A 56,658-nucleotide genomic window follows, 5' to 3' on the forward strand; every position below is an offset into this window, starting at 1 on the left:
AGAGCACCGGCATCTCGGTCAGCTTCTGCCGGTTGCACTTGAAGTGCCCGTGGTAGGCCACGTCGAAGCGGACCAGGGTGGTGAACAGCCGCACGTCCGCCTCGGTGATCGCGTCACCCATCAGGTAACGCCGGTCGGCCAACCGCCGCGACAGCACGTCCAACCGGGCGAACAGCGCCGCGTACGCCTCGTCGTACGCCTGCTGGGAGGTGGCGAAGCCGCACCGGTACACGCCGTTGTTGACGTCGGTGTGGATCTCGGCCATCAACGCGTCCAGCTCGGGACGCAGCGCCACCGGGTACAGGTCGGGGGCGTCCGGGGCGTGCAGGCGTCGCCACTCGGTGGAGAGGTCGAGGGTGAGCTGCGGATAGTCGTTGGTGACCACCCGGCCGGTGAGTGTGTCCACCAGTGCCGGCACGGTCACCCGGCCCGTGTAGTCCGGGTCGGTGGTGAGGTAGGCCTCGGACAGCAAGCCGATGCCCAACGCCGGGTCGAAGCCGTCCGGGTCGAGGGTGAACCGCCAGCCGCGTTCGTCGCGGATCGGGTCGACCGTGCCCAGCGAGATCACCCCGTCCAGGCCGAGCAGACCGCGCACGATCATGGCCCGGTGCGCCCAGGGGCAGGCCCGGCACCAGATCAGCCGGTACCGGCCGGCCTCCAACGGCCAGCGCCCCTGGTCGTCCGGCCCACCGCCCTCGGGCGAGGTGGAGTGCGGGGTGACCCGGCCGGTGAACCGGTTGGGCTGGCGGACGAACGCCCCACCACCGGAGGTCTCTGCGCTGAACTGGGCCCGGGTCATGACGCCAACCTATCCGGCGTCCGCCCGCCGGGCCGGCGTCACGGGCCGCCCCGGCCGCCATCCGGCTCGGGAGGGTCGGCGCAACCCCCCGGCCGGGGGCCGTTCGGCACGGGCGTGGATATCCTGACGGCCGGCGTCCCTGTGATCCGGGCGACGCCGGCACCGCCAGCCCCTTCCCACCCCCGAAGGACGTGCGTCGATGACCGTGGCCTACCTCGTGTCCGGAGTCCGTACCCCGATCGGCCGGTACGCCGGCGCCCTCGCCGGGGTACGCCCCGACGACCTGGCCGCCCACGTGCTGCGCGAACTGGTCGCCCGGCACCCGGCGGTGGACTGGTCCCGGGTCGACGACGTGGTGCTGGGCTGCGCCAACCAGGCCGGTGAGGACAACCGCAACGTGGCCCGGATGGCGGCGTTGCTGGCCGGCCTGCCACAGGAGGTGCCGGGCAGCACCGTCAACCGGCTCTGCGGCTCGGGCCTGGACGCGCTGGCCATCGCCGCCCGCGCCGTGGTGGCCGGAGAGGCCGACCTGGTGCTCGCCGGTGGCGTGGAGAGCATGAGCCGGGCCCCGTTCGTCATGCCGAAGGCGACCACCCCCTACTCCCGCGCCGCCGAGGTGTACGACACCACCCTCGGCTGGCGGCTGGTCAACCCGCTGATGGCGGCCGGCTGGGGCACCGACTCGATGCCGGAGACCGCCGAGAACGTGGCCGCCGAGTTCGGCGTCGACCGGCGGGCCCAGGACGAGTTCGCCCTGCGCTCCCAGCAGCGGGCCGCGAAGGCGCAGGCCGACGGCCGGTTCGCCGAGGAGATCGTGCCGGTGACCGTGCCCGCCGGCCGGCGGGAGACGAAGCTGGTCGAGGTCGACGAGCACCCCCGGGAGACCTCGCTTGCGAAGCTGGCCGCGCTGCCCACCCCGTTCCGGTCCGGCGGCACCGTCACCGCCGGCAACTCCTCAGGCCTCAACGATGGCGCGGTGGCCCTGCTGGTCGCGTCCGAGGCGGCGGTGGCCCGGTACGACCTCACCCCGCTCGCAAGGATCGGCGGCGCGGCGGTGGCCGGCGTACCGCCCAGGATCATGGGGATCGGTCCGGTGCCGGCCACCCGTCGGCTGCTCGGCCGGCTCGGCGTCGCCCTGGCAGACGTGGACGTGGTCGAGCTGAACGAGGCGTTCGCCGCGCAGGGGATCGCGGTGCTGCGCGAGTTGGGCCTGCCGGAGGACGCCGAGCACGTCAACCCGAACGGCGGCGCGATCGCCCTGGGGCATCCACTGGGGGCCAGCGGGGCCCGGCTGGCGTTGACCGCCGCCCTGGAGCTGCGTCGCCGGGGTGGCCGGCGGGCCCTGGCGACCATGTGCGTCGGGGTCGGCCAGGGCATCTCGCTGCTGCTGGAATCCGTGGACTGAGCCCGGCGGGTCGACCGGCGTCGAGTGGGCCCGGCGGGTCGACCGGCGTCGAGTGGGCCCGGCCGGTGGGGAATGCCCGGGGACCGACCGACCGGCCGACGCCGGGTGCCCGGCCGGCCGGGCGAGCCGGGAGGTGGAGGTGTCACCGTCGGGTGTGCGGGTGGCAGCCCAGGGTGACGGCGGGGCGTCCGGGTTGTTCGCGCCGCCCGGCCGGCCACAGATCGGGGTCAGCTGATCTCCCGCACCTGGGCGGACGGGCCTAGAGTGGTCAGCACCACACGATCCGCGGGTCGGCCGGTGCGGCTCCGCGTGCCCGCGCACGCCGTCGACACCGGTGCCCTCCCGCACCGCGGCGACGAACTGGGGGCCAGACAGCGATGCAGACGCCGGACGGACTTCCCGCCGAGATCGACCTGAGCCGGCCCAGCGCCGCCCGGGTCTACGACTACTTCCTCGGCGGCGCGCACAACTTCGAGATCGACCGGCGGCTCGCCGAGCAGATCGCCAGCATGACCCCGAACCTCGCCGACACCATGCGGTCCGGTCGGGAGTTCCTGCGCCGTGCGGTCCGGGTGCTGCTCGACGCCGGCATCGACCAGTTCCTCGACATCGGCTCGGGCATCCCCACCGTGGGCAACGTCCACGAGGTCGCCCAGGCCGCCGACCCGCAGGCCCGGATCGTCTACGTCGACATCGACCCGGTCGCCGTGGCGCACAGCCGGGAACTGCTCGCCGGCAACGACCGGGCCGTCGCCGTGCACGCCGACCTGCGGGAACCGAAGCTGATCCTGGACGAGGCACGCGCCAGCGGCCTGATCGACTTCGACCGTCCACTGGGCATCCTGCTCGCCGGGGTCGTGCACTTCGTCCCCGACGCCGACCGGCCGGCCGACATTCTCGCCACCCTCCGGGCCGCCGCCGCACCCGGCAGCTTCCTGGTCGTCTCGCACTCCACCTTCGAGGACCAGCCCCAGGAGATGCTCGACGCACAGCGCCTCTCGGCGCGTACCGACACCGAGATCACGCTGCGGTCCCGCGCCGAGATCACCGGCTTCTTCGGGGACTGGACGCTGCTCGAGCCCGGCGTGGTGCACATGCCGCTGTGGCGGCCCGACTCTCCGTCCGACGTGGACGAGCACCCCGAGCGGTTCGGGGCGTTCGGCGGCGTCGCCCGGTACGACCGCACAGCCGGCTGAGTCGACCATGTCCGCCGTTCCGGACCCCGGCGGCACCGACGCGGCCCGTCCGGGTGCCCAGGGCTACGCCGCCGACTGGGCCCGGGCGGTACGCCGGCTCGGGTTCGTGCCGATGAGCGCGGACGAGACCGAGCGGCTGCTGCTCGTGCACACCGTACGGCTGGCGCAGGCCCTGCTCGCCGAGGAGTTCTCCGCCACCCCGGCGGAGGAGGTGGGCCGGGCGCTGGTGGAGGCGCACCTGACCGAACCGCGCATCCTCGACTGGTCGGTGCGGGCGCTCGGCGAGCAGTTGCCGCAGCGGGTGCTGCCTCCGGTGGACCTGCCGCCCGATCTGCCCGCCCGGGTGGCGGCGGTGCAGGGTGGGCTGGCCGCCGGATTCGGTCGGGCCCTACGCGACCGTACCTTCAGTCAGCAGGAGCGGATCGCCCGATCGGCCTGGCAGGCCCGGGACGCGGTTGAGCGGGCGCTACGTGACAGCGAGGCCCGGTTCCGGGCGGTCTTCACCGGCGCGGCCATCGGCATCGGCATCGCCGGCATCGACGGCCAGATCATCGACGTCAACCAGTCGTTCGCCGACATGCTCGGTTACAGCCGGGAGGAGCTGCGGCAGACCAACGTGTCGTCGCTGTTCCACGCCGAGGACGCGGCCGGCATGTGGGAGCTGTACCAGGAGCTGATCGAGGGCAAGCACGACACCGCCCGGGTGGAGAAGCGCTACTACCGCAAGGACGGCACCGTCGTGTGGACGGACCTGGCCGTCTCGCTGATCCGGCACGACGACGGCCGCCCCCGGTTCACGGTCGCGATGATCGAGGACATCACCCAGCGGTACGAACTCCAGCAGCGGCTGCGTTTCCAGGCGCTGCACGACCCGCTGACCGGCCTGCCCAACCGGACGTTGTTCTTCGAGACCCTCGGTCAGGTCTTCGCCGACGCCGGGCCGGAGCAGCGGATCGGCGTGTGTTTCCTGGACCTCGACGGCTTCAAGGCGGTCAACGACAGCCTCGGCCACGACCTCGGTGACCGGCTGCTGATCACCATCGCCCGACGGCTCTCCGACTGTGTCATCGGTCAGGGGCACCTGGTGGCCCGGATGGGCGGCGACGAGTTCGTCATCCTGGTCAACGAGGGCGAGGGCATCGACGACGCGGTCGGTGTCGCCGAGTTGGCGCTGGCCGCGGTGGCCGCCCCGGTGCTCGTCGGCGACCACCAGCTCGCCGTCTCGGCCAGCATCGGGGTGGTCGAGTGCCCGGCCAGCGAGACCAGCGTCTCCGAGCTGATGAAGGCCGCCGACACCACGCTGTACTGGGCCAAGGCCGAGGGCCGGGGCCGCTGGGCGGTGTACGACCCGGAGCGCAGCGCCGCCGACATCGCCCGGTCCGCGTTGGCCGCCGGCCTGCCGGCGGCCCTGGACCGGGGCGAGTTCGTGGTCCACTACCAGCCGATCGTCTCCCTGCTGGACGGCTCGATGATCGCGGTGGAGGCCCTGGTCCGGTGGGCCCATCCGGAGCTGGGCCTGGTCGGCCCGGACCGCTTCATCGGGCTGGCCGAGGAGACCGGGCTGATCGTCCGGCTCGGCGAGTGGGTGCTGCGCCAGGCGTGCCGCGACGCCCGAGCCTGGCACCGCGAGTTCCCCGAGGCGAAACTGGTGGTCAGCGTCAACCTGGCCGCCCGGCAGGCCGACGACCCGGCCATCGTGGACACCGTCGCCAGCGCGCTGAGCCGCACGGGCCTGCCGGCGGAGCTGTTGCAGCTGGAGCTGACGGAGAGCGCCGTGATGGGCACCGCCGGGGAGCCGTTACGGTCGCTGCACCGGCTGGCGGACCTGGGCGTACGACTGGCCATCGACGACTTCGGCACCGGCTACTCCAACCTGGTCTACCTGCGGCGGCTGCCGATCCACTGCCTGAAGCTGGCCGGCCCGTTCGTCGAGGGCATCCGGGGCGGCGACGACTCCCCGCCCGACCACCGCGACGAACGGATCGTCGACGCCCTGGTCCGGTTGGCGCACGCGCTGGAGCTGTGGGTGACCGCCGAGGCGGTGGAGACCGGGGAGCAGGCGGAGCGGTTGCGGGCGTTGCGCTGCGACACCGGGCAGGGCCGCTGGTTCGGCCCACCCGCCCCGGCGGACCAGATCACCGCCCGCCTGCGCGGGGCGACGACGGAGTGACCTGCTCCCCGGCCGGTTCGGGGGCGTCGTCGGCGCGCGGTGGTGCCGGGCGAGGTGTGGTCGTTCGGGGTGGGGCGTGGTCGTTCGGGGTGGGGCGGCCGGAAGCGGCCGGTCGGGTACGGGTGGCCGGCGGGGAGCCGGGTGCTCTGGCATGGTGACGAGGTGACCGGGACGGGACCGGGCGGGGGAGAGGTGGCGGGGTGAGCCTGACCGATGGTGGGGCGGCGGTCTCGGTGGTCGCGGCGATCGCGATCGTGGCCGGACTGGCCGGGGTGGTGGTGCCCGGCCTGCCGGCGCTGCCGCTGTGCTGGGGCGGGGTGCTGCTCTGGGCGGTCTTCGGCGACGCCGGGCCGGGCCGCTGGGCGGTGCTCGGCGCGGCCACCGTGGTCGCCGCCGCCGGTGCCGTGATCAAGTACGCCTGGCCGGGGCGCAACCTCAAGCGCACCGGGGTGCCGACGTCGTCGCTGCTCGTCGGGGGCCTGCTCGGGCTGGTCGGGTTCTTCGTCATCCCGGTGATCGGCCTGGTGATCGGCTTCGTCGGCGGGGTGTGGGGGGCCGAGCGGCTGCGGTTGGGCAGCAACCAGCTCGCCTGGCCGGCCACGGTGCAGGCGCTGAAGGCGGCCGGCCTGTCGATGATGGTGGAGTTCCTGGCCGGCCTGGTGATTGCCGCCCTCTGGGTCGCCGGCCTCCTCTTCACCTGACCACCCACGTGGGCGGGGCGGTGGTGGTCGGGCGGCAGGTCAGGCAGCCGGGTCGATCTGCTTGGCCAGGTCGACGAACGCCTGCCAGCTGTCCGGCGCGAAGGTCAGGGTCCCGCCGTCGCGGTCCTTGGTGTCCCGCACCAGGACGACGCCGGTCAGGTTGTCGGCCACCTCGACACACGAGCCGCCGTTGCTGCCGCTCCTGGTGCTCTTGCGCCATTGTGCGCCGGTCAGGTCCATGTGCTCGCCGCTTCCTTGAGGAGGTTGAGTGACTGCCTGCGGGAGAAGGCTTCGCCTCTGATCATCTCCCAGGTCTGCTGGAGGGTAACAAGGTCATCGGCCTCATTCACCACCTGAGCTCGCACTTGATGATCGAGATGTGCCACTACTGAGCCGTCACCAAGGGTGGCAAGAATGAAGCCGCCCTGTAGTCCAGGATAGAGCCCAGTGTCCTCACTCACCACGAGGATCTGTATGTGCGGTAGCTCAGCCACATCGGCCAGGTGGGTGAGCTGTTCCTTCATTGCGGCGGGGTGACTCTTCATCGGGCGACGTAACGCCGCCATGTCGATGACGGCGACGAGTTGCGGGGGTCTGCCGCTGGTGAGAATGGAGCCGCGCTCAAGCCGGGACGCCACGCGCTCCTCGATCTCGTCCGCAGGCAGCAGGTTGTGTGCCAGAGTGGCCCGCGCATACGCCTCGGTTTGGAGTAGGCCAGGTATCCAGCAGTGTTCAAACCAGCGCAGGGCCAAGGCTTCACGCTCCCAGTCGACCCATTTTCTCAGCCACTGTGGCTCGCGGCGCTTGAGGACATCGGGCCATAGGTCACCAACGTCCCGGCCGAGGATCGCGGCCACGGTCACCCGTCGACGCGGTTGCGGCACACGTCCCGGAGATATCCACCGCGCTGCCGTCTTGGGGTCGACTCCTGTTTGAGCGGCAAGACTCTCTGCTGTCTCGCCGGCCTCGGCCATGGCCTCCTGAAGCGCGTGGTTCATCCCGCCTCCATCGTGGATGTCACGAACGTCCCTGAGCATAGATTAACGTCGTGTACTGATCCCGTCGCTCTGGGCAAGGTTGCCCCAGGTGGGTCGGCTCTGACGGAACGGTGTCGGGGCCGACTTCGCGGGGGCCGCTCCCTTTCTGGCCAGTGGGAGCGGCCCCTTCCCAGGCACGCGAGGAGGTCGACATGAAGGGTTCGGTCATGTGGTGGAGGATCATGAGGACGCCGCCCTGCCGGGTGCTCGGGAGCGTCAAGCGGTTCCTGTGGTCGCCTGACCTGATCGACGACGAGGCGCAGGCCGCTGCGCTGTGGGGGCGGTGATGGTGGTGGTCCGTCCGCCCGTCCCGCACGTCGCGATGCGTCCGCTGTGGCGCTGCCGCAACTGCGGCCGGCAGTGGCCCTGCCAGCCGGCCAAGCTCGCGCTGCTCACCGAGTACCGCAACGACCGGATGTCCCTGCTGATCTATCTCGGCACCCTGATGCACGAGGCCACCAACCAGCTCACCCAACTCCACCCGGCCCACCCGCCCACCGGCATGACCGAACGCTTCCTCTCCTGGGCCAGGGCCCGAGGCTGAGGGATCTACCAGGGGCGGTCGGCGGCAAGATCGACTCGTCTGGGCCGAAGTTGTGCCGTCCATGCCCGGCGGATTCCGCAACATCTACCCAGGCGGGTGGATCGGGGCGGGAGTGGGTGGCGGAGCGGGACGCCCGTCGGGTACGGCACGACGCCGTACGTGAGAGAGAGGTGGACGCCCCGCGCCGCCGTGGTGCCGGGCTCCTGCCGAGCGCCCGGCGTCGGCCCGTCGCGATCGGGCCTGGTCACGGGCTCAAGCATCCGTCGGTGCCGGCCCCGGGGCAACCCGATTACCGCCCCCGGGCGACCTGACCACCGCCCGCCAGGGATGACGCGAATTAACGAGTTCGGCACCGGCGACGGATTGACCGTGGTGATCGGCGGGACGAGACTCGGGCGCACTCGCACCGGGACCACCCGGGCAGTACCGGGTACCACCTCAGGGAGGTGTGCTGTGGCCACAACGCCCCCGCCGACCACCGGGCAACCGCCGACCGCCGGGAACGGGCAACCGCCGACCGTCGGGCAACCGCACGCGCCGGACGACGACGCCCGACGACTCGCCGAACTCGGCTACCAGCAGGAGTTGCACCGCACGTGGAGCGGCTTCTCCAACTTCGCCATCTCGTTCTCGATCATCTCGATCCTGGCCGGCTGTTTCACCACCTTCGGGCAGGCGTGGAACAACGGCGGACCGGTCGCCATCTCCTGGGGCTGGCCGCTGATCTCGCTGTTCATCCTGATCATCGGGTTCTGCCTGGCCGAGCTGGTGTCGGCGTACCCGACGGCCGGGGGGATCTACTGGTGGGCGGCGAAGATGGGCCGGCCGGTGCACGGCTGGTTCACCGGCTGGCTCAACCTGATCGGCCTGGTCGCGGTCACCGCGTCGGTGGACTACGGCTGCGCCACCTTCCTCAACCTGACCCTGTCGGCGCTCTTCGACGGGTGGGAGGGGACGCTGCGGCAGGCATTCGTCCTGTTCGTGATCATCCTGGCCCTGCACGGGCTGATCAACATCTTCGGGCACCGGATCATCGACGTACTCCAGAACGTGTCGGTCTGGTGGCACGTGGCCGGCGCCGCCGCCGTGGTGGCCATCCTGCTGCTGGTGCCCGACCGGCACCAGAGTTTCCAGTTCGTCTTCACCGAGCGGTTCAACAACTCCGGGTTCGGTGACGGCGACACCGGCGGGTTGACGTTCTGGTTCTACGTGCTGCCGCTGGGATTCCTGCTCACCCAGTACACGATCACCGGATTCGACGCCTGCGCGCACGTGTCCGAGGAGACCCGGGGCGCGTCGCAGGCCGCGGCCAAGGGGCTGTGGCGGTCGATCTTCTATTCGGCGGTGGGCGGGTGGATCCTGCTGCTGGCGTTTTTGTTCGCCGCCACCGACGTGGACGCGATCAACGCGGCCAACGGGTTCTCCGGCGCCATCTTCGAATCCGCGTTGACCCCGTTCTTCTTCAAGACGGTCATCATCATCTCCACCATCGGGCAGTTCTTCTGCGGGATGAGCTGCGTGACCTCGATGAGCCGGATGACGTACGCCTTCAGCCGCGACCGCGCGGTGCCCGGCTGGCGGCTGTGGTCGAAGGTCGACCGCAACGGCACCCCGGCCAACGCGATCATCGGGGCGACGCTGGCCGGCCTGGTGCTCACCCTGCCGGCGCTCTACCAGCGTGACGGCGTCCCGGTCGCCTTCTACGCGGTGGTGTCGGTGGCGGTGATCGGGCTCTACCTGTCCTTCGTCATCCCGATCGCGCTGCGGCTGCGCCTCGGCGACCGGTTCGAGCCAGGGCCGTGGACGCTCGGGCGCAAGTACAAGGTGTTCGGCTGGATCGCGGTGGTCGAGATCGTGATCATCTCGGTCTACTTCGTGCTGCCGATCGTGCCGGCCGGGGTGCCCGGCAACCCGGAGTTCAGCTGGTCGGCGGTGAACTACGCGCCGCTGGCCGTCGGCGGGGTGCTGCTCGGGGTCGGCATCTGGTGGTACGCCTCGGCCCGCACGTGGTTCACCGGCCCGCGCCGCACCGTCGACGTACCCGGGCCGGGGTCGCACGCGACGGCGGACGCCGCGCGGGCCGACGAGCCGGCCTGACCGCGACCGTCCGGGTCTTACGGTGGGCAGCCCCGGGCGGGGACCTCCTCCGAGGAGGGTCCCGCCCGGGGCTGCCCGGTCGCCTCCGGGCGTTTCCGCCGGTGCGGGGCAGGTCAGAGGTTGATGCTGTTGCTGAAGGTGAGCGGAATGAAGCTGGTCGGCCCGCCGTAGGTCCAGGTGATGTAGGCGTCCGCGCCCGTCTGGTACTGGCCGCTGGACCGAGGGTATTCGGTGTCGGCGGTCGTGGTGGTGGTGCTGTAGTTCGTGTGGGTGCCGTACGTGATCTGGGTGCCGTAGCGGAACAGGGCGACCTCGACCTGGGCCGCGTAGACGGGGTAGGTGCACCGGACCGTCGCGAGGCCCTCCTCGCCGCCACCGTACAGGCCGCCGTAGTAGATGAACGGGGTGCTCGGCGTCAGCGTGCAGGTGACAGTTATGGAACCGACGGTTCCCGTTATCGAGGTCGAGGCGAGCGTGCCGTAGGAATTCGCCGACCGGCCGGCGGATCCGCTGGAAAGGGGAATCAGGTGGCCGGTCGACTCGGCACCGGAGGCGGGTGCTGCCTGGGCCGGGGCGGCCACCGCGAGCATTACGGTGGACAGGGCGATCGCCACCAGGGCGGCGAAGGAGCGGGGCGTGCCACGCAGACGTACTCTCGTCATTACGCGTCCTTTGTGCGTCGTGATGGAGCAGTTCGGGCGGTGCGGAATTACCGTCGGGTGTCACCGGTGCGCCGACCAGCCGTTTTCCCGACGAACGCACCTGCGCATCGCGCGCACCCGCGCAGGTGGTCGACGGAAAAGACGGACGGGCCATTCGGGAAAGTGCCGAGCGTCGCACCCGATCGGTCAGATTCTGGCAACGCGGCGACTCTCCCGCAAGGTCACTGCGTGATTACGGATAGTTGTGTCGATGGTTTGTCCGAACGGATGAACGGCTTGTCGCCGCAGTTCTTTCCCGCGCGCGGAATAATTGTTTCCGGTGTGCCGCGCTTCTGCAATTCCCGTCCGGGTCGCCTGGCGTCGGGGCGCGGCGGGGAACACGAGGGCCGGCAGGAACGTCCTCACCGGACCGGTGCGTCCAGGTGCGGCCCCGGCCACCCGCCGGTGCGGCCGGCGACGTGACCCGGACCGGGTCGGCGGAACCCCGGGCGGGGGTTTGCCGGGACGCCCGAACGGGGCATTGACGGTGATCCGCTAGGCCCGGTAGACCTTGGTGATGGAGGCGCACGGATGAGGAAAGCCCCGCTCACGCTGGAACAGCTCCGGGTCGCCGTCGCCGATGGCGAGATCGACACGGTAGTGCTCGCCCTGACCGACATGCAGGGCCGCCTGCAGGGCAAACGGTTCCACGCCCCGTTCTTCCTCGACCAGGTGGTCGCCAACGGCAGCGAGGGCTGCAACTACCTGCTCGCCGTGGACGTCGACATGAACACCGTCGACGGGTACGCAATGTCGAGCTGGGAACGCGGCTACGGTGACTTCGCCATGCGCCCAGACCTGTCCACCCTGCGCCGGATGCCGTGGCAGCCGGGCAGCGTGCTGCTCCTGGCCGACCTGGAGTGGCTCGACGGTTCCGGCCCGGTGGTCGCCTCGCCCCGGCAGATCCTGCGCCGGCAGCTCGACCGGCTGGCCGACCACGGGCTGACCGCGTACGCCGGCACCGAGCTGGAGTTCGTCCTCTACCGCGACTCGTACGAGGAGGCGTGGCGGCGCGGTTACCGCGACCTCACCCCGGCCAACCAGTACAACGTCGACTACTCGCTGCTGGGCACCGCCCGGGTGGAGCCGCTGCTGCGGCGCATCCGCACCGAGATGGCCGGCGCGGGGCTGACCCCGGAGAGCGCCAAGGGCGAGTGCAACCTCGGCCAGCACGAGATCGCCTTCCGTTACGACGAGGCGGTGGCCTGCGCCGACCACCACGTGATCTACAAGAACGGGGCGAAGGAGATCGCCGCCCAGGAGGGCGTGTCGATCACGTTCATGGCCAAGCCCAACGCCCGGGAGGGCAACTCCTGCCACATCCACTTCTCGCTGCGTGACGTCGACGGCCGCTCGGCGATGCTCGGCGACGGGCCGGCGCAGCTCAGCGTCACCGGGCAGCGGGTGCTGGCGGGGCTGCTCGCCACCATGCGGGAGATGAGCGTGCTGTTCGCCCCCAACATCAACTCCTACAAGCGTTACCAGCCCGGCTCGTTCGCGCCGACCGCGCTGCGCTGGGGCACCGACAACCGCACCTGCGCGCTGCGGCTGGTCGGGCACGGGCAGGGGATGCGGGTGGAGAACCGGGTGCCCGGCGCGGACGTGAACCCGTACCTGGCGATCGCCGCCCTGGTCGCGGGGGCGGTGCACGGCATCGAGCAGGAGCTGGAGCTGGCCGACGAGTGCACCGGCAACGCCTACGACGACCCGGCCGCCGAACGCGTCCCACCCACCCTCCGCGACGCCCTGACCCTCTGGCAGAACTCCGACATCGCCCGCACCGCCTTCGGTGACGAGGTGCACGCCCACTACGCCAACCAGGCCCAGGTCGAGCTGGCCGCCTTCGACGCCGCCGTAACCGACTGGGAACTGACCCGTGGCTTCGAACGCCTCTGACCTCCACCCCCTGTCTGCGTCGATCTTGGAGTTGTGGTGGACGATGTGTGGCGGTATGTGGTCTGTGCGGGGCACCACAACTCCATGATCGACGGGGAAAGGGGTGGGGCGTGACGCAGGTGGTCGATCCGGCTAGTGGGGATGTGGTGGGGGAGGTGGCGGCCACCGGGCCGGGGGAGGTGGATGCGGCTATCTCGCGGGCGGCTGTTGCGTTCGAGGTGTGGCGTCAGGTTGCGCCGGGGGAGCGGGGGCGGGTTCTGCGGCGGTTCGCCGGGCTGGTGGACGCGCACCTGGAGGAGTTGGCCCAGCTGGAGGTGCGTAACTCCGGGCACACCATCGGTAATGCGCGGTGGGAGGCGGGCAACGTCCGTGACGTGCTCGACTACTACGCGGGGGCGCCGGAGCGGCTGACCGGGCAGCAGATCCCGGTGCCCGGCGGCTGGGACGTCACCTTCCACGAACCGCTCGGCGTGGTCGGGGTGATCGTGCCGTGGAACTTCCCGATGCCGATCGCCGCCTGGGGTTTCGCCCCCGCGCTGGCCGCCGGCAACACGGTCGTGCTCAAGCCCGCCGAGTTGACCCCGCTGACCGCGCTGCGCCTGGCGGAGTTGGGGCGCGAAGCCGGCCTGCCGGAGGGCGTGTTCACCGTGCTGCCCGGTCGCGGCGACGTGGTCGGCGAACGGTTCGTCACCCACCCGGCCGTGCGGAAGGTCTGCTTCACCGGCTCGACCGAGGTGGGCACCCGGATCATGGCCGGCTGCGCCGCCCAGGTGAAGCGGGTCACCCTGGAGCTGGGCGGCAAGAGCGCCAACCTGGTCTTCGCCGACGCCGACCTGGAGAAGGCGGCGGCCACCGCACCGTACGCCGTGTTCGACAACGCCGGGCAGGACTGCTGCGCCCGCTCCCGGATCCTGGTTCAGCGCCCGGTCTACGACCGGTTCCTGGAGTTGCTCGAACCAGCGGTGCAGGCGCTGCGGGTGGAGGACCCGGCCGCCGAGACCGCCGAGATGGGCCCGCTGATCTCCGCAGCCCACCGGGACCGGGTCGCCGGCTACGTCGACGGCGCGACTGTCGCGTTCACCGGCACCCGCCCCGACGGCCCCGGCTTCTGGCACGCGCCGACGGTGCTGCTCGCCGACTCCCCGGCCGACCGGCACTGGCGGGAGGAGATCTTCGGGCCGGTCGTCTCGGTGCTCCCCTTCGACGACGAGGCCGACGCGGTCCGGCTCGCCAACGACACCGAGTACGGCCTGTCCGGCTCGATCTGGACCCGGGACGTCGGGCGGGCGCTGCGGCTGGCCCGCGCGATGCAGGCCGGCAACCTGAGCGTCAACTCGCACTCCTCGGTGCGCTACTGGACCCCGTTCGGTGGGATGAAGCGTTCCGGGCTCGGCCGTGAGCTGGGACCGGACGCGCTGCACGCCTTCACCGACGTCAAGAACGTCTTCATCAGCACAGAGGAGTGAGGCGCGTGCAGGGTCGGCTACAGGACCGGGTCGCCGTGGTGACCGGGGCGGGCAGCGGGATCGGGTTGGCCACCGTGCGGCGGTTCGCCGCCGAGGGGGCCCGGGTGGTCTGCGTCGACATCGACGACGAGGCCGGCGGGCGGGCCGCCGAGGAGGTCGGCGGCGAGTACGTGCACACCGACGTCGCCGACGAGGCGGCCGTCCGGGACCTCTTCGACGGGGTCGTGCAGCGGCACGGCCGCCTCGACGTGGCGTTCAACAACGCCGGCATCTCCCCGCCCGACGACGACTCGATCCTCGACACCGGCCTGGACGCCTGGGAACGGGTGCTGCGGGTCAACACCACGAGCGTCTACCTGTGCTGCAAGTACGCGATTGCGCACATGCGCCGGCAGGGCAAGGGCTCGATCATCAACACCGCCTCGTTCGTGGCGCTGATGGGGGCGGCCACCTCGCAGATCGCGTACACCGCGAGCAAGGGCGGGGTGCTGGCGATGACCCGGGAGCTGGGCGTGCAGTTCGCCCGGGAGGGCATCCGGGTCAACGCGCTCTGCCCCGGCCCGGTCGCCACCCCGCTGCTGATGGAGCTGTTCGCCGCCGACCCGGAGCGGGCCGCCCGCCGGCTGGTGCACGTACCGATGGGCCGGTTCGGCGCACCGGAGGAGATCGCCGCCGCGGTGGCGTTCCTGGCCAGCGACGACGCGTCGTTCATGACCGCCGCGCAGTTCGTGGTCGACGGCGGCATCACCGGCGCGTACGTCACCCCGCTGTGAGCGGGCCGGCGGGTGGCGGCGCCGGGCCGTCCGGCCGGCGGGCGCGTCCGCTGATCGGCATCACCGGGTACGTCGAGCCGGCGAGCTGGGCCGTCTGGCGGGACGTGCCGGCGTCGTTGGTCCCGCAGGCGTACGTCCGCTCGGTGACCGCCGCCGGGGGTCGGGCCGTGGTGCTGCCCCCGGACGAGCTGGACGCCGACGTGGTGGACGTGCTCGACGGGTTGCTGCTGGCCGGCGGCGCGGACGTCGGCCCGCAGCGCTACGGCCAGCCGGTGGACCCGCGTACCGAGCCCCGCCCCGACCGGGACGCCGGGGAGTCGGCCCTGCTGGCTGCCGCCCTCGCCGTGGACCTGCCGGTGTTGGGGGTGTGCCGGGGCATGCAGTTGCTGGCCGTCGCGTACGGCGGGTCGTTGCACCAGCACCTGCCGGACGTGGTGGGTCACGACCGGCACCGCCCCGCCCCGGGGGTGTACGGGGCGCATCCGGTGCGGTTCGCGTCGGGGACCCGGACGGCGTCGGTGCTGGCCGGGGTGGACCGGGTCAACTCGTACCACCACCAGGCGGTGGCCGATCCGGGGCGGCTCACGGTCACCGGCTGGGCCGACGACGAGGTGGTGGAGGCGGTGGAGGACCCGGCGCGACGGTTCCTGCTCGGGGTGCAGTGGCATCCGGAGAACGACGACGACCCGCGCCCGGTGACCGCCCTGGTGAGGGCGGCCCGGGACCGCTGACGCTTCCTGTCAGGTGGGAAATCTGTCTCGAAATGCGGTCGGTGGCGGGAGGATGGCAGCATGGGGACCGTGTATCCGGCGCTGGACGGGCGACTGCGGGAGTTCGTCGAGGCGCAGCCGATGTTCTTCGTCGCCACCGCGCCCACCGGCGGCGACGGGCACGTCAACCTCTCCCCCAAGGGCATGCGGGGCACCTTCGTCGTGCTCGGCCCGCACCGGGTGGCCTGGCTCGACTACCACGGCAGCGGCGCGGAGACGATCGCCCACCTGCGGGACAACGGCCGGATCACGCTGATGTTCTGCGCCTTCGACGGCCCACCGAAGATCGTCCGACTGCACGGGCGGGGCGTCGCCACCCCGGTCACCGACCCCGACTTCGCGGCCCTGCTGGCCGACTTCCCCGAGCCGCCCGACGTGCACGCCGTCCGCGCGGTGATCGGGGTCACGGTGCAACGGGTCAGCGACTCCTGTGGCTACGCGGTGCCCCTGATGGACTATCGCGGCGACCGCGACCTGTTGCTCACGTCACACTCCCGACGGACCACCGAGGATCTGGTCACCTACCGCGCGACCAAGAACGCGGCCAGCATCGACGGACTCCCGGTCTTCTGAGCCCACCCCCTCACCGTGCGCTGTCGGGCAGATGACGGCAGGATGAGGCACGAGTTACCAGCGTCCGTCCGAACCCGTGCGTTACGTTCCTGATCCGTCGGGGTAGAAGACGGACGCGACCGGCGTCAGCCGAGGCGTTCTGGGGGGCACGACCGGCCGAAGCAGGGGGCGCGGATGAGTTCGGCCCGTGGGGGCGAGGACGGACGAGGGCTGTCCGCCCTGTCCGCCGACCGCACACTCCCGCCCTGGCTGGCCGGGGCGTTCACGGCGGGCGGCGAGATGGGTCACCGGCTGCGCGGGCACGACTGGGCGGACAACCCGATCGGCCCTCCGGACACCTGGCCGGCGGCGCTGAGCCACGCCATCGGCATGATGCTCTCCTCGCGGGCCCAGATCGTGCTGTTCTGGGGCCCCGACCAGCTGGCCTTCTACAACGACACCTACCGGCCCACCATCGGCGTCAAGCACCCGCAGGCGCTCGGCCGGCCGGCCCGGGAGCACTGGGCGGAGACCTGGGACGTGCTCGGCCCCCTGCTCGACGGGGTACGCCGCACCGGCGAGTCCTACCGGGGGGAGAACCACCCGTTCCTGCTCGACCGGCACGGCTTCGTCGAGCAGGTCTACTTCGACATCTCCTACGACCCGATCCGGGACGACGACGGCAGCGTCAACGGTGTCTTCTGCTTCGTCAACGAGACCACCGGGCGGGTCATCGGGGAACGCCGGCTGCGGGCCCTGGCCGAACTCGGCTCCCGGCTCGGCGCGGCGAGCAGCATGACCGAGCTGGGGCAGGCCACCGCCGCCGTGCTCGACGGGCACCGGGCCGACGTCCCGTTCGCCCTGATCTATCTCACCGACGAGACCGGTCGGCCGGTACCGGCCGGGGTCAGCGGCGTCGACCCGGACCAGGTGCCGGCCGAGTTGCCGACGGTGCTGTCCCGGGTCGCCGCCGGTGGGGCCGGCACCGAGATCGAGGTGGCCGACCTGTTCGGCGCGGTACCGGACGGCGTCTCCGACCGGGCCCTGGTGCTGCCGCTGACGGCCACCAGCGAGCCCGCCGGGGCACTGGTCGTCGGCCGTAGCTCCCGCCTGCCGTGCAACGACGAGTACCGCGACTTCGTCGGCCTGATCGCCGCGCAGGTGTCCCGGGTGGTCGGCCAGCAGCGGGCGTACGAGCAGGAGCGGGCGCGCGCCGCCGAACTGGCCGCGCTGGACCGCGCCAAGACCAACTTCTTCGCCAACGTCAGCCACGAGTTCCGTACCCCGCTGACCCTGGTCCTCGGCCCGCTGGAGGACATGCTGGCCGATCCGACGCTGCCCACGGCGCACCTCGACCGGCTGACCGTCATGCACCGCAACGCGCTGCGCCTGCTCAAGCTGGTCAACACGGTGCTCGACTTCTCCCGGCTGGAGTCCGGCCGGCTGGCCGCCCACTACCAGCCCACCGACCTCGCCGAATACACCTCCCGGCTGGCCAGCACCTTCCGCTCCGCGACCCAGCGGGCCGGGCTGCGGCTCGTGGTCGACTGCCCGCCGCTGCCCGCGCCGGTCTTCCTGGACCGTGACATGTGGGAAAAGATCGTCTTCAACCTGCTCTCCAACGCGCTGAAGTTCACCTTCGACGGCGAGATCCGGGTCCGGGTGGTCGCCGTCGCCGGCGCGGCGCGGCTGGAGGTGACCGACACCGGGGTCGGCATCGCCGCCGGGGAGGTCCCGCACGTCTTCGAGCGGTTCCACCGGGTGCCGGGGGTGCGCTCGCGTACCCACGAGGGCACCGGGATCGGCCTGGCCCTGGTGCGTGAACTGGTCGACATGCACGGCGGCGCGGTGGCCGCCACCAGCCGGGTCGACCACGGCACCACCTTCACCGTGACCGTCCCGTTCGGTTCGGCGCACCTGCCGCCCGACCGGGTCGCCTCCGCCGCGCCGCTGCCCACCACCGAGTCGTCACAGGCGTCGCTCTACGTCGCGGAGACCGCCCTGTGGACCGACGGGTCCGACCCGGCCGGCGACGGGCGGTCCGCCCCGGTCACCGGCGACCCGGGCCGGGCGGGCCGGGTCCTGCTCGCCGACGACAACGCCGACCTGCGCGAACACGTCACCCGGCTGCTCAGCCCCGAGTACGAGGTGGTGGCCGTACCGGACGGCGTGGTGGCCCTCCAGGAAGCCACCGGGAGCCCGTTCGACCTGGTGCTCACCGACGTGATGATGCCCCGGCTGGACGGTTTCGGCCTGGTCACCGCGTTGCGGGCCGACCCGCGCACCCGGCACGTGCCGATCGTGCTGCTCTCCGCGCGGGCCGGGTCCGCCGAAGCGGTCGCCGGCCTGTCGGTCGGGGCCGACGACTACCTCACCAAGCCGTTCTCCGGGGCGGAGCTGATCGCCCGGGTCCGGGCCAACGTCCAGCTGGGTCAGCTGCGGGGGCAGATCATCCGCCGGCTGCGGGCGCTCGCCGACGCCGCCGTGGCGGTCAACACCGCGAAGTCGACCGCCGAGGTGGTCCAGGTCGCCGCCCGGCACGCCCTGCGCCTGGCGGAGGCGGCCCGGGTGTCGGTCACCACGGTCACCGGCGCGCGGCACGAGGCCGACGGCGGCGGCACCGCGCCCGACCAGCCGTCCCAGGTGCTGCCGTTGACCGGCACCACCGGTGGGCAGCTCGGCGAGCTGCGGGTCTGGCGTCGCGAGGGCGACGGCACCGACCAGGCGGCCGTCGCGGAACTGGCCCGGCTGGTCGGGGTACGACTGGAGAACGCCCAGCTCTACGAGGCCGAACACCGGATCGCCACCACCCTGCAGCACAGCCTGCTGCCCCGCTCGCTGCCCCAACTGCCCGGAGCCGTGGTGGCCAGCCGCTACCTGCCCGGCAGCACCGACGTCGAGGTCGGCGGCGACTGGTACGACGTGATCGGCATCGGCGACGACGAGGTGGTGCTGGTCATCGGCGACGTGGTCGGCAAGGGGGTCGGGGCCGCCGCGGCGATGGGTCAGCTGCGCAACGGCCTGCGGGCGTACCTGCTGGAGGGCTACGACCCGGGGCAGTCGTTGACCCGGCTCAACCGGCTGGTCGGCTCGACCGAACGGCAGTCGTTCGCCACCGTGTTCTGCCTCTCCTTCTCTCCCCGCACCGGCCGGCTGCGGTACGCCAGCGCCGGTCATCCGTCCCCCCTGCTGATCCGAGGAGACGACGTGGCATTTCTGCACGAGCGGGCCCTGGGGCCGCCGATCGGTGCGATCGCCGGCACCGACTTCCGCACCGTCGAGGGTGAACTCGCCCCCGGCGGTCGGCTGTTGCTCTATACCGACGGGCTGATCGAGGACCGGCAGGCCGGCATCGACGCGGCGCTGGCCCAGCTGCGGGCGGACGCCGGCACCGGCGGTGAGCACGTCACCGACCTGGTGGACGCGGTGGTGCAACGGGTCGACGGGCGCAACCGGCACGACGACGTGGCGGTGCTGGCGCTGGAGGCCGCCGAGCTGAACCGCTTCACCCTGCGGCTGCCCGCCGACCCGACCCGGCTCAGCGTGCTGCGCAAGCGGCTGGAGGACTTCCTGGTGGCGCACGGCGTGGGGGAGAACGACCTATTCGACCTGATCGTCGCGGTCTCCGAGGCCGCCGCCAACGCCATCGAGCACCCGGTCGCGCCGGTGGAGCCGACGATCGGGGTCGAGGTGTCGATCGTCGACCACACGGTGGTGGCGACGGTGCGGGACAGCGGTCGCTGGCGCGAGTCGACCGGGGCCGGGTTCCGGGGCCGGGGCCTCGCGTTGATCGAGGCGCTGGGCGAGCTGACGGTACGTCGTACCGCGGAGGGGACCGAGGTGTCGCTGCGCCGCCGGCTGGCCGACTGAGCCGGCCCGGCGTGGCCCCGGGTCAGACCGGGCGCAGCCACTCCTGGTCGCCGAGGCCGGAGATCTCCAACACCCGGTTGACCTGCTGGGACGGGAACACCGTCAGGGCACCGGGAAACCGGCGGGCGAGCTGGACCACCGCGTGGATGGCGGCGGAGTCGAAGAAGGTCACCGCGCGTAGATCCAGGGTGACCTGCCGGGCCGGCTCCCGCAGCGCGGTCTGCACCATCGTGTCGGCGGTGGCCATGTCGACCTCACCGGTCACCGTGACGTGGACGTGGTCACCTGCCAGCTCCGCGCTCGCGGAGAAAACGGGAGATACGCCCCCTAGATCCACGAAGCCACAATGGCACAGCCCGGTGGGCACGGCAACAACCGACGGGCCGGCCACGCCACGGCCCGCCGACCGCCCGGAGATAGGCTGTCGTCATGACCGTTCGTGCCCCGCTCACCCCAGGCACGCTCTCCCCCTGGCGAGCGGTCCCTGGCCACATCGCCCGACCGGAGTACGTGGGCAAGAAGCAACCCCGGCAGTGGCGCGGCTCGCACGTGCAGACCCCGCAGACCATCGAGAAGATGCGGGTCGCCGGCCGGTTGGCGGCGCAGGCCACCCAGCTCGCCGGTGAACACTGCAAGCCGGGGGTGACCACCGACGAGATCGACCGGGTGGTGCACGAGTTCCTCGTCGACCACGACGCCTACCCCTCGACGCTGGGCTACAAGGGCTTCCCCAAGTCCTGCTGCACCAGTGTCAACGAGGTCATCTGCCACGGCATCCCCGACTCCACCGTGCTCGCCGACGGCGACATCGTCAACGTCGACGTCACCGCCTACCTCGACGGGGTGCACGGCGACACCGACGCCACCTTCTGCGTCGGCGAGGTCAGCGAGGAGGCCCGGCTGCTTGTCGAACGCACCCACGAGGCGATGATGCGGGGCATCCGGGCGGTCCGCCCCGGCCGGCAGATCAACGTGATCGGCCGGGTCATCGAGTCGTACGCCAAGCGGTTCGGCTACGGGGTGGTGCGCGACTTCACCGGCCACGGCATCGGCGAGGCGTTCCACAGCGGCCTCTACGTGCCGCACTACGACAGCCCCCGGCCCACCGACATCATGGAGCCGGGGATGACCTTCACCGTCGAGCCGATGATCACCCTCGGCACCTACCAGTACGACATGTGGGACGACGGCTGGACTGTCGTCACCAAGGACCGGAAGTGGACGGCCCAGTTCGAACACACCATCGTCGTCACCGACGACGGTCACGAGATCCTCACCCTGCCGTGACCGACACCCCGGCCGCCCTGCGGGAGGCCCACCACGCGGACGTGTCCGGCGGGTGGCTGCGGCCTGCCGTCTTCGGTGCGATGGACGGGCTGGTCACCAACATCGCGCTGATCGCCGGCGTCGGCGGCGGCGGGGTGTCCGCGCACAGCATCGTGCTCACCGGCACCGCCGGCCTGGTCGCCGGCGCCATCTCGATGGGCCTGGGCGAATACACCAGCGTCCGCTCGGCCAACGAACAGGTCGCCGCCGAGGTGGCCAAGGAGCGCCGCGAGCTGGAACGCCACCCGGAGGCGGAGGCCCGCGAGCTGTCCGACGCCTGGGTGGCCCGGGGCCTGCCCCGCGACCTGGCGAACCAGGTCGCCGAGGCGGTACGCCGCAACCCGGAGGAGGCGCTGCGGGTGCACGTCCGGGAGGAGTTGGGCGTCGACCCCGACGAACAACCCAGCCCCTGGGCGGCGGCGATCTCGTCGTTCCTCTGCTTCTCCGTCGGCGCGCTGATCCCGCTGCTGAGCTACCTGCTCGGCTCCACCAGCCTCGCGTTGGCGCTCGCCGTCGGCGGGGTGGGGCTCTTCGTGGCCGGTGCGGTCGTGGCCCGGTTCACCCACCGCCCGTGGTGGGCGGGTGGGCTGCGGCAGCTGCTGCTGGGTGCGGCGGCGGCCGGCGCGACCTACCTGATCGGGATGCTCATCGGGGTCCAGGGCGGTCTCGGCTAGACCGTCGCCGCCGGCAGGGTCGCTCGTCGTGGCCGACCCGTTGATCCGCCGGTGCCCGACCCGGTGCCCGGTGCCCGGCTCAGCGGGTGAGCAGGTCGTCCACCGTGCCGTCGACCGGGCGGCCCCGGGCGGCCAACTCCTCGGCCTGCCCGGTGAGCACCCGACCCACCTCGGTCATGTCCGCGCCGGCCAACCCGGTACGCCGCACCGCGTCACCCGGGTCCCGGAAGTAGGTGCGGCCGAGCAGGCCGCTGACCGTGGCCGCCGCCAATCGGGCCTCGCCCAGCATCACCAGCGCCTGATCGGTCTCGTACCACTCGGCGAGCCGGGCCGCCCGGGCGTGCGCCGCCCAACCCCGGAACCAGGCGTCCCGCGCGGCGGTGCTGAACTCCGCCGGCCGGGCCCGCGCCAACCGGCCCAGGTGCTCGTCGCGCAGGGTGCGCAGCCAGCCGGTCGGGTCGTACAGCGCGACGGTGGTGACGTAGCGGTCGGCGGTCAGCGGCCAGGCCGGGGTCAGCGTCCGGGCCCGCCGCAGGTGCTCGTCGGCGTCGGTGACGGTCAACTCGACCAGCACCCCGTCGATCCGTCGGGTCGACGTCGGCGGCCCACCGCCCACCCGGTAGGTGACCAGCAGCAGCCCGACCTCGGCGTCCCCACCGCCGTCGTCGTCGCCGTGCGCCAACGGCCCGTGCACGGCCACCGCGAGGACGTCCGCCGGGAAACGTCGCCGCGCCGCGTCGGCCGTCCGCCCGGCGACCTGCCAGCGCGGATCGTCCAGGTCCACCCCGGTCGCCGGCTCCGGCCCGGTCACGGCAGGTCGGCACCGGTCGGGACCAGCCGGAAGATGTGGATCTCCCGGCCGCCGGCCCGCTGCACGTACGTGCGGTACGCCGGCCACTCGGTGACCAGCAACTGCCAGAGCCGCTCCCGCTCGGCCCCGGTGGCCAGATCGGCCCGCACGGTGAGCCGACGACCCTTGACGGCCACCTCCGCCCGGGGCCGGGCACGCAGGTTGAGCACCCAGCCCGGCTGGCGCGGCTGGCCCCAGTTGGAACCGATCACCACGAACCCCTCGCCGTCCGGCACATACAGCAGGGGGTTGCTGCGCGGCAGGCCGGAGCGGTGCCCGGTGGTCGTGATGATCAGCGAAGGGACCAGGCCCAGCGCCACCACCCGACCCCGGGTGAGCCGCCCGACCATCCGGTCGACGGGGACCAGCAGGCGCATGGTGGCACCGAACCACTCGTGGTGACCGAGCCGGCGGGTGAGGGTTCCGATGACGGGCACCCGGACAGTCTGCCTGGTCGACGCGGTGTCCGCACCCACCGACCCGGCCACCGGCTCCCGGCGGGCCGCTCAGTCCAACCGGCGTTCGACCGCGAGGCGGGACCGGGTCAACAGACCGGCACCGAGCATCGCCACCAGCGGCACCACCACCAGCACACCGAGGGTCTGCCAGGGCACCACCACCGGGTACGGCGACTGGGCCGGCCAGGTCTGCGCATACTGGCGGTTCATCGAGGTCAGGATGATCAGGGCGGAGCCCAGCCCGGCCGCGATGCCGAGCACCGAGCCGACCACGGCGATCACCCCGGCCTGGCAGAGAGACAGCACCCGGCGTACCCGGGGACTGGCCCCCACCGCGGCGAGCGTGGACAGGTCCCGGCGGCCCTCCGCCGCGGCGAGACCGGTTGCCACCCCGGCCGCGCCCAGGGTGATCATCCCGGCACCGGCGGCCAGCAACAGCAGCACCGGCCGCTGCTGCGAGCGGGGCGGACCCTGTTCGGTCATCACCGACACCGGCAGCAACGGCCGCAGGGCGGTGACCACCCGGTCGAGCTGTGCGGTGGTCGGCGTGGTCCGGGTGTCGACGGCGAAACCGGCCGGCTCCGTGCGCAGGCCGACCCGGGCGGCGGCGGCGGGGGAGAGCACCATCCGGTCGACCGGCAGCCCGTCGCGCAACAGGTGACCGGGGAGGGTGACGCTGGTCGCCACCGACGGGCGGGAGTCGCCGACCCACCGTTCGACCCGGACCGTCACCTGACCGTCGACCAGGTAACGGGGATCGGTCACCACCACGCCACCGGCGTGCAGCACGACGGCCGCCGCCGCCACCTCGGCCGCCGGCGCACCGCTGAGCACCCCCAGGACGGCGCCGTCGTCCACCATGGCGGGCAGGTAGAAGCCGCTGACGATGCGGACCGGCGGGACGCAGCGCGGGTCGGCCAGCGCCGCACGGCGGACCTCGGCCGTACCGTAGGACTCCGCGTCGTACGGGCAGGCCCGGTCCTCGGGCAGCACCGCCGTGACCGTGCAGTAGTCCTCCGGGCGTTGCGGGTCGACGCAGCTGGGCACCGCCACCGGCAGCACCGCGTCGGTGCCCAGCTCGGCCCGGACCCGCTCGGTGATCAGCGGTAACGGGGGCAGCGGGCCGGTGCCGTCCCGGTCGGCGCGCAGCAGCAACACCTGGCCCGGCGGCATCCCCGGTTGCCAGTCGGCCCGGTCGCGGGCGTCGTTGCTGGCCACGTAGACGCCCAGGGCGACGCTGCCGGCGACGGCGGCCATCACCGCGGAGATGGCCGGAGCGGCCGACGAGCGGTTGCGGCTGGCGTCGCGCAGCGCGATACGGGGCGCGGGCGGCAGCAGCGGACCGAGCCGGGCCAGCAGACCGATCAGTGCGGGCGTGCAGAAGACCAGGCCCAGCTCACCCAGGACCAACCCGGCGAGGATCACCGGGCTGTCGCCCCTCGCGGCACCCAGCGCGGCGGCCCCGCTGCCCAGCGCGGTCAGCGCCACCCCGAGGAGCAGCCAGCGGCGGCGGTGCGGGGGTGCGGTCCGGCGACCGGCCAACCCGGCCGCCACGTCCTGCCGGGCCGCGGCCAGCGCCGGGGCGAGCGCGGCCAACACCCCGGCCAGCACCGCGACCGCCGAAATCGCGACGAGCGCCGCCGGGAAGACCCGGTAGCCCCCGCTGCGCGCCCCCAGCAGGTGCTCCTCGACCAGCGACCGACCGGCGAGCGCGGCGGTGACCCCGAGCAGCAGCCCGCACGCCGCCCCGAGCCCACCGAGGACCACCCCGTCGGCGAGCACGATCCGCCGCAGGTGCACCGGGTCACCGCCGGCCACCGCGACCAGCGCCAGGTCCCGCCGCCGCCGCCGGACCCCCACCGCGAAGGCCGGGCCGACCAGCAGGACGACCTCCAGCAGACCGAGGCCGCCGACCAACACCGTGTTGCTCGCCAGCACCGGATCGGGCAGGTTGAGCGTCGACCCGTCGGGGGACCGGGCACCCGGCACCGGGTCCCGGGCGCTGACCAGGATGCCGTGCGCGTTGAGCCGGTCCACCAGCGCGGCGTCCAACGGGCCGGGAAGGTCGACCAGCCAGCTCTCGTCGTAGCTCCGCCCGTCCCGGGACGACCCGGTCGGCGTCAGGGCGGCGATCTCCCCGAGCTGGTCGGGAAACTCCACCACACCGACCACCCGCCACCGGCGGGTGCCGTCGGCCGCGTCGACCGACCCGCCCACCCGTACGCCCATCCGGGCGGCGGCCTGCGCGCTGACCGCGACCTCGTCGGGTGCGGTGGGGACCCGCCCGGACCGCAGGCGCACCATCGAGCGGGCCAGCGGGTCCGTCAGGTCCAACGCCCGCCCGTCGATGGTCCTGGTCCGGTCGCCGATCCGCACCTCGAACGGCACCCACCAGGTGACCCGGCTGGCCCGGCTGCCGGCCGGCAGGAGCGCCTCGACCTCCGCCCGACCCACCGGCCGTTCCCGGGCCACCAGGTCACCCGTGCGGGCCCAGTTCGTGTCCCCCCGGGAGTCCTGGTGGAGCGGGTTCTCCGCCACCCAGTGCAGCTCGACGTCGGCGGCACCGACCCGCTGGACGAAACTCTCCTCCGGGGTGAGCTCGGCCATGTCGTAGGTGACCGCGACGAAGCTCAGCACCAGTACCGGCAGCGCGATCATCGTCAGCACCAGCGCGGTGCGCCCCCGTGCCCGCCAGGCCTCCCGCCGGGCGATCCGCAGCGCGGCCCGCCAGGACCCGAGCGTCCCGGCGAGCCGACCGGGCAGTCCCACCGGGCCCCCCGCGTCGGGGTGGGCCGGCCGGGTCGCTCTGCCGGCTCCTGCCGGCCGGGCCGGGTCGTCGGGGTGAGCCGGGTTCTCGGGGTGAGCGGGCCGGGCCGGGTGAGCGGGCCGGGCCGGGTTGTCAGGCCGGGCCGGGTGAGCGGGGCGGGCCGGGCTGTCGGGGCGGGCCGGGTGAGTGGGGCGGGCCGGGTCGTCGGGCCGGGCCGGTGGGGTGCGGGCGGACAGGCCGTCGGGGCCGGAGGGTCCGTCCGGATGGGGCGGGGCGCTCACCGGCCGATTCCGGAGAGCAGGTGCTCGACCCCGGCCAACGGCGCGGTGGAGTCGACCATGACACCGTCGCGGAGGAAGACCACCCGGTCGGCCCAGCCCGCGTGCCGGGCCTCGTGGGTCACCAACACCCCGGCCGCCCCCGCGTCGACCCGGCGGCGCAGCAGGTGCAGCACGGCCTCCCCGGTCTGCGAGTCCAGGGCCCCGGTCGGCTCGTCGGCCAGCACCAACCGCCGCTCACCGACCAGCGCCCGCGCGATCGCCACCCGCTGCTGCTGCCCCCCGGACATCTGGTCGGGGAAGCGCGCACCGAGCCCGCCCAGGCCGACCTCCTCCAGTGCCGCCAGGGCCGCCCGCCGGGCCTGCCGTACGCCGACCCCGTCGAGTTCCAACGGGAGGGCCACGTTCTCCGCGGCGGTGAGGCTGCCGAGCAGGTTCAGATCCTGGAAGACGTAGCCGATCCGGCGACGGCGCAGCCGGGCCAGCCCCCGCCCGTCGAGCGTGCCGAGGGCCTCCCCCTCGACCAGTACCTCCCCGCCGGTCGGCCGGTCGAGCCCACCGGCCAGGGTGAGCAGGGTCGACTTGCCCGAGCCGGAGGGACCCATCACGGCCACCAGCTCGCCCGGTCGTACGGTGAGGCTCACCCCGCGCAGCGCGTGCACGGCGGCCTCCCCGCCCCCGTGGGTGCGGTGGACGTCGCGCAGTTCGAGCACCGCGCCGTCGTCCGGGCCGGTCACCGGTGTGCCTCCTCGTCGGCCCGCTCCACCACCTCCGGCGGTGACCCGCTGCGGGCTGTGGGGGCCGCCGGCCGGTGCCGGACCAGGCTGGTCTCGCAGTGGTCGAGCCAGCGGATCTCCGCCTCGGCCTGGAACATCATCGCGTCCAGCACCAGTCGCCAGGGCAGGTCCTCCGGCCGGTCGCTGGTGTACTTGAGCCGGGTCAGCTCCTGCAACGTGCGCATGGTCGCGCCACGCTGGGTCTGCACCACCGCCCGCACGTCCACCCCGGGGGTGGTCAACGCCAGGGCCAGCTTGATGGACAGCTCGTCGCGGGGGCGGTCGTTGCGGCTGATCGGGGTGACGAACCACAGCGCCAGGTCCGCCCGCCCGGCGTCGGTGATCTCGTACGGCCGCTGCCCGCCCTCGTGCTCGGGCAGCGAGCGGACCAGGCCGTCGCGTTCCAGCCGGTTGAGGGTGGTGTAGACCTGACCGATGTTCAGCGGCCAGGTGGAGCCGGTCGACTCCTCGAACGCGGCCCGGAGCTGGTAGCCGTACATCTGGCCGCGCTCCAGCAGGGCGAGCAGGCCGTGACGGATGGACATGCGACGGAGTATGCATACCCCGTATGCGGACCGCAACCGCAGGGTACGGGCGGTGGGTCAGGTGGGACTGCCGGGGAACGGGACGGTCAGTGGGGTGAGGCCCGCGCTGCGCCGCCAGCGGGTGGCCCGTACCGCGCAGTCGGTCAGCGCGTTGAGCGCCCGGGTGCGGTCCGCGCCGGTGGTGACCGGCAGCGCCGCCCGCCAGAACGCCGCGGTGCGCTCCTCCACCTGCACCGCCAGCCGCAACGCGGCGGCCCGGTCGGTGACCGGGAACGGCAGGGCGTAGCCGGCCTGGTCGGGGGGGACGGTGCCGCCGGTGGCGCTGAGCTGGAGCACCAGCGCGTCGCGTCGGGACCGGTGGGCCGCCTCGGCGGTGCGGGCCGCCCGCCGGTCGGCGTCGGTGAGTCGTACCCCGATCGGGCCGTAGGCGTAGATCGCGGCGTACTCGGCGGCCAACGCCCCGGCGAGCGCGTCGCCGGGGGTGGCGGGGGCGGTGCGGCGGTTCACTTCAGTGCCTCCAGGTGGGTGGCCCGGGCGGCGGCGATCGAACCGAGCAGTGCGGCCCGGTCACCCGGCGCGGCGGCGCACGCCTTGGCCGCGTTGTCCCGGCCGCTCTGCTCGGCGGTCCGCAACCCGGCCAGGAGGGCGCTGCGGGTGCCTTCCCCGGCGCTCGGAGCCGGTGTCGCCGGACCGGACGGCCCGGGGCGGCCGATCAGCCGGCGCAGCTCGTCGGCGTGCGCCGTGTGCGCGTCGGCGATCGGGGTGAGCCGGTCGGCGAGCCCCGGGTCGGCGGCGATCGCGGCCCGGTGCCGGGCGGCCAGTGCCCGGGCCTCGTCCGCCAGGGGTTCCAGCGGGTCGGACGGCGGGCTGGGCTCGTCCCGGTCGAACAGCGCACAACCGGTCAGCGGCACCGTGGCGGCACCGACCGCCAGAAGTGCGCCGGAGCGCAGCACCGTACGTCGGGATTGCCCCGTTCCGTCGGGTTGTGTCGTCGTTCTGCCCGTGGCCACCGGACAAGTCAACACCATCCGCGCCGACCGCCGGGCGACCGCCGTCGGTGCGCCGCCGGGGCCGCCGTCCCGGCGGCGCGTTACGCTCTGCGCAGCCACCGGCGCTGCCGCCCCGGTGGCGTCCCGGCGTGCCGGTCCGACGACCGCAGCCGACCAGCAGAAGGGTGCCCAGATGACGCAGCGTGGCCGTGCCACCCGGCCGACGGCGCCGGCGGGACGATCCCGTCGCACCGACGGCGCCCGGGGCGGGGACCGTGCGGGCGCATCCCGGGGCGACCTGGCCGCCCGGCGTACCAGATTGCGCGACGTGATCGCGCCGGTGGTCACGGAGGCGGGCTACGACCTGGAGGACGTCTCCGTGTCCCGGGCCGGCCGGCGGCACGTGGTCCGGGTGATCGTGGACGCCGACGGCGGGATCAACCTGGACGCCGTCGCGGACGTCTCCCGGGTGGTCTCGGCGGCGTTGGACGCGGCCGAGGAGTCCGGCGGGGACATCGTGGCGGGGGAGTACCAGCTGGAGGTCAGCTCCCCCGGGGTGGACCGCCCGTTGACCCTGCCCCGGCACTGGCGACGCAACGCCGGCCGGCTGGTGAAGGTGACCGTCCGGGTCGAGCGGCCCGACGCGCAGCCCACGGTGGACCGTCAGGTCACCGGCCGGGTGGTGGCGGCCGACGACGAGCGTGTGGTGCTGGAGACCGAAGCCGGCCGGGCGGAACACCGCTACGCCGAGCTCGGCCCCGGCCGGGTGCAGGTCGAGTTCAACCGCCTCGACGAGATCGACGAGGCGGACGAGTTCGACGGCGCCGACGAAGACGACGAGATCGGCGACGACGAACACGCCGCCGACGATGACGACGATGATGTGGAGGACGAGGAGAGGTGAACATCGACCTCGCGGCGCTGCGCGCACTGGAGCGCGAGCGGGAGATCCCGTTCGACACGATCCTCGCGGCGATCGAGACCGCGTTGCTGACCGCCTACCGGCACACCGACGGCGCCGAGTCGCACGCCCGGGTGGAGATCGACCGTAAGAACGGGGCCGCCCAGGTCTACGCCCAGGAGCTGGACGACGACGGCAGCGTGGTGCGGGAGTGGGACGACACCCCGCACGACTTCGGCCGGATCGCGGCGATGACCGCCAAGCAGGTGATCCTCCAGCGGTTGCGGGAGGCCACCGACGAGGTGCACTTCGGTGAGTACGTCGGCCGCGACGGTGACCTGGTCACCGGAGTGGTGCAGGCGCACGAGGCGCGCAGCGAGAAGGGCATCGTCAGCGTCGACCTCGGCAAGCTGGAGGGTGTGCTGCCGCAGTCCGAGCAGGTGCCCGGCGAGCGTTACCACCACGGCGAGCGGATCCGCTGCGTGGTGGTGCACGTGACCAAGGGGATGCGTGGGCCGCAGATCACCCTGTCGCGGTCCCATCCGGCGCTGGTGAAGAAGCTCTTCGCGTTGGAGGTGCCGGAGATCGCCGACGGCACGGTGGAGATCGGGGCGATCGCCCGTGAGGCAGGTCACCGCACCAAGATCGCCGTGCGCTCCACCGTGCAGGGCGTGAACGCCAAGGGGGCCTGCATCGGCCCGATGGGCCAGCGGGTCCGCGCCGTGATGAGCGAGCTGCACGGCGAAAAGATCGACATCATCGACTGGTCGGACGACCCGGCGGCGTTCGTCGGCAACGCGCTCTCGCCGGCCAAGGCGCTGCGGGTCGAGGTGGTCGACCTGGCCACCCGGACGGCCCGGGTGACCGTCCCGGACTTCCAGCTCTCCCTCGCCATCGGGCGGGAGGGGCAGAACGCCCGGCTTGCTGCGCGTTTGACCGGTTGGCGGATCGACATCCGGTCGGACGCGGAGCAGGCGGGGCCCGGCGGTCGGGGCGGTGCCGAGTCCGTCTCGGAGCCGGGCGGAGCGATCTCGGGCGGCTAGGGGTAGACTTCTTCCAGTGGTACGACGCGCGCATCCGGAACGCACTTGTGTGGGTTGCCGGAAACGTGCGCCGGCCAGCGAACTGCTGCGGATCGTCGCGGTCGGTGACGAGGATGGTCACAGTCTCCGACCTGATCCGAGCCGCAGTCTGCCGGGTCGGGGAGCGAACATGCACCCGGATCCGGCCTGCTTCGCGCTGGCGGTGCGGCGTCGCGTCTTCGGGCGGGCGCTGCGACTCACCGAGGTCCCTGACCACGGTGCCGTCGCGGAGCACGTCGATGCGTCAACCACTACGTCCGGTCAACCCGACCGGGCGAGGGTCGCTAGCAAGGTAGGACGACCGACATGAGCACACGATGAAGTCCCTGAAATGACCAGGCTTCAAGTGCACGAGTGAGGTCGCTGCGGGTGCTGCCCGCACGACCTCGGAGTGAGGAGTGCAGTGGCAGGTAAGGCCCGCGTACACGAGCTTGCTAAGGAGCTCGGGGTCGAAAGCAAGACAGTGCTCGCCAAGCTGAAGGAAATGGGCGAGTTCGTGAAGTCCGCGTCCAGCACCGTCGAGGCGCCCGTCGCCCGACGTCTGCGTGGCGCATTCGTCGCGTCCGCCGGTGGTTCGTCGGCACCGTCCGCTCCGGCGGCGGCCCCGAGCCCGGCACCGACCCCGACGCCGTCCCCGACCCCGGGCGCCCCCCGGGTCTCGGCCCGGCCGATGCCGCCCCGGCGGCCGACCGCGCCGACCCCTGGACCGAAGCCCAAGGGCCCGGTCCCCGGCCCGCCGCAGCCGGTGACTCCGGTCGCCAAGCCGGCGAGCGCACACGACATCGAGGTGGCGGCCGCCGAAGCGCGCGCCGCCGCGCTGAAGGCCGAGCAGGAGGCGGCGGTCAAGGCCGCCCAGGCCGCCCGGCAGCAGCAGCGGGACAACGTCCGACGGGAGCCCCCGACCGAGGGTGGTCCCCGTCCGGGTCCGCGTCCCGGTCCGAACGCCGTACCGCCGCGTCCGGGTACCCCGGCCGCCGGTCGTCCGGGTGGCCCTCCGGCCGGCCCGGGTGCCCGTCCCGGCGGTCGTCCGCCGGCGCGCGGTGCCGGTAACAACCCGTTCGGCATCCAGGGTGGCCAGCAGCAGCGGCCCCCGGCCGCCGGTGGTGGCGGTCCCCGGCCGAGTCCGGCCGGCATGCCGCCGCGTCCGAGCCCGGCCTCGATGCCGCCGCGTCCGAGCCCGGCCTCGATGCCGAGCCAGCGGCCCACCACGGGTCGCCCCGGCGGCCCCGGTGGCGGTCGTGGTGGCCCCGGCGGCGGCGCCGGTCGTCCCGGTGGCGGTGGCGGTGGCTTCCGCCCCGGTGGCGGTGGCGGCGGCGGTGGCGGCTTCCGTGGCGGTCCCGGCGGCGGCGCTGGTGCCGGCGGCGGTGGCTACCGTGGTGGCCCCGGTGGCGGCGGTGGCGCTCCCGGCGGCGGTTTCCGCCCGGGTGCCCCGGCCGGTGGCGGTGGTCGTCCCGGTGGCGGCGGTCGTGGCCGTGGCGGCGGCGCCGCGGGTGCCTTCGGGCGTCCGGGTGGTCGGCCGACCCGTGGTCGCAAGTCCAAGAAGCAGCGCAGACAGGAGTTCGACAACCTGTCGGCTCCGACCATGAGCTCGGGTGCCCCCCGGGGTCAGGGTCAGGTCGTCCGGCTCTCCCGTGGCGCCTCGCTGTCGGACTTCGCCGACAAGATCAACGCCAACCCGGGTTCGCTGGTCCAGGAGATGTTCAACCTGGGCGAGATGGTCACCGCGACCCAGTCCTGCTCGGACGAGACCCTGTTGCTGATCGGTGAGCACCTCGGTTTCGACGTGCAGATCGTCAGCCCGGAGGACGAGGACCGCGAGCTGCTCGCGCAGTTCAACATCGACCTCGACGCCGAGGTCGCGGAGGACCGGCTGGTCAGCCGTGCGCCGGTGGTGACCGTCATGGGTCACGTCGACCACGGTAAGACCAAGCTGCTCGACGCGATCCGCAAGGCGAACGTGGTGGCCGGCGAGGCGGGTGGCATCACCCAGCACATCGGCGCATACCAGGTCCACGTTCCGCACGAGGGCATCGACCGCGCGGTGACCTTCATCGACACCCCGGGCCACGAGGCGTTCACCGCCATGCGTGCCCGTGGTGCCCAGGTCACCGACATCGTGGTGCTGGTGGTGGCGGCCGACGACGGCGTCATGCCGCAGACGATCGAGGCGCTCAACCACGCCAAGGCGGCCGACGTGCCGATCGTGGTCGCGGTCAACAAGGTCGACAAGCCGGAGGCCAACCCGGACAAGGTCCGCCAGCAGCTGACCGAGTACGGTCTCGTCGCCGAGGAGTACGGCGGCGACACCATGTTCGTCAACGTGGCGGCCAAGCCGGGCATCGGCATCGACGAGCTGCTGGAGGCGGTCCTGCTGACCGCCGACGCGTCGCTGGAGCTGACCGCTCCGATCGACGGGCCGGCGCAGGGTGTGGCCATCGAGGCGCACCTGGACAAGGGTCGCGGTGCGGTGGCGACGGTGCTGGTGCAGAAGGGCACCCTGCGGGCGGGCGACTCGATCGTCGCCGGTGGGGCCCACGGCCGGGTCCGCGCCATGCTCGACGAGAACGGCAACCAGGTCGCCGAGGCCGGTCCGGCCCGTCCGGTCCTGGTGCTCGGTCTGACCGCGGTGCCGGGTGCGGGTGACACCTTCCTGGCCGCCGAGGACGACCGCACGGTGCGGCAGATCGCCGAGCAGCGGCAGGCACGACGGCGGGCGGCGTCCTTCGCCAACTCCCGCGGCCGGGCCACCCTCGAGACGCTCATGGAGCAGCTCAAGGAGGGCGAGAAGACCTCGCTCAACCTGGTGCTCAAGGGCGACGTCTCCGGTTCCGTGGAGGCCCTCGAGGACGCGCTGTTCAACCTCGACATCCCCGAGGAGGTCCAGCTCAGGATCATCCACCGGGGTGTGGGTGCGATCACCGAGAGCGACGTCATGCTCGCGAGCGCCTCGTCCGAGGCGGTCACGATCATCGGCTTCAACGTGCGGGCCGCCAACAAGGTCCGTGAGATCGCCGACCGCGAGGGCGTGGAGATCCGGTACTACACGGTCATCTACCAGGCCATCGAGGAGATCGACGCCGCGCTCAAGGGGCTGCTCAAGCCGGAGTACGAAGAGGTCGAGCTGGGCAGCGCGGAGATCCGCGACGTCTTCCGCTCGTCCAAGATCGGCAACATCTCCGGTTGTATCGTCCGGTCCGGCATCATCCGCCGCAACGCCAAGGCGCGGCTGCTGCGGGACGGGGCGGTCGTGGCGGACAACCTCACGATCAGCTCGCTCAAGCGGTTCAAGGACGACGCGACGGAGGTCCGCGAGGGCTTCGAGTGTGGTCTGACGCTGGCCGGTTTCAACAACGTCCAGGTCGGCGACACCATCGAAACCTTCGAGATGCGGGAGAAGCCGCGCGCCTGATCCGAGGCTGACAACAGTGCTCAAGGGGTTTACGCCACCCGGCGTAAACCCCTTGAGCATGTCCAGGGGGCTTCCGTAACGTCCTGGACGATGTATACCGGAACCGCACTCTTCGACCTGCTCCTGCCCGGCGACTCCCGTTCGCTCAAGGCCAAGCGCTCCTACGTCCGGCCCATCGTGGCCGCGCTGCGCCGCTTCGACGTGTCGGCGGCCGAGGTGGGCGCGCTCGACCTGCACGGTCGGGCCGAGATCGGGGTGGCCGTGGTGGCTGCCGAGGCGGCCCATGTCCGCGAGGTGCTCGATTCCTGCGAACGCCTCGTCGCCGCCCGCCCCGAACTGGACCTCCTCTCCGTCCGCCGCACCCTCCACACCCCCGAAGACTGACCCACCCCTCCCTCCCGCCCGGGCTCCCCACCCCCACCCGGGCTCCCTCCAGGTCCGCCTGTCCCCGGTGATCAAGAGGTTTGCGTCAGCTTTGATCTCCAGGCTGACGCAAACCTCTTGATCACCGGGGTGGGGCGGGGTGGGGCGGGGACGGGGTGGGGCGGGGACGGGGTGGGGACGGGGCGGGGGTGGGGGCGGGGTGGGGCGGGCGGGTGGGGGTGGGGCGCGGGTAGTGTTCGAGATGTTGGGGTGGTTGGGTTCGGTGGGCTTCGGCGTCGCCGTTCCGGCTGCGGTGGGAACGCCCTGGAGGTGGGGGACATGTCTGATCCGGCCAAGGTTCGCCGGCACGCCGAGCGGATTCGCGAGCTGGTCGCTTCGGTGGTGCGGAGCCAGATCAAGGACCCCCGGCTCGGGATGATCACCATCACCGACGCCCGGATCACCGCCGACCTGCGCGACGCCACCGTCTTCTACACCGTGCTCGGCGACGCGACGGCCCAGGCCAGCACCGCCGCCGCGCTGGAGAGCGCGAAGGGGATGTTGCGCAGCACCGTCGGGAAGGCCCTGGGGCTGCGTCACTCGCCCTCGCTGACCTTCGTCCTCGACGACGTGCAGGACCAGGTCAAGCAGATCGACGACCTGCTCGCCCAGGCCCGGCACGCCGACGCCGAGGTGCAGCGGTTGGCCGCCCAGGCGAAGTACGCCGGTGACGCCCAGCCCTACCGGGTCGACGACGACGAGGACGATGACGTCGACGACGAAGCCGCCGACGCCGACGCCTCGACGACGGACCGGCGGTGACGGCCGCCCCGGACACGGCCGGTGAGCTCCGCGTCGGGTCGCCGTCCGCCGGCCCCGGCGAGGACGACTGGGCTGCCGCCGTCGCTGCGGTACGCGGCCTGCCGGCCGACGCCCGGGTGCTGCTGATCTGTCACGTCAACCCGGACGGCGACGCGCTGGGCAGCATGCTCGGCTTCGGGCTGGGACTGCGCCGGCTCGGCGTACGCCGGTTGCAGGCCACCTTCCCGGGGCCGCCCGAGGTGCCGGAGCCGTTCCGCTGGCTGCCCGGGATCGACCTGTTGGTGCCGGCCACCGAGGCGTACCCGGATCCGGATCTGGTGGTCTGTTTCGACGCCGCGAGTGAGTCGCGGCTCGGTGACCTGGTGGACCGGCTCGACACCGCCGGCACCTCGGTGGTCCTCGACCATCACGCCTCGAACACCGGCTTCGGTGCGGTGCACCTGGTGGACCCGACGGCTGCGGCCACCTCGGTCGTGGCCGAGCAGTTGCTCACCCGGCTCGACGTGCCGTTGGACGCGGAGATCGCGGCCGGCCTCTACGTCGCGTTGACCACCGACACCGGCTCGTTCCGGTACGCGGCGACGACGCCGGAGGTGCACCGGCTCGCCGCCCGGCTGCTCGCCACCGGCCTGCGCCCCGGTGACATCTCCCGCGAGGTCTTCGACACCCGGCCGTTCGGCGCGGTCCGGCTCTTCGGTGAGGTGCTGGGCCGGTCCCGGCTCGAACCGGAGGCCGCCGCCGGGCACGGTCTGGTCTGGACCCACGCCACCCTCGACGACCTGGACCGCCACGACCAGCGGCCGTACGTGCTGGAGTCGCTGATCGACTCGGTGCGCTGCACCGCCGAGGCGGACGTCGCGTGTGTGCTCAAGCAGGTCGGGCCGCACGCGTGGGCGGTGTCGATGCGCAGCAAGGGTGCGGTCGACGTCAGCGCGGTGGCGGTGGCGCTGGGTGGCGGAGGTCACCTGTTCGCCGCCGGATTCACCGGGCAGGGCGACGTCGACCAGGTCATCGCCCTGATCAGGGCGGAGTTGGGCGGGGCGTTGACCGCAGGTCACGGCGACGCCGACGGGTGTCGGTCTTCCCGCACGGGGTGAGCCCGGGGAGAATCGGACGATGGAGCAGCCGCACGAGATCGCCGTGGACGTCTCCCGCACCTGGGACCGGCCGGTGGTCACCGTGCCGGTGCTGGCCTGCCTCTCCCTGGTCGGCGGGCAGTTCCCGTCGTTTTCCGCCCAGGCCAACCTCTGGACGTTGGGCACCGGCGGCGCGCTGATCTGGCTCGGCCTCGGCAACCGGGTGCAGCGTCGGCCGGCACCACGCCGGTTGGGCCGGGGCACCGCCTGGTGGCTGCTCCCGGCGGCGCTGTTCGGGGTGCTGGAAGGCGCCACCTTCGTCATGGCGGTCGGGGACGAGTTCCCCACCCTGTCCCGGCTGGCCGACCCGCTGCTGGAGGACGAACTGGTCCGTTCGGCGGCCTGGTTCGCCTGGCTGGCCGCCTTCTGGGGGCTGGTGCGCCGGTGATGCGTACCCTCGCCATCAGTGGCTTCCTGACCTCCCTGGTGCTCTTCGCGGTGGTCGAGTGGGCCTCCCGCCGGGAGGGCTCCCGGATTCCGTCCCTGGGCGACGTCTGCGCCTACGTGATGCGGTACGAGGTGGGCCCGGTGCCGGTCGGCCGGATCGGGTTGTTCGGATTCTGGTGGTGGCTGGGCTGGCACTTCCTGGCCCGCTGAGCACCACCGTCCGCCGCCCGCCCGCCCTCCGCACATCTGTCGATGGGTCTCTTCGCCGGCACCCGCGCGACGTGTGTCCCTGCCGGCACGACGTGCGTCGCTGTCCGCGCGCGGCGGACCGTCCGTTTCCGGCCGCCCGGGGTGGCTGCCGTGGCGTCCAGATGACGGGAAGAGTGGACACCATGTGGAAAGTAAACGTTAACTTGGGAAAGGCCGACGTCGCGTCGCGACGCAGGTCGTGGGCGGTGGTGCCACACCCGGTGCCGCCTCCCTCCAGGGTCTGACCGACCCGGGCTCAACGCTGCCAGGCGAGCCGCTCCGGTGATCCCGGGCCGCCTTCCCGGCGCTCAGCAGGACCGCCCGTAGGGCCACCTGTCCCGGTGGTCCGCACCCTGGAAGGACACCGCCATGGCGACCAAGCCCAAGACCGAGACGACCGACGAGGCCCGCGAGCAGATGCGCCGCGCGCTGCAGACCTCGATGGACACCCGTCAGTGACGCTGCCGCCCCGGCGGTGACCCCACCGCCGGGCGGACTCTTCGCCCGCCCGGGCCCGCCCGGTCGAGTGGCACCGCCGTCCGTTGCCCGGGCCCGCCCGGCGCGGTGCCGGGGTGTCCGCCGGGCGGGTCCGAGGGGACGGGTGCCGGGGGCGGGTGCCGGGCCACCTCCGCCGGCCAGCCTTCGGTAAGTGTTGGCGGGGATTGCGTTCCTTACCGGCGGCGTGTCAGGATCGGCGGCGATGAGCCAGTCCACTCCTACCGCCACCGCGCTCGCCTCACCGCGCCGGATCGCCACCCTCGCCCTGCCCGCCCTGGTGGTGCTCGCGGCCGAGCCGCTCTACGTGCTGGTCGACACCGCCGTGGTGGGGCACCTGGGCCGGGTTCCGCTGGCCGCGCTCGCCGTCGGCGGCACGGTGCTGACCCTCACCGCCTGGCTCGGCACCGTGCTGGCGTACGGCATCACCGGGCGGGTGGCCCGACGGTTCGGTTCCGGTGACCGGGCCGCGGCGCTGGCCGAGGGCGTCCAGGCTTCCTGGCTGGCGCTCGGGGTGGGCGTCCTGCTGGCCGTCGGCATGCAGTTCGGCGGGGACGCGCTGGCGCGTACCCTCGCCGGTGGTGGTGGCGAGGTGGCCGACGCCGCCGGGCAGTGGCTGCGGATCGCGGCCCTCGGCGCACCCGGCCTGCTGCTGGCCGCCGCCGGCAACGGCTGGCTGCGCGGCATCCAGGACATCCGGCGGCCGCTGCTGTTCGTGCTCGGGCCCAACCTGCTCTCCGCGCTGCTCTGCCCGCTGCTGGTCTACCCCGCCGGGCTGGGCCTGCCCGGTTCGGCGGTGGCCAACGTGATCGCCCAGACCGTCTCGGGTGGCCTCTTCGTCGGCGCGCTGCTGCGGGAGCGGGCCGACCTGCGGCCCCGCCCGGCCCTGATCCGCCAGCAGCTGGTGCTCAGCCGGGACCTACTCATCCGGGGGGTCGCCTTCCAGGCCAGCTTCCTGTCCGCCACCGCGGTCGCCGCCCGGTTCGGCGCCGCCGCCGTGGGTGCCCACCAGATCGCCCTGCAACTGTGGTTCTTCACCGCCCTGCTGCTCGACGCGCTGGCGATCGCCGCGCAGGCGTTGATCGGCGCCGCCCTGGGCGCGGGCGACGCCGCCGGGGCGCGCGCCCTGGCCCGGCGGTTCGCGCTGCTCGGTGGGGTGTGCGGGGTGGGCTTCGCGGTGCTCATCGCGGCCGGGGCCGGCGTCGTGCCGTCGCTGTTCAGTTCCGATCCCCAGGTGCGCGGCCAGGCGATGGTGGCCTGGCCGTGGTTCGCGGCGATGCAGCCGTTCGCCGGGGTGGTGTTCGCCCTCGACGGCGTGCTGATCGGTGCCGGCGACGTCCGCTACCTGCGCGACCTGACCGTCGTCGCGGCGCTCGGCGGTTTCCTGCCGTCGATCTGGTTCTCCTTCGCTTTCGACCTCGGGTTGGGGGGCATCTGGGCCGGCCTCACCCTGTTCGTGATCATCCGGCTCGTCGGGGTCCTGCTGCGGCTGCGTTCCGGCCGGTGGGCGGTGGTCGGCGCGGTGCGCTGACCCGCCACGGCCGGCTGGCCGTCCGGCATTGTGCCGTGCGGTGGCGGGCGGGGTGGACCCGTCTGGCAGGCTTGGCGGTCGTGAACGGTGACGGTCTGATCGTGGTCGACAAGCCCGGCGGCATGACGTCGCACGACGTGGTGGCACGCATCCGCCGGTTGGCCCGCACCCGCCGGGTCGGGCACGGCGGCACCCTCGACCCGATGGCCACCGGGGTGCTGGTGATCGGGGTGGGCCGGGCCACCCGGCTGCTGACGTACGTGATCGGGGCGGGCAAGAGCTACACCGCGACGGTCCGGCTCGGCCAGGCCACCGTCACCGACGACGCCGAGGGCGACGTGCTCACCGCCACGCCCGCCGGGGAGCTGACCGACGCCGCGATCCGGGCCGCGTTCGGGCCGTTGACCGGTGAGATCGACCAGGTGCCCAGCGCGGTCAGCGCCATCAAGATCAACGGGGAGCGGGCGTACAAGCGGGTCCGGGACGGCGAGAGCGTCGAGCTGCCCGCCCGCCGGGTCACCGTCTCCCGGCTGGACGTGTCGGCGATCCGGCGGGACACCCCGGACGTGGTCGACGTCGACGTCGACGTCGACTGCTCGTCCGGGACGTACATCCGGGCGCTGGCCCGCGACGCCGGCCGGTCACTCGGCGTCGGCGGGCACCTCACCGCGCTGCGGCGCACCGCTGTGGGCAGTTTCACCCTCGCCGAGTCGGCCACCCTCGAGACCCTGGAACAGCGCGCGCCCGAGGTGGTCAACCTGCCCCTCGACACCGCCGCCGACAGGTACTTCTCCCGTCGGGAGGCCACCGCCGACGAGGCGAAGGTGCTCTCCCACGGTGGGCCGCTCGACCCGGTCGGCATCGCCGGGCCGTACGCCGTCTTCGGACCGGACGGTGGCGTGATCGCTATCGTCAGCGAGCGGGACGGCCGGGCCCGCGCGGAGATCGTGCTCGCCCCGGCCTGACCGGGCCGCCGGCCGGTCCGGTCGGACGGTGCGGCGGGAGTGGGCGCGACAACGACGGCCGGGACGACCGGCGGGTGGGTACGGGTGGGAGCCGGTCAGTGGCGGAGCAGGGAAGGAGCGGCATGCAGCGGTGGCGGGGGTACGAGGCGGCACCCGGTGACTGGGGGCGGTCGGTCGTCACCATCGGCGTCTTCGACGGCGTGCACCAGGGACACCAGGCGACCATCGGACACGCCGTGGCGCGGGCCCGGGAGCTGGGCGTCCGGTCGGTGGTGGTGACCTTCGACCCGCACCCGGCCGAGGTGGTCCGACCCGGATCGCATCCGGCCGTGCTCACCGAGCCCACCCGCAAGGCGGAGCTGATCGAGGCGCTCGGGGTCGACGTGCTCTGTGTGGTGCCGTTCACCGCCGAGCTGTCCCGGCTGCCGGCCGAGGCGTTCGTGCACGACATCCTGGTCGAACATCTGCACGCCATGCTGGTCGTGGTGGGGGACAACTTCCGCTTCGGGCACCGGGCCGCCGGGAACGTGGCGCTGCTCGAACAGCTCGGCGGGACCTTCGGCTTCGGGGTGGAGAACGCCCCGCTGGTCACCGCCGACGGCACGGTCTTCTCCTCGACGTACATCCGGGCCCGGATCGAGGCCGGGGACGTGGCGGCGGCGGCGGCCGTGCTCGGCCGGCCGCACCGGCTCGAAGGGGTCGTGGTGCTGGGTGACCAGCGTGGCCGGGAGCTGGGCTTCCCCACCGCCAACCTGCTCTGCCCGCCGCACACGGCGGTGCCCGCCGACGGGGTCTACGCCGGCTGGCTGGTGCGCCGGGGGACCGAGCGGCTGCCGGCGGCCATCTCGATCGGCACCAACCCGACGTTCGCCGGCCGGGAGCGCCGGGTCGAGGCGCACGTGTTGGACTTCGCCGGCGACCTGTACGGCGAGCGGGTCGCCCTCGACTTCGCCGCCCACCTGCGCGGCCAGATCCGGTACGACGCGATCGAACCGCTGCTCGTGCAGATGGCCGAGGACGTCGCGCGGACCCGGCTGGCGGTCGCCTGACCGGCCCGGCGGGCGGGGTGGGCGGGCCGCCGACGCCCGCCGCGTGGGCCTTGACCGGGCGCTTCCGCGACGGGCTGGTAGTGTGGCGGTGACGTCGGATGACCGACGCGGGGCCTCGCGTGCCTGCACGACGCCGCGGGTGCGAGGTTCGTCCGTCCCGGTCCGTTCGGACCCGAACGACGGACATCAGTTGTCAACCCACCGAAACAGGGAGAACATGGCGCTCGACCAGGAAGCCAAGGCCAAGATCCGCACGGAGTACGCGACCGCCGAGGGCGACACCGGTTCGCCGGAGGTCCAGGTCGCGGTCCTCACCAAGCGGATCGCGGAGCTGACCGAGCACCTGAAGGTGCACAAGCACGACCACCACAGCCGCCGGGGGCTGCTGCTGCTGGTCGGTCGGCGCCGTCGGCTGCTCAACTACGTCCAGAAGAAGGACATCAGTCGCTACCGGTCGCTGATCGAGCGGCTCGGCCTGCGCCGATGACGTGACGGGGGAGTGGCCACCGGGCCGCTCCCCCGCTCGGCACCACCAGAAGAAGAGGGCCGCGCGACCACCCGAGAGGGAGCCGGTCAGCGTACCGGTCTCCGGTAGTGGCCCCCGGGCATCCCGGCATCATGCCGGCCACCCGGGCGCTTCGATCGAAGACCGGCCGTCTGAGCAGCTCCGGTGTCGTGCGCCCACGACGCGAAGGAGTACCGCCGCACATGACCGAGACCAACCTCGGCACCGAATCCCGCACCGCCGTGATCGACAACGGGTCCTTCGGTACCCGCGAGATCACTTTCTCCACCGGTCGGCTGGCCCGCCAGGCCGCCGGTTCCGTCATCGCCCAGCTGGGCGAGACGGTCGTCCTCTCCGCCACTACCGCCGGTAAGCACCCGAAGGAGCAGTTCGACTTCTTCCCGCTGACCGTCGACGTCGAGGAGCGGATGTACGCCGCGGGCCGCATCCCCGGCTCGTTCTTCCGCCGTGAGGGTCGGCCCAGCGAGGACGCGATCCTCACCTGCCGGCTGATCGACCGGCCGCTGCGCCCGTCGTTCGTCAAGGGCCTGCGCAACGAGGTCCAGGTCGTCGAGACCGTCCTCGCGCTCGACCCGCAGCACCCGTACGACGTGGTGGCCATCAACGCGGCCTCGATGTCGACGAAGCTGTCCGGCCTGCCGTTCTCCGGCCCGATCGGGGCGACCCGGGTCGCGCACGTCGACGGCCAGTGGGTGGCCTTCCCGACCCTGGAGGAGCTGGCCCGCGCCACCTTCGACATGGTGGTGGCCGGCCGCACGCTCGACGACGGCGACGTCGCGATCATGATGGTCGAGGCCGAGGCGACGCCGAACGCCGTCGCCCTCATCGCGGGCGGCGCGACCGCCCCGACCGAGGAGATCGTCGCCAGCGGCCTGGAGGCCGCCAAGCCGGCGATCCGCGAGCTGTGCCGGGCGCAGAGCGAGCTGGCCGAGGTCGCCGCCAAGCCGGTCACCGAGTTCCCGGTCTTCCTGGACTACCAGGACGACATTTACCAGGCGGTGGCCGAGCTGGTCCGCGCCGAGGTGGCCGAGGCGCTCCAGATCGCCGGCAAGGCCGACCGCGAGGAGGCCCTGGACCGGATCAAGGCCAAGGTCGCCGAGGAGCTGGGCAGCCGGTTCGAGGGCCGGGAGAAGGAGCTGTCCGCGGCGTTCCGGTCGCTGACCAAGTCCGAGGTCCGCAACCGGGTGCTGCGCGAGCAGGTCCGCATCGACGGCCGGGGTCCGCGTGACATCCGGGCGCTCACCGCCGAGGTCGGCGTGCTGCCCCGGGTACACGGCTCCGCGCTGTTCGAGCGGGGCGAGACCCAGATCCTCGGGGTCACCACGCTGAACATGCTCCGGATGGAGCAGATGGTGGACACCCTCTCCCCGGAGAACCGCAAGCGTTACATGCACAACTACAACTTCCCGCCGTACTCGACCGGGGAGACCGGCCGGGTCGGCTCGCCGAAGCGGCGGGAGATCGGCCACGGCGCGCTGGCCGAGCGGGCCCTGCTGCCGGTGCTGCCGTCGCGCGAGGAGTTCCCGTACGCGATCCGCCAGGTGTCCGAGGCGCTCGGCTCCAACGGCTCGACGTCGATGGGTTCGGTCTGCGCCTCGACGTTGGCGCTGCTGTCGGCCGGTGTGCCGCTCAAGGCGCCGGTGGCCGGCATCGCGATGGGCCTCATCTCCGACGAGGTCGACGGCAAGACCCAGTACGTGACGCTGACCGACATCCTCGGTGCCGAGGACGCGTTCGGTGACATGGACTTCAAGGTCGCCGGCACGCCGGAGTTCGTCACCGCGCTCCAGCTCGACACCAAGCTCAACGGCATCCCGTCGGATGTGCTCGCCGCCGCGCTCCAGCAGGCGAACGAGGCCCGGCAGACCATCCTCGGCGTGATGCAGGCGGCGATCGAGGCCCCGGCCGAGATGTCGGACTACGCGCCGCGGGTCACCACCGTCAAGATCCCGGTGGACAAGATCGGCATGGTGATCGGCCCGAAGGGGCAGACCATCAACGCCATCCAGGACGAGACCGGCGCCGAGATCTCCATCGAGGACGACGGCACGATCTACGTCGGCGCGACCAACGGCCCGTCGGCGCAGGCCGCCGTGGACCGGATCAACGGGATCGCCAACCCGACCCTGCCCAAGGCCGGCGAGCGGTTCCTCGGCACGGTGGTCAAGACCGCCGCGTTCGGCGCGTTCATCTCGCTGCTGCCCGGCCGCGACGGCCTGCTGCACATCTCCAAGGTGGGCGACGGCAAGCGGGTCGAGCGGGTCGAGGACTTCCTCAACGTCGGCGACAGGGTCGAGGTGGAGATCGCGGACATCGACGCCCGCGGCAAGATCTACCTGGACAAGGTCCGGCCGGAGGGCGCCGAGGCGCCAGCCGCCGGTGAGGCCGGCGAGGCCGCCGGTGGCGACCGGCCGGCGGGTCGGGGCGGTGACCGGGGTCCGCGTGACCGTGGTGACCGTGGTGGCGACCGGGGCGGTCGTGCCCCGGAGCGTGGCGAGCGCGGCCCGGGTGGCGGCGAGGGTGGCGACGGCGGCGAGCGTCCGCGTCGGCGTACCCGGCACAGCTGAGCAGTGACCGGCCGGGTGACGACGACGTCGTCACCCGGCCGGTGTGTCTCCCTCCACCCCTCATCGCACGGAGAGCAGGTTTGCGTGAGCCGTTCGCCGTTCCCCCCGGCTCGACGGCCGGTGGCCCCGCCTGACGTCCGCCGGCACGCCACCACCGGCCAGCCCGGCCGCGCCGGTACGGCGTCCCGGGCGGTCACCCGCACGATCAGTGACGACCCGTTGGGTGGCACGGTGCGGCGGACCGTCATGCCGAGCGGGCTGCGGGTGCTCACCGAGGCGATCCCGACGATGCGCAGCGTCTCGTTCGGCATCTGGGTCACCGTCGGTTCGCGGGACGAGACCGGTCCGCAGGCCGGTGCGGCGCACTTCCTGGAGCACCTGCTGTTCAAGGGCACCCACAAGCGCACCGCCCTGGAGATCTCCTCCGAGATCGAGGCGGTGGGTGGCGAGACCAACGCCTTCACCACCAAGGAATACACCTGCTACTACGCGCGGGTCCTCGACGAGGACCTGCCGTTGGCCATCGACGTGATGTGCGACGCGGTCGCCGACTCGCTGCTGGAGCCGGCCGACGTGGAGACCGAACGCGGGGTCATCCTCGAAGAGATCGCCATGCACGACGACGAGCCCGGCGACGAGGTGCACGACCTGTTCGCCCGCGCCGTCTACGGCGACCACCCCCTCGGCCGGTTGATCTCCGGCACCGAGGAGACGGTCACCCCGATGACCCGTAGGCAGATCCAGAGCTTCTACCGCCGCCGCTACACCGCGCCGCAGATCGTGATCGCCGCCGCCGGCAACCTCGACCACGCCGCCGTGGTCCGGCTGGTCCGCCAGGCGCTGCACGGCACCCCGCTGGACACCGACCCGGCCGAGCCGGGCACCCCCCGGCCGACCACCCCGACGGTACGCACGAAGCCGGCCACCGTCCTGGTCGAGCCGAAGGAGACCGAGCAGGCGCACGTCATCCTCGGCTGCCCCGGCATCGACCGGGTCGACGAGCGGCGGTTCGCCCTCGGGGTGCTCAACAACGTCCTCGGCGGCGGGATGTCCAGCCGGCTGTTCCAGGAGATCCGGGAACGCCGTGGCCTGGCCTACTCGGTCTACTCCTACGCCAGCCAGTACGCCGACAGCGGCCTGTTCGCCGTCTACGCCGGCTGCGCGCCGGGCAAGGTCGACGAGGTGCTCCAGCTGACCCGCGCCGAGCTGGCCCGGGTGGCCGCCGACGGGCTCACCGAGGCGGAGGTGGCCCGGGGCAAGGGGATGAGCAAGGGTTCGTTCGTGCTGGGTCTGGAGGACACCGGTTCCCGGATGAGCCGGCTGGCCAAGGGCGAGCTGCTCTACGGCGATCTGATGCCGGTGGACGAGCTGCTGGCCCGGGTCGACGCGGTGACCGTGGCCGACGTGAACACCCTGGCCGCCGAGCTGCTGAGCCGGCCGATGTCGCTGGCGGTGGTCGGCCCGTTCGGGGAGCACGACTTCGCCGGCTGAGCCCGCCGCCGGCCGACCCGTTCCCGGCCGCGCGGTGCCGTGGGCGACGTCGGCCCGACCGGCCGGGCGTCCGGATGGGCACCGGCTCGCGGTCGGGTCCCGGCCGGGACCGGCCGGTGGGACGGTGGTGGTCCGACGGTGGCCCGCGTCCCGATTGGGATAGGTTGTGCCGCGTGACTGACGAGCAGGAGCAGGGCCGCGACGGGTCGATCCGGGTCGGTGTGCTGGGTGCCCGGGGCCGGATGGGCGCCGAGGTGTGCCGGGCGGTCGACGGGGCCGACGACCTGGCGCTGGTGGCGGCGGTCGACCAGGGCGACGAGTTGGCCGGGGCCGAGGCCGCCGAGGTGGTCGTCGACTTCACCACCCCGGACGTGGTCATGGACAACCTGCGCTGGTGCGTCGACCGGGGTGTGCACGCGGTGGTCGGCACGACCGGCTTCACCCGGGCGCGGCTGGAGCAGGTGCGCGGCTGGCTGGCCGACCGGCCCGACGTCGGGGTGGTGATCGCCCCCAACTTCGGCATCGGCGCGGTCCTGATGATGCAGTTCGCCGCCCGCGCGGCCCGGCACTTCGAGTCCGTGGAGATCATCGAGCAGCACCACCCACGCAAGCTCGACGCGCCGAGCGGCACCGCCACCCACACCGCCCGGCTGGTCGCGCAGGCCCGCGCCGAGGCCGGTCTCGGCCCGATGCCGGACGCCACCAAGGACGAGGTGCCGGGGGCGCGGGGCGCCGACATCGACGGGGTACGCGTGCACGCGGTCCGCGCCACCGGCCTGCTCGCCCACCAGGAGGTGCTGTTCGGCACTCTCGGCGAGACGCTGACCATCCGGCACGACTCGTACGACCGGGTGTCGTTCATGCCCGGGGTGCTGCTGGCAGTGCGGGCGGTCCGGCAGCGGCCCGGGCTGACCGTCGGCCTGGACGCCCTGCTCGACTAGCCTCACGTCACTCACTGCCCAGCCCAGCCCGCGTAGCTCAGCCGCGCAGCCCGCGTCTCGGCCGGCGTGTCCGGGCCTGATGTGGAGCGGCGGGGCACGCCGGGTGGGGGGCACGGACCGCGGGCGGAGCCGGGTGCCGTGGGTGGTGTCGGCCAATTCGTTTGGCGGTGCGCCGGGCCGGCCCTAGGCTGCCCCGGTGCTGGATTCCGGATTCACCGATCGGACCGGGCGGCGGGTCACCCTGCGTCCCGTGGACGACGACAACTGGCGGGCGGTGGCCGACCTGGCCCCCCGTGACGACCAACGCGACTGGGTGCCGGCACTGGCGGCCCGCTACCTGCTGCTGACCATGCGTTCCGACGTCTGGACGTCGTTGGCCGTGTACGCCGACGACGCCGTGGCCGGTCACGTCATGTGGGGCGTGGACGACGACGGGTCGCGGTGGATCGGTGGGATGGTGGTCGACGCCGCCGAGCAGGGCCGGGGGGTGGGCCGGGCCGCCGTGCGCACCCTCGCCGACTGGCTGGCCGGGCCGGACGCCACCCACCCCGTCCGGTTGTCGTACCACCCCGGCAACACGGCTGCCGCCGGGCTCTACACCTCGCTGGGTTTCGCCCCCACCGGCGTGCTGGAGGACGACGAACTGGTCGCCGAGCTGCGCCGCTGACCCCGGCGGCGTCACTCCTGCTCGATCACCGACAGGATGTTGCCGGCCGGGTCGGTGAACCAGGCGATCGTCGGCCCGTTGTCACGCATGATCCCCCGGTCGTCCTGCGGCAACCCCGGGTAGCGCGCGAACCGCACCCCCCGGGCGGTCAGCTCGTCGACCGCCCGGTCGACGTCGGCCACCGGGAAGTTGAGCACCGTGAACGTCGCCGGCACGTGGTCGGCCTTGGGATAGACCACCACGTCCCGGTCGCCGGCCAGGTGCAGCATCAGCAGCCCACCGGGGCCGCCGAGCTGCGACACCCGCAGGTCGAGGGTGCCGGCGTAGAACTCCCGGGCCCGGTCGGTGTCGTCGGCCGAGAACCCGCTGAACGCCTTTGTGTCCCGGAACATGCCCGTCTCCCTCACCGTCGGTGGCACCCCGCCGCCTCCGGTCTACCAGGGTGGACCGACAGTTTCGGCCGGTTTAGGGCGGGCCGACAGTTTCGGCCGGTTCAGGGCGTGTCGGTCGACTCCGGCGCGGGTGTGTCGTCCGGTTCGGTGGGGACCGCGACGTGCAGCCGTACCTGGGGGACGAGCATGTCGTCGACGTCCAGCGCACGGGCCGCGCCGTCCGGCTCCCACCCGGTGCTGGTGAGGAACTTACGGGTCGCCTCGTCGCCGTCGAACGCCCAGGCCACCGCGTGGGTGAACCCGTCGGCCCGCCAGCCGTCCACGGCGGCGGAGAGCAGCCGGCTGCCGTGCCCACGCCGCCCCCAGCGCGGCTCCACCAGCAGGTCGGTCACCGCGACCACCCCGGCGCCCAGCGCCGTGGCCGGCTCGCCCGGGGCGAGCGCCTCGGCGTCCGCCGGCCCGGAAGCCGCGAACCCCACCAGATAGGATTGCTCGGCCTGTTCCACGGCGACGAGCACCCGGTGCGCGGCCGAGGGCGGCTCCTGCACCGCCGCGCTCCACCGCCGGGCGAGCCACGCCTCGTCCAGGTTGTCGAGCACGTGCCGGGGCAGCAGCCGACGGTACGCGACCCGCCAGGTCGCGAGCTGCACACGGGCGATCTCGGCGGCGTCCTCCGGACGCGCCGGGCGGACGAACCCCAGAGCCATGGCACGAAAGCCTAGGCCACAGCGAGGGAGACGACGGTGGCGCAGGGGGCCAGGCGGACGACCGGGCAGGTCGTCGCGGTGGTGGTGCTCGCCGTCGCGGTGGCCGCCTTCCTCTCCGTGGCGGCCGTCCGGCACGGCTTCTTCGACCTGAAGGTCTACTACGGCGCGCTGACCTTCTGGGTGCACGACCACGGCGAGATCTACGACTACCTCAAGCCCGGCACCCAGTACGGCTTCACCTACCCGCCGTTCGCCGCGCTGGTGATGCTGCCGATGGCGTACCTGCCGTGGCCGGTGGCGATCACCGTCAGCGTGGCCGCCACGGTGGTGGTCAGCGCGGTGCTGGTCTGGTGGCTGCTCGACCCGGTCGCCAGGCGGGCCGGCTGGACCCGCTGGTTCGTCCTGGCGGTGGCGCTCTGTCTGGCCGCCGCGTTCGAGCCGATGCGCGAGACGGTCAACTTCGGCCAGGTCAACATGCTGCTGCTCTTCCTGGTGGCGGTGGACCTGCTGCGGCTGCTGCCGGCCGGCAACCGGTGGGCCGGGGTGGGCATCGGGCTGGCCACCGCGATCAAGCTGACCCCGGGCGTCTTCATCGTCTACCTGCTGATCACCAGGCGCTTCCGGGCCGCCGCCACCGCCGTCGCCGCCTCGGCCGCCGCCACGCTGCTCGCCGCCGCCCTCTTCCCCGACGCCACCCGGGAGTTCTGGACGTCGGCGCTGTGGAACACCGACCGGGTGGGCGAGCTGGCGTTCGTGTCCAACCAGTCGCTGCGCGGGGTGGTGGCCCGGCTGAACCCGGAGCATCCGAGCACCCTGGCCTGGCTGGCGCTGGTGCTGGTCACCCTGGCCGTCTGGGCCTGGCGCTGCCGGGCCGCCGTGGCGCTCGGCGACGAGGCCACCGGGCTGGCGTTGACCGGCGCGCTGATGTGCCTGGTCAGCCCGGTCACCTGGGTGCACCACCTGGTCTGGTTGATCCCGGCGCTGATCCTGCTGGTCGACAACGCCGTCGCCGCGCCTGCCGGCAGCCTGCGACGGCGGGCGCTGCTGGCCCTCGCGGTGGTCTGCTACCTGCTGCTGTGCAGCCGGATCGTCTGGGCCTGGGAGAAGGACTTCACCGGGGTCACCGGCTTCCTGGGCAGCAACACCTACGTCTGGATCAGCCTCGCGCTGCTGGCGCTGCTGCCGATCCGCACCTGGGCCGCCCCGGTCGGCGGCCGGCCGGGCGGCCCGTCGGGGCCCACCGGCCGGGATGGGACGACCCGGCCCGCCGGCCCGCCCGGTGCGGTGGCCCGGCCGGCCGGGTCAGCCGGGGAGCCGGCCGGTGTAACGCAGTTCGTCGAGGTGGACCGGGGGTCCGCCGCCGGCCAGCGGCACCCGGTAGCGGGACCGCTCACCGTCGGCTGACAGGCCGGCCCGCTCGTAGAACCGGCGGGCCCGGACGTTGTCGGCCAGCACCCACACCCGGTACTCCCGCCAGCCGTTGGCCGCCAGCCCGTCCCGGGCGGCGGCGAACAGCGCCTGCGCGGTGCCGTCACCCCAGCGCGCCGGCTCCACGTAGATCGCCAGCACCTCGCCGTACGTCGGGTCCAGGTCGCCCCGGTCCTGGTTGTTGCGGTACGGGCCGAAGGTGGTGAACCCGGACGGCACCCCGTCGACCTCGGCGAGCAGGGTGGTGAACGGGTGCTCCGGGTCGGCGGTGCCCACGTCCCGTCGGCGCTGCGCCCAGGCCACCGGGTTGAGCCGGACCAGCACCTCGGCCGGCATGATGCCGGCGTAACCGGCCTGCCAGCCGTGGATGTGCACCCGGGCGATCGCCTCGGCGTCGTCCGGCTCCTCGCGACGGATGGTGAGCATGTGTCCGTTCTATGCCTCGACGGGCGGTCGGTCCAGCGTCCGCTCCGGTGTCGTACCGTTGGTCTAGGGTCGTCGGCGATGGTCGCACCGGAATCGCTCTCGCTCGCCCAGGCCCGGCGGCTGACGCTCGCCGCCCAGGGGTTCGCCGACCCGACGCCCACCGGGGCACCCACCCGCCGGCACCTGCGCCGGGTGCTCGACCGGGTCGGGTTGATCCAGATGGATTCGGTCAACGTGCTGCAACGCGCGCACTACCTGCCGCTCTACAGCCGGCTCGGGCCCTATCCGACCGCCCTGCTCGACACCGCCGCCTACCGCCGCCCCCGGGAGCTGTTCGAATACTGGGGGCACGAGGCGTCCCTGGTGCCGGTGGGGCTGCACCCCGCGCTGCGCTGGCGGATGGCCAAGGCCCGCGACGACGCCTGGGGCGGGATGCGGCGGATCGCCGAGGAGCAGCCCGACCTGGTCGCCTGGGTCCGTGACGAGGTCGCCGCGCGGGGGCCGCTGACCGCCGCCGAGATCGAGCACGACGCGCCCCGGGAGACCGGCCACTGGGGCTGGAACTGGTCGGCGGTGAAGCGGGCCCTGGAGTTCCTCTTCTGGGCCGGCGAGGTCACCGCCGCCGACCGGACGCCCTCCTTCGCCCGCCGCTACGACCTGCCCGAACGGGTGCTGCCGGCGGCCGTGCTCGACGCGCCCACGCCGACCGACGCCGAGGCGTACCGGACCCTGGTCGCGGTGGCCGCCGGGTCGCTGGGGGTGGCCGCCGAGCCGGAGCTGCGGGACTACTTCCGGCTCCCGCTGGCCGGTGCCCGGCAGGCCGTCGCCGAGCTGGTCGAGGCCGGTGAGCTGGTGCCGGTGACGGTGCAGGGGTGGCGGCAGCCGGCCTGGCGGCACGTCGACGCCCGGCTGCCCCGCTGGGTCCGGGGCAACACCCTGGTCAGCCCGTTCGACCCGCTGGTCTGGGAGCGGGCCCGCACCGAACGGCTGTTCGGCTTCGCCTACCGGATCGAGATCTACGTGCCGGCCGCGCAGCGGGTGCACGGCTACTACGTGCTGCCGTTCCTGCAGGGGGAGCGGTTCACCGCCCGGGTCGACCTCAAGGCCGACCGCAAGGCCGGGGTGCTGCTGGTGCCGGCGGCCTGGCAGGAGCCCGGCGTCGACCCGGGGGAGACCGCCGTCGCGCTCGCCGCCGAGCTGCGTCGGCTCGCCGGTTGGCTCGGCCTGGACGCGGTCGCCCCACCTGCGGCGGGTGACCTGGCCGCCCCGCTGGCCGCCGCGTTGCGCAGCCTCACCGGTGTACCGTGAGGCCGTGACGAGCGTTGACGGGCCGACCGGGCCGAGCCGGTCGGGGCAGGGCACCGATCCGACGTCGACCGGTTCCGCGCCGGCCGGCACCACCCACACGCTGAGCGACCCGTACCCCGTGGGCACACCAACCGGTCCGTACCCCGTCGGCACGCCGACCGACCCGGCCGCCGTCCACGGGCACCCGCACCCGGGGGTGGGCGGAAACGTCGAGGGGCTGCCCCCCGGCTCCTGGTCGGCGGGGCCGCCGGTGGCGTGGCAGCAGCCCGAGCCGGACCGGCTCACCCGCTTCGTGCTCCGGCTGCACGCCCGTTCGCCGCGCTGGGCGGCCCCGCTGGCCGCCCTCGGCTGCGTCGGCGCCGGGATGGCGTACGCGCTGGTCAGTGACCCGACCACCAGTGACCCGGACGCCCCGCCGAGCTGCCTGCTCAAGCTGACCACCGGGCTGGACTGTCCGGGTTGCGGGGGCACCCGCGCGCTGTGGTACCTCCTGCACGCCGACCTGCCCGCCGCCGCCCGGCACCACGTCGTCTTCGTCTTCGCGGTGCCCTTCCTGGCCTACCTCTTCGTCGCCTGGGCCGGTAAGCAGGCGTTCGGGTGGCGGCTGCCCGAGCTGCGGCTCAGCTCCCCGGTGATCGGCGGGTTCCTCGCCGTCTGGCTGGCCTTCTCGGTGCTGCGCAACCTGCCCTGGCCCCCGTTCACCGCCCTCTACGTCTGACCCGGCCGCGCCGGGCAGCCCCCGTCGCCGGCCCGACCGTGACACACCGGGGCGGGCGGTCGGCTGCGACGACGTCACCCGGTGGCCCCGGTGCGAGACCTTGGCCACCCGCCGGCCGCCCGGAACCCGCACCATCGGTGATCGCGCTGGTCAGGGGCGGCGGCCCGGGTTTCCCCGCAGCCCACCCGGCCACTACAGTCGCAGGAATGCCGGAGATGGTGCAGCCCCAGGTGCAGCTGATCGCGTGGACCCAGTTCCAGGCCCCCGACGACGTGCCGTGGTCGACCGACGCCGAGGGCGGCCAGGCGCTCGCCGAGTTCGCCGGCCGGGCCTGCTACCAGAGCTGGAAGAAGCCGAACCCGGCGACCGCCACCAACGCCGGCTACCTGGCGCACATCCTGGAGGTCGGGCACCTGTCGGTGCTGGAGCACGGCAGCGTGACCTTCTACTTCACCGGGGTGTCCCGTTCGTTCACCCACGAGCTGATCCGGCACCGGCACTTCTCCTACTCCCAGCTCTCCCAGCGCTACGTCCCGGAGCGGGACGCGGCGATGGTCGAGCCGGCGGTGATCGCCGACGACCCGGAGCTGCACAAGCGGTTCGTCGAGGCGGCCGAGGCGAGCGTCCGGGCGTACACCGAGCTGCTGGAGGGGCTGGAGCAGCGGTTCGCCGACGAACCCAACCCGACGCTGCGCCGCAAGCAGGCCCGGCAGGCGGCCCGGGCGGTGCTGCCCAACGCCACCGAGACCCGGATCGTGGTCACCGGCAACTACCGCGCCTGGCGGCACTTCATCGGGATGCGGGCCACCGAACACGCCGACGTGGAGATCCGTGAGCTGGCCGTGGAGTGCCTGCGGCAGCTCCAGCGGGTGGCCCCGAACGTGTTCGCCGACTTCGCCGTCACCACCCTGCCCGACGGCACCGAGGTGGCGACGAGCCCGCACGCACAGCTGTCCTGAGCCCTTCCCCACCGGACGTCCGGTGCTCGTCCGCTAGGTTGTGAGCATGACGCACGACCACCCTGCCACCCCCGACCGGGGCCTGTCGCGCCCGTTCGGGCGACTGCTCACCGCGATGGTGACCCCGTTCACCGCCGATGGCTCCCTGCATCTCGACGGCGCCGTCCAGCTGGCGACGTACCTCGTCGACGAGCAGGGCAACGACGCGCTGGTGATCAACGGCACCACCGGCGAGTCACCGACCACCACGGACGCGGAGAAGGACGCCCTGCTCCGGGCGGTGGTGGAGGCGGTCGGCGACCGGGCCCAGGTGGTGGCCGGCGTCGGCACCAACGACACCCGACACACCATCGAGCTGGCCGCCGCGGCGGAGAAGGCCGGCGCGCACGGCCTGCTGGTGGTGACGCCGTACTACAACAAGCCGCCGCAGCGGGGCCTGCTGCGGCACTTCACCGCGGTCGCCGACGGCACCAGCCTGCCGATCATGCTCTACGACGTGCCACACCGCACCGGGTTGGCCGTCGAGACCGAGACGCTGGTGCGGCTGGCCGAACACGAACGGATCGTCGCGGTCAAGGACGCCAAGGGTGACCTGACCGCCACCAGTTGGGTGACCAGCCGCACCGACCTCGCCTTCTACAGCGGCGAGGACTCGCTCACCCTGCCTACCCTGGCGATCGGCGGGGTCGGCCTGGTCGGCACCTCGACCCACTTCACCGGCGCGCTCGTCAAGCAGATGATCGAGGCGTACGACGCGGGCGACTCCGGCACGGCACTGACCCTGCACCGGCGGCTGATGCCGCTGCTCACCGGGATCTTCCGCAGCCCGGGCACCATCCTGGTGAAGGCGGGCCTGAACGTGTCGGGCCTGCCCGCCGGGCCGGTGCGGCCGCCGCTGGCGGACGCCACCGACGACGAACTGGCCCTGCTGCGCGCGGACTGCGCGGCGGCGGGCCTGGACCTGCCCGAATGACCGAACGACACGACGGACGCCGGGTTACGGCGTCGCAGAATGAGGTGGACGCGTGACCGAGGCGCAATTCGAGGGTGAACTGCCCCCGCCGCTGCCCGAGGGCGGGCTGCGGATCATCCCGCTCGGCGGACTCGGTGCCATCGGTCGGAACATGACCGTCTTCGAGTACGACGGCAAGCTGCTCATCGTCGACTGTGGGGTGCTCTTCCCCGACGTCGAGCAGCCCGGCGTGGACCTGATCCTGCCCGACTTCGGGCCGATCCTGGACCGGCTGGCCGACGTGCAGGCGATCGTGCTGACCCATGGCCACGAGGACCACATCGGCGCGGTGCCGTACCTGCTCGCCCACAAGCCGGACATCCCCCTGGTCGGCTCCCAGTTCACCCTCGCCCTGGTCGAGGCGAAGCTGGCCGAGCGGCGGATCCAGCCCTACACGCTCACCGTCCGGGAGGGCGGCCGGGAGCGGCTGGGCCCGTTCGAGTGCGAATTCTTCGCAGTCAACCACTCGATCCCGGACGCGCTCGCGGTGGCCGTGCGTACCCCGGCGGGCCTGGTGCTGCACACCGGTGACTTCAAGATGGACCAGCTCCCGCTGGACGGCCGGATCACCGACCTGGCCGGCTTCGCCCGGCTCGGTGCGGAGGGTGTCGACCTGCTCCTGTCGGACTCCACCAACGCCGAGATCCCCGGTTTCGTCACCCCGGAACGGGAGATCGGGCCGGTGCTCGACTCGATCTTCGCGAAGGCGAAGGGGCGGATCATCGTCGCCTCGTTCGCCTCGCACGTGCACCGGGTGCAGCAGGTCTTCGACTCGGCGCTGGAGCACGGCCGCAAGGTGGCGCTGATCGGCCGGTCGATGGTCCGCAACATGGGCATCGCCCGCGACCTCGGCCTGCTCAACATCCCGGCCGGCCTGGTCATCGGGATCGAGGAGGCCACCACGCTGCCGCCCGACCAGATCGTGCTGATGTCCACCGGTTCGCAGGGTGAGCCGATGAGCGCCCTGGGCCGGATGGCCAGCGGCGACCACCGGCACATCACCATCGCCCCCGGCGACACCGTCGTGCTCGCCTCGTCGCTGGTCCCCGGCAACGAGACCTCGGTCTACCGGGTGATCAACCGGCTGGCCCGGGCCGGCGCGGTGGTGGTGCACAAGGACGTCGCCAAGGTGCACGTCTCCGGGCACGCCCCCGCCGGTGAACTGCTCTACCTGCTCAACGTGGTGCGGCCGAGCAACCTGATGCCGGTGCACGGCGAGTGGCGGCACCTGCGGGCGCACGCGCGGCTCGGCATCGAGTCCGGCGTCGCCCCGGACCGGGTGGTGATCTGCGAGGACGGCGACGTCGTCGACCTGGTCGAGGGCCGGGCCAGTGTGGTCGGGCACGTGAAGAGCCGTTACGTCTACGTCGACGGTCTGGCCGTGGGCGACGTCAGCGAGTCGCTGCTCACCGAGCGGCGGATCCTCGGCGACGGCGGTTTCATCGCCACCACAGTGGTGGTCGACTCGGTCACCGGCAAGGTGGTCGCCGGCCCGACCCTGTCGGCGAAGGGCTTCTCCGAGGACCCGGCCGCGTTCAACCCGGTGATCCCGCTGGTCACCGAGGCGCTGAACCGGGCCGCCGCGGACGGCATCACCGATCCGCACCAGCTTCAGCAGATCGTCCGACGCACCGTGGGGCGGTGGGTCAACGACGCGTACCGCCGCCGTCCGATGATCGTCCCGACCGTGGTCGAGGTCTGAGCGGGTTCCCCACCCGGACGCCGTGGGCCGGCCACCGTCGTGACGACGGTGGCCGGCCCGTTTGCCGGTGGGCTCAGCGGTGGCGCAGGGTGGCCACGATCAGGTTGGGGTCGGTCGCGGTGACGTAGGCGGCGCTGGCCACCAGGACCGTGTGCCCGCGTACGGCCACCGAGGTCGGGTTCTGGAGCCCGTCGGCACCGGTCAGCAGGGTCCGGGTCCGCCCGTCGTGGTCGATGCCGACCACCGTGTTGGGCCCGTTGAGGGCGGCGACGACCCGGCCGTCGGGGGCGAAGGTGAAGTCGTCGATGCCGACCAGCCCGGTCGCCCTGACCTCGACGGCACCCGGCCGGCCCGCCCGCAGCGGAATCCGCAGCAGGGTGCCCTGGTCCAGGTTGGTCGCCCAGACCGCGCCACCCCGGACCTTGACGCCGTTGACGCCGAGGAAACCGGTCGGGGCGAGCGCGGACGCCGACGACCAGACCCGGGCGGGACCACCGGCCAGCGGGACGGTCGAGATGGTGCCGCGCACCGAGTCGGTGACGTAGAACGTCCGGCTCGTCGGGTCGAGCGCCAGCCCGTTCGGCAGCCCGTCGGCCGGTAGCGCGGCGATCCGCCGGGGCGTCTGACCCGGCGGAATCCGGTACAGACCCGTGCTGGCGGCGTCGCCGCTGGCGTACAGGACATAGATCGTGCCGTCGTCGGTGCGGACGATGCCGCTGGTCAGGGCGAAACCGAGCACGGGGGTGGCGACGCCGCCGTCGGCCGGCGCGGCCAGGGTGGCCAGC

Annotated in this window: 54 protein-coding genes (2 of these 54 running past the window's edge); 38 read left to right on the top strand and 16 right to left on the bottom strand. The window is 73.0% G+C overall.

Annotated features, from left to right (window positions below):
- A protein-coding gene (locus tag ACQP2H_RS07355) for a glutathione S-transferase family protein (RefSeq protein WP_357534514.1) crosses the window boundary here: on the bottom strand, positions 1–799 show its 5' portion. It extends 167 nt beyond the left edge of the window; only the first 799 of its 966 coding nucleotides appear in the window; the start codon lies at positions 797–799; its stop codon lies off the left edge, out of view.
- Between the two features lie 199 nt (positions 800–998).
- On the opposite strand from ACQP2H_RS07355, the gene pcaF reads away from it, so the two are divergent.
- From pcaF to ACQP2H_RS07375, 4 genes are all read left to right on the top strand, one after another.
- Complete coding sequence (gene pcaF, locus ACQP2H_RS07360; protein WP_219468417.1) at positions 999–2,204, top strand: 3-oxoadipyl-CoA thiolase; 1,206 nt, start codon at positions 999–1,001, stop codon at positions 2,202–2,204.
- Positions 2,205–2,581: 377 nt separating this feature from the next.
- On the top strand, positions 2,582–3,400 hold the full coding sequence (locus ACQP2H_RS07365; protein WP_208569286.1) for an SAM-dependent methyltransferase: 819 nt from the start codon (positions 2,582–2,584) through the stop codon (positions 3,398–3,400).
- Between the two features lie 7 nt (positions 3,401–3,407).
- Entirely contained in the window at positions 3,408–5,570 is a 2,163-nt protein-coding gene (locus ACQP2H_RS07370; protein ID WP_219468420.1) for a putative bifunctional diguanylate cyclase/phosphodiesterase, read from the top strand.
- Between the two features lie 200 nt (positions 5,571–5,770).
- Positions 5,771–6,271, top strand: coding sequence for a DUF456 domain-containing protein (locus ACQP2H_RS07375; RefSeq protein ID WP_219468422.1), 501 nt, complete (start codon positions 5,771–5,773; stop codon positions 6,269–6,271).
- A gap of 39 nt (positions 6,272–6,310) precedes the next feature.
- Here ACQP2H_RS07375 and ACQP2H_RS07380 read toward each other — a convergent pair whose 3' ends face one another.
- Entirely contained in the window at positions 6,311–6,505 is a 195-nt protein-coding gene (locus ACQP2H_RS07380; RefSeq protein ID WP_219470768.1) for a DUF397 domain-containing protein, read from the bottom strand.
- Complete coding sequence (locus ACQP2H_RS07385; protein WP_219468425.1) at positions 6,502–7,269, bottom strand: DUF5753 domain-containing protein; 768 nt, start codon at positions 7,267–7,269, stop codon at positions 6,502–6,504. The genes ACQP2H_RS07380 and ACQP2H_RS07385 overlap by 4 nt, the downstream gene beginning before the upstream one ends.
- Before the next feature lie 191 nt (positions 7,270–7,460).
- Here ACQP2H_RS07385 and ACQP2H_RS07390 point away from each other — a divergent pair, with 191 nt between their 5' ends.
- The 3 genes from ACQP2H_RS07390 to ACQP2H_RS07400 all read left to right on the top strand — a co-directional run bounded on the left by ACQP2H_RS07390 (position 7,461) and on the right by ACQP2H_RS07400 (position 9,949).
- Positions 7,461–7,595, top strand: a complete 135-nt coding sequence (locus tag ACQP2H_RS07390; RefSeq protein WP_255597924.1) for a hypothetical protein — start codon at positions 7,461–7,463, stop codon at positions 7,593–7,595.
- Positions 7,595–7,852 carry a flavin reductase gene (locus ACQP2H_RS07395; RefSeq protein WP_219468426.1) on the top strand — a complete coding sequence of 86 codons (258 nt, stop codon included), beginning with the start codon at positions 7,595–7,597 and terminating at the stop codon, positions 7,850–7,852. Before ACQP2H_RS07390 ends, ACQP2H_RS07395 begins: the two co-directional genes overlap by 1 nt.
- A gap of 453 nt (positions 7,853–8,305) precedes the next feature.
- Positions 8,306–9,949 (top strand): amino acid permease, encoded by a 1,644-nt coding sequence (locus ACQP2H_RS07400; RefSeq protein WP_433231769.1) that lies wholly within the window; start codon positions 8,306–8,308, stop codon positions 9,947–9,949.
- A gap of 113 nt (positions 9,950–10,062) precedes the next feature.
- Here the strand turns inward: ACQP2H_RS07400 and ACQP2H_RS07405 are convergent, their stop codons facing one another.
- Positions 10,063–10,611: a hypothetical protein gene (locus ACQP2H_RS07405; protein ID WP_219468429.1), complete on the bottom strand. Its 549-nt coding sequence runs from the start codon at positions 10,609–10,611 to the stop codon at positions 10,063–10,065.
- Between the two features lie 570 nt (positions 10,612–11,181).
- Here ACQP2H_RS07405 and ACQP2H_RS07410 point away from each other — a divergent pair.
- The 6 genes from ACQP2H_RS07410 to ACQP2H_RS07435 all read left to right on the top strand — a co-directional run bounded on the left by ACQP2H_RS07410 (position 11,182) and on the right by ACQP2H_RS07435 (position 19,977).
- Entirely contained in the window at positions 11,182–12,546 is a 1,365-nt protein-coding gene (locus tag ACQP2H_RS07410; RefSeq protein WP_219468431.1) for a glutamine synthetase family protein, read from the top strand.
- A gap of 119 nt (positions 12,547–12,665) precedes the next feature.
- Positions 12,666–14,012 carry an aldehyde dehydrogenase family protein gene (locus ACQP2H_RS07415; RefSeq protein ID WP_433233476.1) on the top strand — a complete coding sequence of 449 codons (1,347 nt, stop codon included), beginning with the start codon at positions 12,666–12,668 and terminating at the stop codon, positions 14,010–14,012.
- 5 nt (positions 14,013–14,017) lie between these two features.
- On the top strand, positions 14,018–14,785 hold the full coding sequence (locus ACQP2H_RS07420; protein ID WP_219468438.1) for a 3-oxoacyl-ACP reductase: 768 nt from the start codon (positions 14,018–14,020) through the stop codon (positions 14,783–14,785).
- A complete protein-coding gene (locus ACQP2H_RS07425) occupies positions 14,782–15,516 on the top strand; it encodes a gamma-glutamyl-gamma-aminobutyrate hydrolase family protein (protein ID WP_308291053.1) in 735 nt (244 codons plus the stop codon). The genes ACQP2H_RS07420 and ACQP2H_RS07425 overlap by 4 nt, the downstream gene beginning before the upstream one ends.
- A 60-nt stretch (positions 15,517–15,576) precedes the next feature.
- Positions 15,577–16,128 carry a pyridoxamine 5'-phosphate oxidase family protein gene (locus ACQP2H_RS07430; RefSeq protein WP_433231774.1) on the top strand — a complete coding sequence of 184 codons (552 nt, stop codon included), beginning with the start codon at positions 15,577–15,579 and terminating at the stop codon, positions 16,126–16,128.
- A 174-nt stretch (positions 16,129–16,302) separates the two neighbouring features.
- Positions 16,303–19,977, top strand: a complete 3,675-nt coding sequence (locus ACQP2H_RS07435) for a SpoIIE family protein phosphatase (RefSeq protein WP_433231777.1) — start codon at positions 16,303–16,305, stop codon at positions 19,975–19,977.
- A 22-nt stretch (positions 19,978–19,999) separates the two neighbouring features.
- Here ACQP2H_RS07435 and ACQP2H_RS07440 read toward each other — a convergent pair whose 3' ends face one another.
- Positions 20,000–20,314 carry an STAS domain-containing protein gene (locus ACQP2H_RS07440; protein WP_433231780.1) on the bottom strand — a complete coding sequence of 105 codons (315 nt, stop codon included), beginning with the start codon at positions 20,312–20,314 and terminating at the stop codon, positions 20,000–20,002.
- 92 nt (positions 20,315–20,406) lie between these two features.
- On the opposite strand from ACQP2H_RS07440, the gene map reads away from it, so the two are divergent.
- Both map and ACQP2H_RS07450 read left to right on the top strand, forming a co-directional pair.
- Positions 20,407–21,264: a type I methionyl aminopeptidase gene (map, locus tag ACQP2H_RS07445; protein ID WP_219468448.1), complete on the top strand. Its 858-nt coding sequence runs from the start codon at positions 20,407–20,409 to the stop codon at positions 21,262–21,264.
- On the top strand, positions 21,261–21,977 hold the full coding sequence (locus ACQP2H_RS07450; RefSeq protein ID WP_208569298.1) for a VIT1/CCC1 transporter family protein: 717 nt from the start codon (positions 21,261–21,263) through the stop codon (positions 21,975–21,977). Before map ends, ACQP2H_RS07450 begins: the two co-directional genes overlap by 4 nt.
- Positions 21,978–22,056: 79 nt before the next feature.
- Here ACQP2H_RS07450 and ACQP2H_RS07455 read toward each other — a convergent pair whose 3' ends face one another.
- The 7 genes from ACQP2H_RS07455 to ACQP2H_RS07485 form a co-directional block, all read right to left on the bottom strand.
- Entirely contained in the window at positions 22,057–22,788 is a 732-nt protein-coding gene (locus tag ACQP2H_RS07455; protein ID WP_308291054.1) for a nucleotidyltransferase domain-containing protein, read from the bottom strand.
- Positions 22,785–23,264 carry a nitroreductase family deazaflavin-dependent oxidoreductase gene (locus tag ACQP2H_RS07460; protein WP_208569299.1) on the bottom strand — a complete coding sequence of 160 codons (480 nt, stop codon included), beginning with the start codon at positions 23,262–23,264 and terminating at the stop codon, positions 22,785–22,787. Before ACQP2H_RS07460 ends, ACQP2H_RS07455 begins: the two co-directional genes overlap by 4 nt.
- A gap of 69 nt (positions 23,265–23,333) precedes the next feature.
- Positions 23,334–26,054, bottom strand: a complete 2,721-nt coding sequence (locus ACQP2H_RS07465; RefSeq protein WP_433231785.1) for an FtsX-like permease family protein — start codon at positions 26,052–26,054, stop codon at positions 23,334–23,336.
- A gap of 275 nt (positions 26,055–26,329) precedes the next feature.
- Complete coding sequence (locus ACQP2H_RS07470; protein ID WP_208569300.1) at positions 26,330–27,067, bottom strand: ABC transporter ATP-binding protein; 738 nt, start codon at positions 27,065–27,067, stop codon at positions 26,330–26,332.
- Positions 27,064–27,651 carry a PadR family transcriptional regulator gene (locus ACQP2H_RS07475; protein WP_088645558.1) on the bottom strand — a complete coding sequence of 196 codons (588 nt, stop codon included), beginning with the start codon at positions 27,649–27,651 and terminating at the stop codon, positions 27,064–27,066. Before ACQP2H_RS07475 ends, ACQP2H_RS07470 begins: the two co-directional genes overlap by 4 nt.
- Positions 27,652–27,708: 57 nt before the next feature.
- Complete coding sequence (locus ACQP2H_RS07480; protein ID WP_208569301.1) at positions 27,709–28,158, bottom strand: ferritin-like domain-containing protein; 450 nt, start codon at positions 28,156–28,158, stop codon at positions 27,709–27,711.
- Positions 28,155–28,604 (bottom strand): hypothetical protein, encoded by a 450-nt coding sequence (locus ACQP2H_RS07485; protein WP_433233478.1) that lies wholly within the window; start codon positions 28,602–28,604, stop codon positions 28,155–28,157. Before ACQP2H_RS07485 ends, ACQP2H_RS07480 begins: the two co-directional genes overlap by 4 nt.
- A 229-nt stretch (positions 28,605–28,833) precedes the next feature.
- Between ACQP2H_RS07485 and rimP the strand changes: the two genes are divergently transcribed.
- From rimP to ACQP2H_RS07570, 17 genes are all read left to right on the top strand, one after another.
- Complete coding sequence (gene rimP / locus ACQP2H_RS07490) at positions 28,834–29,544, top strand: ribosome maturation factor RimP (protein WP_219468451.1); 711 nt, start codon at positions 28,834–28,836, stop codon at positions 29,542–29,544.
- Positions 29,541–30,584: a transcription termination factor NusA gene (gene nusA, locus ACQP2H_RS07495; protein WP_208569304.1), complete on the top strand. Its 1,044-nt coding sequence runs from the start codon at positions 29,541–29,543 to the stop codon at positions 30,582–30,584. Before rimP ends, nusA begins: the two co-directional genes overlap by 4 nt.
- 16 nt (positions 30,585–30,600) lie before the next feature.
- Positions 30,601–30,933 (top strand): YlxR family protein, encoded by a 333-nt coding sequence (locus ACQP2H_RS07500; RefSeq protein WP_208569305.1) that lies wholly within the window; start codon positions 30,601–30,603, stop codon positions 30,931–30,933.
- A gap of 93 nt (positions 30,934–31,026) precedes the next feature.
- Entirely contained in the window at positions 31,027–34,032 is a 3,006-nt protein-coding gene (infB, locus tag ACQP2H_RS07505; RefSeq protein ID WP_433231792.1) for a translation initiation factor IF-2, read from the top strand.
- A gap of 90 nt (positions 34,033–34,122) precedes the next feature.
- Positions 34,123–34,416: a DUF503 domain-containing protein gene (locus ACQP2H_RS07510; RefSeq protein WP_208569307.1), complete on the top strand. Its 294-nt coding sequence runs from the start codon at positions 34,123–34,125 to the stop codon at positions 34,414–34,416.
- Between the two features lie 318 nt (positions 34,417–34,734).
- Positions 34,735–35,217: a 30S ribosome-binding factor RbfA gene (gene rbfA, locus ACQP2H_RS07515; RefSeq protein WP_219468455.1), complete on the top strand. Its 483-nt coding sequence runs from the start codon at positions 34,735–34,737 to the stop codon at positions 35,215–35,217.
- A complete protein-coding gene (locus ACQP2H_RS07520; protein WP_219468458.1) occupies positions 35,214–36,314 on the top strand; it encodes a DHH family phosphoesterase in 1,101 nt (366 codons plus the stop codon). The genes rbfA and ACQP2H_RS07520 overlap by 4 nt, the downstream gene beginning before the upstream one ends.
- 19 nt (positions 36,315–36,333) lie before the next feature.
- Positions 36,334–36,741 (top strand): hypothetical protein, encoded by a 408-nt coding sequence (locus ACQP2H_RS07525; protein ID WP_219468461.1) that lies wholly within the window; start codon positions 36,334–36,336, stop codon positions 36,739–36,741.
- On the top strand, positions 36,741–36,950 hold the full coding sequence (locus ACQP2H_RS07530; RefSeq protein ID WP_208569311.1) for a DUF6186 family protein: 210 nt from the start codon (positions 36,741–36,743) through the stop codon (positions 36,948–36,950). The genes ACQP2H_RS07525 and ACQP2H_RS07530 overlap by 1 nt, the downstream gene beginning before the upstream one ends.
- Positions 36,951–37,689: 739 nt before the next feature.
- Positions 37,690–39,015 carry an MATE family efflux transporter gene (locus ACQP2H_RS07535; protein ID WP_208569312.1) on the top strand — a complete coding sequence of 442 codons (1,326 nt, stop codon included), beginning with the start codon at positions 37,690–37,692 and terminating at the stop codon, positions 39,013–39,015.
- 80 nt (positions 39,016–39,095) lie between these two features.
- Positions 39,096–39,980, top strand: a complete 885-nt coding sequence (gene truB / locus ACQP2H_RS07540; protein ID WP_219468467.1) for a tRNA pseudouridine(55) synthase TruB — start codon at positions 39,096–39,098, stop codon at positions 39,978–39,980.
- A 122-nt stretch (positions 39,981–40,102) separates the two neighbouring features.
- Entirely contained in the window at positions 40,103–41,029 is a 927-nt protein-coding gene (locus ACQP2H_RS07545) for a bifunctional riboflavin kinase/FAD synthetase (RefSeq protein ID WP_208569314.1), read from the top strand.
- A 217-nt stretch (positions 41,030–41,246) separates the two neighbouring features.
- Entirely contained in the window at positions 41,247–41,516 is a 270-nt protein-coding gene (rpsO, locus tag ACQP2H_RS07550) for a 30S ribosomal protein S15 (protein ID WP_091246098.1), read from the top strand.
- Between the two features lie 221 nt (positions 41,517–41,737).
- Positions 41,738–44,122 (top strand): polyribonucleotide nucleotidyltransferase, encoded by a 2,385-nt coding sequence (locus tag ACQP2H_RS07555; protein WP_219468470.1) that lies wholly within the window; start codon positions 41,738–41,740, stop codon positions 44,120–44,122.
- Between the two features lie 120 nt (positions 44,123–44,242).
- On the top strand, positions 44,243–45,613 hold the full coding sequence (locus ACQP2H_RS07560) for a M16 family metallopeptidase (RefSeq protein ID WP_433233480.1): 1,371 nt from the start codon (positions 44,243–44,245) through the stop codon (positions 45,611–45,613).
- A 173-nt stretch (positions 45,614–45,786) separates the two neighbouring features.
- The gene (gene dapB / locus ACQP2H_RS07565; RefSeq protein WP_219468473.1) at positions 45,787–46,554 is read left to right on the top strand and encodes a 4-hydroxy-tetrahydrodipicolinate reductase; all 768 of its coding nucleotides are present in this window, start codon (positions 45,787–45,789) and stop codon (positions 46,552–46,554) included.
- A gap of 196 nt (positions 46,555–46,750) precedes the next feature.
- On the top strand, positions 46,751–47,221 hold the full coding sequence (locus ACQP2H_RS07570; protein WP_363820260.1) for a GNAT family N-acetyltransferase: 471 nt from the start codon (positions 46,751–46,753) through the stop codon (positions 47,219–47,221).
- 11 nt (positions 47,222–47,232) lie between these two features.
- On the opposite strand, the gene ACQP2H_RS07575 is transcribed toward ACQP2H_RS07570, so the two are convergent.
- Together ACQP2H_RS07575 and ACQP2H_RS07580 are read right to left on the bottom strand one after the other, a co-directional pair.
- Positions 47,233–47,613: a VOC family protein gene (locus tag ACQP2H_RS07575; protein ID WP_219468478.1), complete on the bottom strand. Its 381-nt coding sequence runs from the start codon at positions 47,611–47,613 to the stop codon at positions 47,233–47,235.
- 101 nt (positions 47,614–47,714) lie between these two features.
- Positions 47,715–48,320, bottom strand: coding sequence for a GNAT family N-acetyltransferase (locus ACQP2H_RS07580; RefSeq protein WP_219468480.1), 606 nt, complete (start codon positions 48,318–48,320; stop codon positions 47,715–47,717).
- 36 nt (positions 48,321–48,356) lie between these two features.
- Between ACQP2H_RS07580 and ACQP2H_RS07585 the strand changes: the two genes are divergently transcribed.
- On the top strand, positions 48,357–49,724 hold the full coding sequence (locus ACQP2H_RS07585) for a glycosyltransferase 87 family protein (protein ID WP_357534492.1): 1,368 nt from the start codon (positions 48,357–48,359) through the stop codon (positions 49,722–49,724).
- On the opposite strand, the gene ACQP2H_RS07590 is transcribed toward ACQP2H_RS07585, so the two are convergent.
- Positions 49,623–50,174, bottom strand: a complete 552-nt coding sequence (locus tag ACQP2H_RS07590; RefSeq protein WP_219468488.1) for a GNAT family N-acetyltransferase — start codon at positions 50,172–50,174, stop codon at positions 49,623–49,625. The two genes, ACQP2H_RS07585 and ACQP2H_RS07590, sit on opposite strands and share 102 nt — an antisense overlap.
- 78 nt (positions 50,175–50,252) lie before the next feature.
- Between ACQP2H_RS07590 and ACQP2H_RS07595 the strand changes: the two genes are divergently transcribed.
- From ACQP2H_RS07595 to ACQP2H_RS07615, 5 genes are all read left to right on the top strand, one after another.
- The gene (locus tag ACQP2H_RS07595; RefSeq protein WP_433231804.1) at positions 50,253–51,482 is read left to right on the top strand and encodes a winged helix-turn-helix domain-containing protein; all 1,230 of its coding nucleotides are present in this window, start codon (positions 50,253–50,255) and stop codon (positions 51,480–51,482) included.
- Positions 51,483–51,486: 4 nt separating this feature from the next.
- Positions 51,487–52,200 (top strand): DUF2752 domain-containing protein, encoded by a 714-nt coding sequence (locus ACQP2H_RS07600; RefSeq protein WP_219468496.1) that lies wholly within the window; start codon positions 51,487–51,489, stop codon positions 52,198–52,200.
- Between the two features lie 215 nt (positions 52,201–52,415).
- Complete coding sequence (gene thyX / locus ACQP2H_RS07605) at positions 52,416–53,159, top strand: FAD-dependent thymidylate synthase (protein WP_208569371.1); 744 nt, start codon at positions 52,416–52,418, stop codon at positions 53,157–53,159.
- Positions 53,160–53,205: 46 nt separating this feature from the next.
- Positions 53,206–54,132, top strand: coding sequence for a 4-hydroxy-tetrahydrodipicolinate synthase (dapA, locus tag ACQP2H_RS07610; protein WP_357534488.1), 927 nt, complete (start codon positions 53,206–53,208; stop codon positions 54,130–54,132).
- A gap of 52 nt (positions 54,133–54,184) precedes the next feature.
- Positions 54,185–55,873, top strand: a complete 1,689-nt coding sequence (locus ACQP2H_RS07615) for a ribonuclease J (protein ID WP_145918435.1) — start codon at positions 54,185–54,187, stop codon at positions 55,871–55,873.
- Positions 55,874–55,946: 73 nt separating this feature from the next.
- On the opposite strand, the gene ACQP2H_RS07620 is transcribed toward ACQP2H_RS07615, so the two are convergent.
- Positions 55,947–56,658 carry the 3' portion of a hypothetical protein gene (locus ACQP2H_RS07620; protein ID WP_433231808.1) on the bottom strand. It continues 269 nt past the right edge of the window, so only the last 712 of its 981 coding nucleotides appear in the window; the start codon falls outside the window, past its right edge; it ends in the stop codon at positions 55,947–55,949.

Source organism: Micromonospora sp. CA-248260, from assembly GCF_050942205.1.
Lineage (GTDB): Bacteria > Actinomycetota > Actinomycetes > Mycobacteriales > Micromonosporaceae > Micromonospora > Micromonospora antibiotica.

Excerpts from the sequence above, each read along its gene's own strand:
- pcaF (WP_219468417.1), top strand. The coding sequence starts at position 999 with ATGACCGTGGCCTACCTCGTGTCCGGAGTCCGTACCCCGATCGGCCGG.
- ACQP2H_RS07365 (WP_208569286.1), top strand. The coding sequence starts at position 2,582 with ATGCAGACGCCGGACGGACTTCCCGCCGAGATCGACCTGAGCCGGCCC.
- ACQP2H_RS07370 (WP_219468420.1), top strand. The coding sequence starts at position 3,408 with ATGTCCGCCGTTCCGGACCCCGGCGGCACCGACGCGGCCCGTCCGGGT.
- ACQP2H_RS07385 (WP_219468425.1), bottom strand. The coding sequence starts at position 7,269 with ATGAACCACGCGCTTCAGGAGGCCATGGCCGAGGCCGGCGAGACAGCA.
- ACQP2H_RS07390 (WP_255597924.1), top strand. The coding sequence starts at position 7,461 with ATGAAGGGTTCGGTCATGTGGTGGAGGATCATGAGGACGCCGCCCTGC.
- ACQP2H_RS07395 (WP_219468426.1), top strand. The coding sequence starts at position 7,595 with ATGGTGGTGGTCCGTCCGCCCGTCCCGCACGTCGCGATGCGTCCGCTG.
- ACQP2H_RS07405 (WP_219468429.1), bottom strand. The coding sequence starts at position 10,611 with ATGACGAGAGTACGTCTGCGTGGCACGCCCCGCTCCTTCGCCGCCCTG.
- ACQP2H_RS07410 (WP_219468431.1), top strand. The coding sequence starts at position 11,182 with ATGAGGAAAGCCCCGCTCACGCTGGAACAGCTCCGGGTCGCCGTCGCC.
- ACQP2H_RS07430 (WP_433231774.1), top strand. The coding sequence starts at position 15,577 with ATGGGGACCGTGTATCCGGCGCTGGACGGGCGACTGCGGGAGTTCGTC.
- ACQP2H_RS07435 (WP_433231777.1), top strand. The coding sequence starts at position 16,303 with ATGAGTTCGGCCCGTGGGGGCGAGGACGGACGAGGGCTGTCCGCCCTG.
- map (WP_219468448.1), top strand. The coding sequence starts at position 20,407 with ATGACCGTTCGTGCCCCGCTCACCCCAGGCACGCTCTCCCCCTGGCGA.
- ACQP2H_RS07475 (WP_088645558.1), bottom strand. The coding sequence starts at position 27,651 with ATGTCCATCCGTCACGGCCTGCTCGCCCTGCTGGAGCGCGGCCAGATG.
- rimP (WP_219468451.1), top strand. The coding sequence starts at position 28,834 with ATGACGCAGCGTGGCCGTGCCACCCGGCCGACGGCGCCGGCGGGACGA.
- ACQP2H_RS07510 (WP_208569307.1), top strand. The coding sequence starts at position 34,123 with ATGTATACCGGAACCGCACTCTTCGACCTGCTCCTGCCCGGCGACTCC.
- rbfA (WP_219468455.1), top strand. The coding sequence starts at position 34,735 with ATGTCTGATCCGGCCAAGGTTCGCCGGCACGCCGAGCGGATTCGCGAG.
- ACQP2H_RS07525 (WP_219468461.1), top strand. The coding sequence starts at position 36,334 with ATGGAGCAGCCGCACGAGATCGCCGTGGACGTCTCCCGCACCTGGGAC.
- ACQP2H_RS07530 (WP_208569311.1), top strand. The coding sequence starts at position 36,741 with ATGCGTACCCTCGCCATCAGTGGCTTCCTGACCTCCCTGGTGCTCTTC.
- ACQP2H_RS07535 (WP_208569312.1), top strand. The coding sequence starts at position 37,690 with ATGAGCCAGTCCACTCCTACCGCCACCGCGCTCGCCTCACCGCGCCGG.
- ACQP2H_RS07545 (WP_208569314.1), top strand. The coding sequence starts at position 40,103 with ATGCAGCGGTGGCGGGGGTACGAGGCGGCACCCGGTGACTGGGGGCGG.
- rpsO (WP_091246098.1), top strand. The coding sequence starts at position 41,247 with ATGGCGCTCGACCAGGAAGCCAAGGCCAAGATCCGCACGGAGTACGCG.
- ACQP2H_RS07555 (WP_219468470.1), top strand. The coding sequence starts at position 41,738 with ATGACCGAGACCAACCTCGGCACCGAATCCCGCACCGCCGTGATCGAC.
- ACQP2H_RS07575 (WP_219468478.1), bottom strand. The coding sequence starts at position 47,613 with ATGTTCCGGGACACAAAGGCGTTCAGCGGGTTCTCGGCCGACGACACC.
- ACQP2H_RS07580 (WP_219468480.1), bottom strand. The coding sequence starts at position 48,320 with ATGGCTCTGGGGTTCGTCCGCCCGGCGCGTCCGGAGGACGCCGCCGAG.
- ACQP2H_RS07590 (WP_219468488.1), bottom strand. The coding sequence starts at position 50,174 with ATGCTCACCATCCGTCGCGAGGAGCCGGACGACGCCGAGGCGATCGCC.
- ACQP2H_RS07595 (WP_433231804.1), top strand. The coding sequence starts at position 50,253 with ATGGTCGCACCGGAATCGCTCTCGCTCGCCCAGGCCCGGCGGCTGACG.
- thyX (WP_208569371.1), top strand. The coding sequence starts at position 52,416 with ATGGTGCAGCCCCAGGTGCAGCTGATCGCGTGGACCCAGTTCCAGGCC.
- dapA (WP_357534488.1), top strand. The coding sequence starts at position 53,206 with ATGACGCACGACCACCCTGCCACCCCCGACCGGGGCCTGTCGCGCCCG.